This window comes from Microbacterium sp. CH-015, from assembly GCF_049707015.1.
GTDB lineage: Bacteria > Actinomycetota > Actinomycetes > Actinomycetales > Microbacteriaceae > Microbacterium > Microbacterium aurum.
The window spans coordinates 1-57,671 of sequence record NZ_JBNAFJ010000008.1; the positions used below are offsets into that span (position 1 = coordinate 1).

General features: G+C 71.0%; 36 protein-coding genes (1 of these 36 running past the window's edge). 5 read left to right on the forward strand and 31 right to left on the reverse strand.

Annotated elements, in window-relative coordinates; all coding sequences use genetic code 11:
* Positions 1-258: 258 nt before the first annotated feature.
* The 11 genes from ACPYN4_RS12025 to rpsL form a co-directional block, all read right to left on the reverse strand.
* Positions 259-474, reverse strand: coding sequence for an Rv0909 family putative TA system antitoxin (locus tag ACPYN4_RS12025; protein ID WP_076691657.1), 216 nt, complete (start codon positions 472-474; stop codon positions 259-261).
* 104 nt (positions 475-578) lie between these two features.
* Positions 579-1,220: a signal peptidase I gene (locus ACPYN4_RS12030; protein ID WP_287271231.1), complete on the reverse strand. Its 642-nt coding sequence runs from the start codon at positions 1,218-1,220 to the stop codon at positions 579-581.
* Positions 1,210-1,902 (reverse strand): LPXTG cell wall anchor domain-containing protein, encoded by a 693-nt coding sequence (locus ACPYN4_RS12035; RefSeq protein WP_287271229.1) that lies wholly within the window; start codon positions 1,900-1,902, stop codon positions 1,210-1,212. The genes ACPYN4_RS12030 and ACPYN4_RS12035 overlap by 11 nt, the downstream gene beginning before the upstream one ends.
* Before the next feature lie 34 nt (positions 1,903-1,936).
* A complete protein-coding gene (locus ACPYN4_RS12040; RefSeq protein WP_287271227.1) occupies positions 1,937-3,301 on the reverse strand; it encodes an RICIN domain-containing protein in 1,365 nt (454 codons plus the stop codon).
* Between the two features lies 1 nt (position 3,302).
* A complete protein-coding gene (locus tag ACPYN4_RS12045) occupies positions 3,303-3,839 on the reverse strand; it encodes a hypothetical protein (RefSeq protein WP_287271226.1) in 537 nt (178 codons plus the stop codon).
* Positions 3,840-3,996: 157 nt separating this feature from the next.
* Positions 3,997-4,584 carry an alternate-type signal peptide domain-containing protein gene (locus ACPYN4_RS12050; protein ID WP_157127982.1) on the reverse strand — a complete coding sequence of 196 codons (588 nt, stop codon included), beginning with the start codon at positions 4,582-4,584 and terminating at the stop codon, positions 3,997-3,999.
* A gap of 198 nt (positions 4,585-4,782) precedes the next feature.
* The gene (locus ACPYN4_RS12055) at positions 4,783-14,151 is read right to left on the reverse strand and encodes a hypothetical protein (RefSeq protein ID WP_424446509.1); all 9,369 of its coding nucleotides are present in this window, start codon (positions 14,149-14,151) and stop codon (positions 4,783-4,785) included.
* 174 nt (positions 14,152-14,325) lie between these two features.
* Positions 14,326-15,519 (reverse strand): elongation factor Tu, encoded by a 1,194-nt coding sequence (tuf, locus tag ACPYN4_RS12060; protein WP_424446510.1) that lies wholly within the window; start codon positions 15,517-15,519, stop codon positions 14,326-14,328.
* Between the two features lie 152 nt (positions 15,520-15,671).
* Positions 15,672-17,786 carry an elongation factor G gene (fusA, locus tag ACPYN4_RS12065; protein ID WP_315549216.1) on the reverse strand — a complete coding sequence of 705 codons (2,115 nt, stop codon included), beginning with the start codon at positions 17,784-17,786 and terminating at the stop codon, positions 15,672-15,674.
* A gap of 105 nt (positions 17,787-17,891) precedes the next feature.
* On the reverse strand, positions 17,892-18,362 hold the full coding sequence (rpsG, locus tag ACPYN4_RS12070; protein WP_076691665.1) for a 30S ribosomal protein S7: 471 nt from the start codon (positions 18,360-18,362) through the stop codon (positions 17,892-17,894).
* Between the two features lie 5 nt (positions 18,363-18,367).
* Positions 18,368-18,736: a 30S ribosomal protein S12 gene (gene rpsL / locus ACPYN4_RS12075; RefSeq protein ID WP_005050525.1), complete on the reverse strand. Its 369-nt coding sequence runs from the start codon at positions 18,734-18,736 to the stop codon at positions 18,368-18,370.
* A 361-nt stretch (positions 18,737-19,097) separates the two neighbouring features.
* On the opposite strand from rpsL, the gene ACPYN4_RS12080 reads away from it, so the two are divergent.
* A complete protein-coding gene (locus ACPYN4_RS12080) occupies positions 19,098-20,078 on the forward strand; it encodes an endonuclease domain-containing protein (protein ID WP_239281786.1) in 981 nt (326 codons plus the stop codon).
* A 227-nt stretch (positions 20,079-20,305) separates the two neighbouring features.
* Here ACPYN4_RS12080 and ACPYN4_RS12085 read toward each other — a convergent pair whose 3' ends face one another.
* From ACPYN4_RS12085 to ACPYN4_RS12125, 9 genes are all read right to left on the reverse strand, one after another.
* The gene (locus ACPYN4_RS12085; protein WP_424446511.1) at positions 20,306-22,300 is read right to left on the reverse strand and encodes a DUF5684 domain-containing protein; all 1,995 of its coding nucleotides are present in this window, start codon (positions 22,298-22,300) and stop codon (positions 20,306-20,308) included.
* Positions 22,297-24,804: a transglutaminase domain-containing protein gene (locus tag ACPYN4_RS12090; RefSeq protein ID WP_424446512.1), complete on the reverse strand. Its 2,508-nt coding sequence runs from the start codon at positions 24,802-24,804 to the stop codon at positions 22,297-22,299. The genes ACPYN4_RS12085 and ACPYN4_RS12090 overlap by 4 nt, the downstream gene beginning before the upstream one ends.
* Entirely contained in the window at positions 24,801-26,156 is a 1,356-nt protein-coding gene (locus tag ACPYN4_RS12095; protein WP_076691669.1) for a DUF58 domain-containing protein, read from the reverse strand. The genes ACPYN4_RS12090 and ACPYN4_RS12095 overlap by 4 nt, the downstream gene beginning before the upstream one ends.
* Positions 26,153-27,118, reverse strand: coding sequence for an AAA family ATPase (locus tag ACPYN4_RS12100; RefSeq protein ID WP_076691670.1), 966 nt, complete (start codon positions 27,116-27,118; stop codon positions 26,153-26,155). The genes ACPYN4_RS12095 and ACPYN4_RS12100 overlap by 4 nt, the downstream gene beginning before the upstream one ends.
* A complete protein-coding gene (locus ACPYN4_RS12105) occupies positions 27,115-33,054 on the reverse strand; it encodes an Ig-like domain-containing protein (RefSeq protein WP_424446513.1) in 5,940 nt (1,979 codons plus the stop codon). The genes ACPYN4_RS12100 and ACPYN4_RS12105 overlap by 4 nt, the downstream gene beginning before the upstream one ends.
* On the reverse strand, positions 33,054-34,184 hold the full coding sequence (locus ACPYN4_RS12110; protein ID WP_424446514.1) for a serine/threonine-protein kinase: 1,131 nt from the start codon (positions 34,182-34,184) through the stop codon (positions 33,054-33,056). The genes ACPYN4_RS12105 and ACPYN4_RS12110 overlap by 1 nt, the downstream gene beginning before the upstream one ends.
* 111 nt (positions 34,185-34,295) lie before the next feature.
* Positions 34,296-34,961, reverse strand: a complete 666-nt coding sequence (locus ACPYN4_RS12115; protein ID WP_076691672.1) for a spermidine/putrescine ABC transporter substrate-binding protein — start codon at positions 34,959-34,961, stop codon at positions 34,296-34,298.
* 261 nt (positions 34,962-35,222) lie between these two features.
* Positions 35,223-35,696 carry a DUF6121 family protein gene (locus ACPYN4_RS12120; protein WP_315552713.1) on the reverse strand — a complete coding sequence of 158 codons (474 nt, stop codon included), beginning with the start codon at positions 35,694-35,696 and terminating at the stop codon, positions 35,223-35,225.
* A complete protein-coding gene (locus ACPYN4_RS12125) occupies positions 35,696-36,700 on the reverse strand; it encodes an ABC transporter (protein ID WP_424446515.1) in 1,005 nt (334 codons plus the stop codon). The genes ACPYN4_RS12120 and ACPYN4_RS12125 overlap by 1 nt, the downstream gene beginning before the upstream one ends.
* A gap of 161 nt (positions 36,701-36,861) precedes the next feature.
* Here ACPYN4_RS12125 and ACPYN4_RS12130 point away from each other — a divergent pair, with 161 nt between their 5' ends.
* Entirely contained in the window at positions 36,862-37,527 is a 666-nt protein-coding gene (locus ACPYN4_RS12130) for a hypothetical protein (protein WP_076691675.1), read from the forward strand.
* A gap of 3 nt (positions 37,528-37,530) precedes the next feature.
* Here ACPYN4_RS12130 and ACPYN4_RS12135 read toward each other — a convergent pair whose 3' ends face one another.
* From ACPYN4_RS12135 to pxpA, 5 genes are all read right to left on the reverse strand, one after another.
* Positions 37,531-38,145, reverse strand: coding sequence for a hypothetical protein (locus tag ACPYN4_RS12135; protein ID WP_281652465.1), 615 nt, complete (start codon positions 38,143-38,145; stop codon positions 37,531-37,533).
* 360 nt (positions 38,146-38,505) lie between these two features.
* A complete protein-coding gene (gene rpoC / locus ACPYN4_RS12140; protein WP_424446516.1) occupies positions 38,506-42,381 on the reverse strand; it encodes a DNA-directed RNA polymerase subunit beta' in 3,876 nt (1,291 codons plus the stop codon).
* Positions 42,382-42,420: 39 nt separating this feature from the next.
* Positions 42,421-45,921, reverse strand: a complete 3,501-nt coding sequence (locus ACPYN4_RS12145) for a DNA-directed RNA polymerase subunit beta (protein WP_424446517.1) — start codon at positions 45,919-45,921, stop codon at positions 42,421-42,423.
* Positions 45,922-46,182: 261 nt separating this feature from the next.
* The gene (locus ACPYN4_RS12150; protein WP_424446518.1) at positions 46,183-47,868 is read right to left on the reverse strand and encodes a carboxyltransferase domain-containing protein; all 1,686 of its coding nucleotides are present in this window, start codon (positions 47,866-47,868) and stop codon (positions 46,183-46,185) included.
* 22 nt (positions 47,869-47,890) lie between these two features.
* Entirely contained in the window at positions 47,891-48,646 is a 756-nt protein-coding gene (gene pxpA, locus ACPYN4_RS12155) for a 5-oxoprolinase subunit PxpA (protein WP_287272212.1), read from the reverse strand.
* A gap of 54 nt (positions 48,647-48,700) precedes the next feature.
* Between pxpA and ACPYN4_RS12160 the strand changes: the two genes are divergently transcribed.
* The 3 genes from ACPYN4_RS12160 (at position 48,701) to ACPYN4_RS12170 (ending at position 50,718) form a co-directional block, all read left to right on the forward strand.
* Positions 48,701-49,564, forward strand: coding sequence for a spermidine synthase (locus ACPYN4_RS12160; protein WP_287272210.1), 864 nt, complete (start codon positions 48,701-48,703; stop codon positions 49,562-49,564).
* Between the two features lie 89 nt (positions 49,565-49,653).
* The gene (locus tag ACPYN4_RS12165; protein WP_239281439.1) at positions 49,654-50,175 is read left to right on the forward strand and encodes a hypothetical protein; all 522 of its coding nucleotides are present in this window, start codon (positions 49,654-49,656) and stop codon (positions 50,173-50,175) included.
* A 48-nt stretch (positions 50,176-50,223) separates the two neighbouring features.
* A complete protein-coding gene (locus tag ACPYN4_RS12170) occupies positions 50,224-50,718 on the forward strand; it encodes a SprT-like domain-containing protein (RefSeq protein ID WP_287272207.1) in 495 nt (164 codons plus the stop codon).
* A gap of 341 nt (positions 50,719-51,059) precedes the next feature.
* Here ACPYN4_RS12170 and ACPYN4_RS12175 read toward each other — a convergent pair whose 3' ends face one another.
* The 6 genes in view from ACPYN4_RS12175 to ACPYN4_RS12200 are tightly spaced (at most 60 nt apart) and all read right to left on the reverse strand, a layout consistent with a single transcriptional unit that may run on beyond the window.
* Positions 51,060-52,541: an FGGY-family carbohydrate kinase gene (locus ACPYN4_RS12175; protein WP_239281440.1), complete on the reverse strand. Its 1,482-nt coding sequence runs from the start codon at positions 52,539-52,541 to the stop codon at positions 51,060-51,062.
* Between the two features lie 18 nt (positions 52,542-52,559).
* Positions 52,560-53,372, reverse strand: coding sequence for a BtpA/SgcQ family protein (locus ACPYN4_RS12180; RefSeq protein WP_239281441.1), 813 nt, complete (start codon positions 53,370-53,372; stop codon positions 52,560-52,562).
* Positions 53,373-53,432: 60 nt separating this feature from the next.
* Positions 53,433-54,218 carry a DeoR/GlpR family DNA-binding transcription regulator gene (locus ACPYN4_RS12185; protein ID WP_239281442.1) on the reverse strand — a complete coding sequence of 262 codons (786 nt, stop codon included), beginning with the start codon at positions 54,216-54,218 and terminating at the stop codon, positions 53,433-53,435.
* Entirely contained in the window at positions 54,205-55,560 is a 1,356-nt protein-coding gene (locus tag ACPYN4_RS12190) for an amidohydrolase family protein (protein ID WP_287271558.1), read from the reverse strand. The genes ACPYN4_RS12185 and ACPYN4_RS12190 overlap by 14 nt, the downstream gene beginning before the upstream one ends.
* On the reverse strand, positions 55,557-57,089 hold the full coding sequence (locus tag ACPYN4_RS12195) for an ABC transporter ATP-binding protein (protein WP_287271560.1): 1,533 nt from the start codon (positions 57,087-57,089) through the stop codon (positions 55,557-55,559). The genes ACPYN4_RS12190 and ACPYN4_RS12195 overlap by 4 nt, the downstream gene beginning before the upstream one ends.
* A 23-nt stretch (positions 57,090-57,112) precedes the next feature.
* A protein-coding gene (locus ACPYN4_RS12200) for a BMP family ABC transporter substrate-binding protein (RefSeq protein ID WP_287271562.1) crosses the window boundary here: on the reverse strand, positions 57,113-57,671 show its 3' portion. It continues 527 nt past the right edge of the window; the window shows 559 of its 1,086 coding nt (coding positions 528-1,086); its start codon lies beyond the right edge, outside the window — the gene reads right to left on this strand; the stop codon is at positions 57,113-57,115.

Here is a 57,671-nt window from a genome sequence, read left to right on the forward strand (position 1 = left end):
GGGCAGCAATCATGCCGGGCCCGGCAGGCCGTCACCACCCAGCATGCTCACCGAGCGGCCACGAAGAAAGTAACGGGAGCAGCGACGGGAATTCCGGAGGGCAAGCGGACGCGCCCCCTAGATGAAGAGATTCTCATCCAGGGGAATGGGGTCTTTTGCTGGTTGACCCAACCTTGAGGAAGCCTTGACGCATCTTGCGTCCACCACAATGGCGACGGACCGGATGCCCTGGCATCCGGTCCGTCTTTGACCCTGCTGCTACTCGGTGCCGATCGACTTGTCGATCGAGTCGCGCACGCCGTCGACGTGCTGGTCGACCGAGTCGGGCGCGACCTTCTTGACGAAGTCCGCCGCGGCGTCGAGCGCGCCGTCGCTGACCTCTTCCGCCTTGTCCGAGCTCAACGCCTCACTGATCTTGTCCTTGTTCTGCTCCAGAAACTCTTTGCCCTGGTTGACGATGTCGTCGATCCCCATGCGTACTGCCTTCCTCGTGTCCACAGATCGCGGCTGCGGTCCTGCCCGTCATCATGGCTCGCGCCCGGCGCGCGCGTCCAGTCTCATGATGGACACGCCTGGGGTCACTCGGTCCGTTGCCGCTTGCGGACGCGGTCACGGAGCGAGGAGCCGAAGGCCCACGCCGCGTAGCCGAGCAAGACGATCACCACGACAGTGATGACCACTTGTCTCTGGTCGCCCGTGACGGCCGTCGCGACCCAGCCCAGGTAGGGGATCGCGTACCATACCGTGCCGCGCACCTGCACCTCTCGAACCGGATCGGGATCGGGGTTGTCGTTCGCGTCGCCTTGCGTGATGAAGAGGAACTCGCCCTCGGTGCTCGTGAGCCGCTGCGTGACACGGTGAGTGACGAGGTCCGGCTCCCCGCTGTGCAACTGATACGTCATGACCATGCCCGGCTCGATATCAGCGGGATCGGTCGGGCGGACGACGACCATCGTGCCCGCGGGCAGTGCAGGCGACATGGACGAGGTGAGCACGGTGAGAGCGGTCGAGCCCGTAACGGCCGGAACGACGATCACGAGGATGCCGATCCCCACGATCACGGCGAGAAGCGCCGCCGCGACCGAGGTGAGGACGAGTTTCAGGACGCCACCCCGGCGGGGACGATCCCGCGGGCGTACTGGCCGAGTGTCGCTCTCGGGCGCTAGCGGAGCCTCAGCATCATCGCGATGGTCGGGAGCGGTCGGCGCCTCATCGCTCATCCGCCATTTCCTCCTCCTGCCGGCGACGACGCCCCAGCAGGAACACGCTACCCCCCACCGTCACACCTGCTGCGCCCAGCGCGATGATCGTCCACGGTACGGCGCCGCCGGTATGGGGAAGCGAACCGGTCGATGAGGGTATCTCGTCTGGGATGACGGTGCAGACGCTTCCGACGGCGGCGGCGGATCCCGCGGCGGCGTCCGTGAGCGACGCCCGCAGCGCGAACGACAGCCGTGCCTGCGCCGCCTCATCTCCCGACAGCGCCGACGACACTGCTGTCGTGACATCGATGCGGCGCGACTCGCCGGGTGCCAGGACGAGCCCGGTGCTCAGCACGGTGCAGTCGCCGTTGCCCATGGCATCCGCGAACAGGACGTCTTCGCCCCCACCCCCAGGTGCCCCGGCGGCGATCGCGACGCTCTGCGCGAAGCGCACGTCGTCCGCATCGGGGGCGATCAGATCGATCCGGAGGAGACCGTCCGTGGTGCCTGCGTTGCGCACCCACACCGCAGACGTCTGCTCGTCGCCCGGGACCCAGCGCCACGCTTCGGGATAGATGGGCAGGGTGCTGTCGGCGACATAAGTGACGCCGTCGTGCGATACCAGCAGACCGTCGTCGGCCGCCGCCGCGGGGATCGGCACCGCGACGAGCACGAGAGTTGCGGCCAGTGCGCTCAGCACGAGCCCGCGGCGGGTGCGATTAATCCGTGTGTGCTCACCCAAAGCCGGACACCGCCGTCAATGTGGTCGTGGGAAAGAAGACACCGGTGGTGACGTTCTTGATCGCAAACGGACCGAACGCGACATCGACCGCGGCCGGCACCGTGCTTCCGACGGTGTACGTGCCGACGACGATGCGGTACGTCGACGTTGCGTTGTTCGGCGTCGCGGTGAACGACTCCGCAGTATCTCCCGCGGCGATCTGATCCACGCTCACCCAGTCGGCTCCGGACTGGCGGACGATGGTCATCGCGACGCCGGCCCCGGTGCCCCACGTGACCGTCGCCATGCTGCCCGATGACGAGAATGTCAGGCTCTCACGCTGGAACGACAGCTGCGCCGATGCGGTGTCGCAGGTCACCGTCGAGATCTGTCCGCTGTTCGACGTACCAAGCGCCACACACAGCCCGTTGAGGGCCGACACGAGCTGATACCGGCTCGCCGACACCTGCTGGACGTACCACTGCTGGTCTGCGCCGCCGGTGGCGGTCTGAATCGTGAGGGCTCCGGCCGAAGAGGTCTGCAGTCGCGTCGCGGATGCGTGGCGCGGGCGGATCGTCACGAACGACTGGTCGGCGCCGGAGACCGGGGTGAACTGCCAGCGCTGGTTGGCGTCGGAATGGCAGCCCCACGTGAGGACGGTCGTGCCGCTGCCCCCCGATCCGTTCACGTCGAGGCAGTAGCCGGTGCTCGAGGCGTTGCGGATCGTGAACCATGTGGACGACAGCGAGGGGTCGAAGAAGCTGCTCGCGAGAGGGTACATCCCGGCGGTGCGCTGCACGTGGGTCGCGGTGGGCGCGGTGGCCGTCCAGCCCTGTGCGGACAGACTGACGCTGAGTACGGGGTTCACCGACTGTCCCCCGGCGGGGTCCGTGGTGGTCTTCCAGTCGGCGATGGTCGTGCGTGCACAGAGATAGCCGGTGGCGCTCGCCGCGAGTGTCACCGTCGGAGTGATCGAGGCCCATGTGCCGGTCGTCACGCCCGACGTCGGCACGGTCGTCGCGGCGGTGCACGCGGCCGCCGACGCGACCTGCCAGATCTGCACGCCGAGTTTGCTCGCGTAGGCCTCAGGCGACACGATGGCTGCCGTCGCGGTTCCGCTGATCGTGCTGCCGTTGGTGATCGTGAAGACTCGCGTTGCGGTGAGGCTGCTCGGCAGGTAGGTGGTGGATGCGGGCGTGTTGAAACTCGCCTGCGACACGCTGACCGCGCTCGTGGTGAGCGTGCCGGATGCCGTCGCCTGCGCGGTCCAATACGCCCATGCCGAGGTCGATCCGGCAGCGACCAAGAACGCGGCGATTCCGGCGATCAGCGCGAATCGACGGCGGGGCCGCGGTCGCGTTTCGGTGGAGGCGGTCATGTCAGCTCGGAGTCTGGGTCGCGTTGACGGTCATGGTGAAGGAGTGCGAAGAACCGCTGCCCGCGGCCGGCATGGGATTCGGCAGGCTCACGACGAGGCAATACCACTGCGAGGCGCCCACCGGCAGCGCGCCGAGCGCCGGTGCCGAGTACCCGTTGAGGACGGACGGCGTCCCCGCCACCGCCGCGGTGCAGGCCGCGGCGTTCGGTACCGCGGTCAGCAGTGCCTTGGCGGAGGCGGCGTACGCGGGGCCGCCGGGCGCGCTGATCGCAGCCGCAAGGCTCATCGGGGCATCGCCCGCGTTGGTCACGGTGAAGGCCCACACCGCCGGGGCAGCCGGGCTGAGCGCTGTCGGCGACAACGTCGCGGTCGCGCTTCCATTGATCTGGATCGCCGCCGTTCCGGCGGTGATCGTCGACGCAGCCGGTCCAGCGGTCGCATTGAGGTAGGCGTGAGTGACGCCGGCGCCGGATACCCCGAGGACCACAGCTGCGGTCGCCGCAGCCAGTGTGCCGACCAGCGAGCGAAGTCGCTTCACGACGCTCCGCGACGACGATGAGTCGTCATCTTGACGCGCGCTCTGCATTCTCACTCCCCCCCCGTGACGACACATCGATGGCAGCCTGTGCAAACCTCAAGGGTTCGTGCACAGGAACTGCGGGCCCGGATTCGGGTCGGACCCGCAGTTCCTGGGATCAGCCCGCGACCTGGGTGACCGTCAGCGCGAAGGCCGAGAGGTTCACCTTGCCCTGCTTGGCGAGGTTGTCCGCGGCGGGGCTCGTCGCGTCGCCGAAGGGCCACGTGATCGTGGCCGTAATCGTGACGGGTGTCGTGGTGACGGCGTTGCCGCCGGTCTTCGGGACGGTCACCGAGGTGCCGGGCGCCGTGGCGGCGCCGCCGTTGACCGAGAAGGTGGCCGCAGCGGCCAGACGACCGGCCAGTGCGACGTCGGCGGCCGCAGTGGTCGAGCCGGTGATGGCTCCGGCGGCGAGGTCGACCTTGAACGCGAGGTTCTGGCCCTCAGCGGTGACGTTGTATGCACCCGTGTAGATGAGCTTGTCACCGGGCACGATCCGTGCGTTGCCGATGTTGGCGACAGCCTCAACCGTGCCCGACTGGTGCTGGATCTGCCAGGTCGCAGTGCCGTTCTGGACGACCCGCAGCTGGCCGGCGGTGATGGTCTGGCCGGCGAGGCTGGCGTTGTCGTTCCAGTAGGCCAGCGTTCCGCCCGTGCCGAGCAGCAGCATCAGCGCCGCGCCGGCCGCGATGGTTCCCTTGGTCATCTTGTTCACAGTGGATTCCCCTTTCGGTCATCGCCGTTGGGCGCAGTGACGCGAGATCGATGGGCGTCTACTGCATGACGGACCATGGGGGGCCGCAGGATCACCCGTTGATGAGAAGAATCTCATGATGAGTTGGGCGAAACGAGGGACTTCAGGGAATCCTGATCACGGCTTGAGGATGTCGTCGGTTTATTGTGCTCAGCCGGAGATTGTCCCCTCAGTGCGCCGACGGCGCGCCCACCACAGGGCGAGTAGACCGAGGCCCAGAAGGCCGACGCCGAAGGGCAGGAACAGACCGAGCGTCCCGCCCGTGCTGGGCAGTTCGACAACACGTACGATGCCCGCGGCGGCGTCTTCGACGGCGGCGCCGGAAGCGGGCGAAGACGCGCGCGCCGTGTTGACGATCTCGCCGCGCGCGTTCGCCGCAACGTCTACGGTCAGTGTCACCACCGCGGTCTGATCGACCGCCAGCGCGTCGATCGTGCACGTGACGGTCGCGGCGGCGATCGCGCACGAGCCCGCGGCACCGCTGAGAGTCGCGCTGCGCGCGGCGATCCCCTGCGGCATCGTGTCGGTGACCGATACCGGTCCGGGATCCGCGGTAGGCCCACTGTTGGTCACCGTGATCGAGTAGTGCGCCTGCGACCCGGTCACCAGCTCGTCGGTCAGCTCCTTCGTGATCGTCAACGTGCTCAGCGGCGGCACCGGGACGATCGCCGTCGAGGTGTTGTCACCGAGCGTCGACTCGTCTTCGGGCGTCGTCGACGACACCGTCGCGGTGTTGGACACCTCGGGATAGGCGGCGGGCAGCACCCGCACCTCGATCGTGATGACCGGAGCGGTCGCGCCCTGCGCCAGTTCGGCCAGCGTGCACGCGATCGCGCCCGTCTCGGCATCCGTTGCGCAGCTCCACCCCTCAGCGCTCACGGAGACGATCTCGAGTTCGCCGGGCACCAGGTCGTCGACGAGCAGACCCCGCGCCGTCGCCGGTCCCGCGTTGGCCACGGTCAGCTCATAGGAGAAGGTCTCGCCGACGATGGGGTCGCCGACGGGCGTCTTGACGATCGACAGGTCGACCATCTCGGCGACCGTGCCGGGCACCGAAGCGGTGTTGTTCTCGAGGTCGGGGTCGGGGGTCGTTGCTGCGACCGTCGCCGTGTTGACGACCTCGCCCTGCAACGCCTCGTCGACCGCGATGGAGATCCTCAACGACAGCGTCTGGGCGGGCGTCAGGATGCCCGCATAGGCGCACTCGACCTGAGCCGGATCGCCGGTATCGGGCGCGCACGCCCAGCCGTCTCCCGACGCGCTGTCGAAGGAGAGCCCCGTCGGCAGCGTGTCGACGAGAGTGATGCCGCGCGCCGCCGACGGACCGAGGTTCGTCACGGTCAGGGTGTACTCGCCCGTCGCGCCCGCCTCGATCGTCTCGGAGATCGCCTTGGACAGCACCAGATCGGCCGACTCGGTCACGTCCGCCGACGCCGTCGCCCTGTCATTGGCAGCGGCCTCTTCGGTATCGGGCTGGGCTGTGAGCCCAGGCGCCACCGCTGCGGTGTTGGCGACTCTCCCCTGCACGCTCGGGTCGATCGTGCCGGTGACCGAGATCGTCTGCGGGTCGTTCGTCGCGAGATCGGCCGAGAGCTCGCACGTCACGGTCTTCCGGTCGCCGGCGATCGTGCAGCTCCAGTCGTCGCTGGGGCCGGTTGCCGCATCCGCGAGCACCCCCGAAGGCAGCGCGTCGGTGACGACGATCGGAGTGCCCGCATCGGCATCCGAGTTCGACGGACCCAGGTTCGTGACCGTGAGCTCCCACGAAATCGGCTGACCCGCGACGATGTCGGCGTCGGCGGTCACGACGGACTTCTCGATCGCCAGGTCGGCCACCTCGATCACGGTGGGCGTCACGACAGTGAACTCGTTCGGCCAGATCGCGCCTTGGGGCTCATCGGTCACGCCCGGGGCGACGGATGCGGTGTTCGTGAGCGTGCCGCTGACAGCTTCATCGACCGCGACCGTGAGCGTCACGGCGACCGCGTCGCCAGGCTTCATCGTGCTCGTGATCTCGCACGTCACGACCCCGGCATCCTCGTCGCAGCTGACGCCTGCTCCCGTCGCCGACACGTAGGTCGTGCCGGCGGGCAACTTGTCGGTGACGGTGATGGGCTCGTCCGCCGTCGCCACCGAGTCGCTCGGACCGTGGTTGGTGACGGTGATCGTCCACGAGAACTCCTCACCGGCCGTCGGCGTACCGACGTTCTGCTTGAGGATGCCGAGGTCGGCGAACGTCTGAACGTCGACGTCGGCGGTGTCGGTCGGGGGTGTCGAGTCGCTGGGCGACGTCACGGTCGCCGTGTTCGTGACCGTTCCAGCGGCGAGAGCCGGGTCGATCGCGGCGACGATCTGCAGGAGCGGCGCCTTCGCGCCGGCCGCGAGGGATACGGCGTCGCCATCCGCGTTCTGCAGCACGCACACGACGTCCTGCCCAGAGTCGTCACAGGCCCATACCGCCGGGCCCTCGACAGTCGACGACGACACGTAGGTCAGCCCTGCGGGGAGGGTGTCGGTGATCGTGACGGGTGCCGCGGCGTCGGAGGGGCCGTCATTGCCGACGAGCACCGTGAACGATGCCGTGGCACCGGCCGAGACGACGGGAGTCGTCGTCGCCTTGACGATCGTCAGCGCCGCGTTCGCGATGACGCCGATCTGACCGCCGCCGGTCGCGGTGGCGGGTTCGCCCGTGACGACGTCGGGCGTCGACGAGTTCGCGGTCGCCGAGTTCGGGATGGTCGATCCATTCACGATGGAGGAACGCACCGTCGTGACCAGTGCGATCTGCACGCTGGCGCCGGCGGCGAGGGTGCCGATCGTGCAGGACACCGTCGCCGTGCCGCTGCAGGTCACGCCGGCATCCGCCGACGTCGCCGAGACGACGATGAGGTCACCCGGCACGACGTCGGACAGTGTGACGTTCTGCGCGTCGGACGGGCCGCTGTTCGCGACCGTGATCGTCCAGGTGACGTTCTCACCCGCGGTGACGGTCGCGGCCGAAGGCACCTTCGCGACGGCAAGCTTCGCGCGCTGGATGACGTTGAGCGTCGCGGTGTCGGTGTTGTTGTCGGGGTTGATGTCGTCGGTGACCGACGTGACCGCGGCCGCGTTCGTCAGGGTGGCGCCGGTGAACGATGCGTCTACCCGCACGGCGACCTGGAACGTCCAGGGCGCGTCGTCCTCATCGAGTCCAGCGTCGAGCACGCACGTGAGCAGACGCCCGTCGATCGTGCAGCCGTCGGGCAGCGGTCCGGAGGCCGTCAGACCGACGGGCAGCGTGTCGCGAACGGTGACGGTTCCGGCATCCGACGGCCCGTTGTTCGCGACCGTGAAGGTGTAGACGGCCGTCTCGCCCGCGATGACCGCGCTCGCGCCGCTCGAGGGAGCCACGGTCTTCGTGAGTTCGAGGTCCGCCTCGGGGTTGGGGGTGCCCGGCGTCGCATCGCTGTCGTCCTGGTCCGCCTTCCACGCGGACGACACGGATGCCGTGTTCGTCAGGTCATCGGCGAGGCCAATGAAGGCGGGGTCGAGCGTCGCCGTGTAGATGATCAGCGGAGCATCCGCGCCCGCGGCGAGGACGCCGGAGTAGTCGAAGCGGACCGTGCCGCCGGCTCCCGGCGTCGCCGTCCATCCGGTCCCGCTCACGAGCTCGTCGAAGTCGATGTCGGCCGGCAGCGTGTCGACGATGTAGACGCCGCGTGCGACCGACGGACCGCCGTTGCTGACCTGCAGCGTGTAGGTCAGAGTCTCACCCGGCACGACCTCGGCCGGCGGAGCCGGGTCGGTGATCGTCTTGACGATCGTGAGGCTCTCCTGAACGGCGACGTCGGTGCGGGTCGTCGAGGAGTTGTTGCCCGCGACGGGGTCGGTCGTGACCGGGGTGACGCTTGCCGTGTTCACGATGACGCCGGTCCCCGCGGCGACATCGGAGTTCACGGTGCCGGCGACGGTCAGGGTGATCGCCTCGCCGACCGTCATGTCGTGGGTGATCTCGCAGCGGACCGCCTGACCGGTCAACGTGCACCCCGGCGGTACTGTGCCTGTCAACGACAGGCCCGATACCGCAGCAGGGACCGTGTCGGTCAGGACGATCGGGGAGTTGGCGCTGCCGCGTGAGAGCGACGGCCCCTTGTTGGTCAGCGTGATCGACCACTCGATGGGCGTGCCGGCGACGACGGCCCCGGCGGCGGGGGCGACGACGCGCTTGACGACCTCGAGATCGGCGGAGGTGACCACCGTGCCGGTGGCCGTCGACGAGTTGTTGCCCGGGGTGCGATCCGCCGTGCGCGCCGAGACGGTCGCGGTGTTGGGAACCTCGGTGCCCGAGACGACGTCTGCCGCGATGGCCAGGTTGAGAGTGACCGTCCACGTCGCGCCCGAGTTCAGCGACGCACGCGTGCAGTCGAGCACCCCGGAGGCCACGGTGCACGTGCCATCGGTGCCGGCGTTCACGGTCGTGACCGTGACACCGGTCGGCAGCGTCAGCACGTCGTGCAGCGCCACGCCGACCGCGGTATCGCCGCCGTTGTTGCGCACGACCATCGGGAACGAGCCCGTGCCGCCGGCCGTGAAGGTGCCGGCGGTCTTCGTGATCTGCAGGTCAGCCTGGTCGATGCGCGCGGTCGCGGTGCCGCTCGTCCCGATGTACGACCCGTTGCCGCTGTTGTACGACGTGCCGCCCGTGGCATCCGTGACCTGCGCGGCCCGGACGGTGTTCGTGTGCGCGACACCACTGCCGACGGACACCGACGAACCCGCGATCGCGCGGTAGGTGATCGTGAGCGCCGCAGCCGGCGCGAGCGGGCCGAGGTTCGACCAGGTCAGCTGCTGACCCGAGATGGCCGGGTCGGCGAGCGCGACCCCTCCGAGCTGCGCTGAGCCCGCGACATACGTCCAGCCCGCGGGCAGCGTGTCGATCGCCTGCAGCGAGACCGCGCGCGCGGTGCCGCTGTTGGTCATCGTGAACGAGTACGACACCTCGTCGCCGATGTACACGGGGTTGGTCGACAGCAGTTGCTTGGCGGTGTCGATCTTCGGGAAGGCGGGCGTGACGGATGCCGTGGCGCCCGTCGTCGAGGTGTATCTCTTGCCCCCGCCGGCGAGCGAGTCCCAGGAGGTGGGCGTCGCGGTGTTCACCAGTGCCGCCCCGGAGAGGGTCGACGCGAGGTCGAGCTTCGCGGGGTAGCTGAAGCTCATGGCCGGGTCACCCGGCGTCAGCGTCGCGATCATCCACGTGATGGTGCGGGCCGTCGAGTCCCAGACGCCGCCGCCGGCAACCGTCGCACCATTCGCGAGGGCTGTGCTGTCGGTCGCACTGACGACGGGAATCACCCCTACGGGAACCCTGTCGACGACCGTCACGTTGAAGGCGGGCTTGCCGTTCGGCGTGGCGTTCTGCACTGCGCTCGCGGAGACGGTGTAGGTGAAGATCTCGCCTTGGCTCTTCGCGACCGTCGGGTTGCTCACCGACTTCGCCGTGGTAACGAGCGGATGCCGGACGCCCACAGTCGCCGTGCTCGTGTTCGACGTGAGGGTCGTGCCCCCCGCGACAGTGCGCCACGTGGCCTGTCCCGAATTCGTGTATGGCCCTACTGCGGTCGCCGCAATCGATGTCGAGACGGGCGAGGTCACCTCCAGGATCAAGGTCCGCACCTGGGCAGACGCAGCGACGTCGCCGATGCCGACCGCAAGGATCTGGGCATTGCCGGACGAGACGCGGGTGCCAGTCGGACACACATCCCAACCGGTGCCGCAGCTGAGGACGAAGCTGGCGGCGTCGGCCGTACCGAGTTCGGCCGGCAGCGTGTCGCGGATCTGCGCGTCGAGGAGAGTGACGTCCTGAGGGATCGTGAGCGTCAGACGCCAGGTGACGTTCTCGCCGGGTACTGCCGTGCCTGTCGGCAGGAGACGCTGCTTGACGATCGTCGGCGGCGCGGCCGTCACCGTGCGGTTCGCGGTCGCCGTGAGCGTGCGCTCCCCGGGCACCGCGCCCGCCAGCGTCGAACCGGTGAGCGCCGCGTCGTTGCGGAACGTCGTACCCGCCGCGATCGGCGTGGGCACCGTCGCGCTGTAGACGATCTGCGCCGTCGTGGCGAGATCGGCGGTGAGCGTCCAGACGTACTTCGTGCGACCGATGGCGCAGCCGTTGATCCCGTCACCGGCTACGGGGGCGCTGACGGTCGCCACGGCGGACGCGGTGAAGTTGGTGAAGTCGCTCAGCCGCGCGTCGATGCAGTCCACGACGAGCGTGTCATGGAGCGGGGCGACGGCCAGCCCGTTCACGGTGGTGTTCGTGGCCTCCAGGCGGTAATAGACGGTCTGACCGCCGGTCGCGGTGAGGGTGTCGCTCGTCGTCCACGGCCCGGTCGACGCGGTAGTGGATGCCCCCTTCGTCATCGCCACATTCGGGACGACGACGGTGACCTGCGCGGCCGCCGTGCCGCGGGACACGGGGTTCGCGTTCGTGGTGGTCGGAGTGCTCGTGAGCGCGGCGGTGTTGCTGATGGTCGAGTTATGGGTGTTCCCCGCCACATCGGCGACGCGTGTCGTCATCTCGACGGTGAAGGTCTGCGACGACTCCGTGCTGTTCGTCCACGTCGTCGGGAAGATGAGGCTGCCGAACTGCGGGTCGGTGGCGACGTTGCAGAGGCGGAACTGCGTGGGATCCTGCGTGCAGCCGTCCGCGATGACGGCACCGGAGGGGCCGGTGGCGACCACCGCTCCGTCGACAGCGGTCAGCCGCCCGCCGACGGGCAGCCCGTCGGCGAGGATGCCGTTGAAGATGCTGGTGCGGGCAGGGATCGTCGCCGTGTACTGCCACACGACGGTCTCACCGATCGTCGCCTGGGTGAGCGCCGAGTTGTTCGACTCGGTCACGCTCGTCGACGTCACCGACTTGGCGACACTCGCACCGGCGAGGCTGATCGTCGCCGTGTCGGCGGCCTGCGGGGCGTTCTTCGTCTTGTCCGGGTACGCGCCGACGGGGTTGGCCGGATAGAACGTCGGACGGTCGACGCTCGGGGTGATGCCGTCGGTCGTGATCGGCGTGTACCGGGTGACGGCGGCGGTGTTGGTGTGCGACGACGAGATCGACAGCGGGCTCGGCACGGTGAGCGCGTAGGTGATCGTCGCCGTCTGACCCCCGATGAGCGGCGTCGCTGGCCGCAGGATCCACGTCACCCGCGTCTGGCCGTTCGCCTGCTGGAAGCAGTCCGCGATCGGGTTGATCGCGGGAGTCGCGCTATCGATGTCGTCGCAGTCGAAACCGGCGGGCAGGACATCCCACACCTCGATCTCATCGATCGGATCGGCAGTGGAGTTCGCGAGGGATCCGTTGTGCGAGACGTCGATCGTGAAGGTGAGCAGCTGGCCTTCCTGCACCGGACTGAGCGACTCCGCGCCGTCGACCTTCTTGTCGAGACCGAGCGGCGGCGGCGGCGAGAGCTTGAGGTCGGCCTGATCGCGCAGGTTGATGACGCGATCATCCGGGCCGGTGTAGCGCATCTTGGCGAGGTTGCCGGCGACGCGCGGCGCCGTCGCCGGCACGGTGTTCACGCGTGCAAGCAGGTAGAACGATCCGGTCGCGCCGGGCTCGACGAACAGCACGTTGCTCGCGTCGGGCTCACCGAGCACCCAACGCGCGCTGGCGACGCCAGTGACGGTGCCGACGGGGGTGATCGTCGTCGAGTTCGCGCTCGTCGCCGCCCAATCCACGATCGACATGCCCGACGGCAGATAGTCGCTGACGTTCACCGACCGAGTGGACACGCCCTGTGGAAAGGTCATGTCGAGCCGGAAGCACACGAGGTCGCCGAGCTGATAGGCCGGTGGAGCGATCGTCGGCGACACGTACGCGCCGTCGCCGGATTGGCACGTCGTGCCGACGCCCGTGACGCCGGTGATGGGGGTGCGGGTCAGGTTCGGCCAGATGGTCTTCGACAGCGTCGGGGCACCGGTGCCGATATCGGCCGACGAACCGTTGGACGCGTCGGAGGTTGCGCCGGAGCCGTCTGTCGTCGTCCCCGTGACCACGACACTGTTCGCGAAGTCGTCGCCGGCAGCCGTCGGGGTCCCGTTCTGGTAGTTCGTGCGCATGTACACCGTGTAGCCGATGGTCACGTCCTGATCGGCCGCGAGGTCGTCGACCGCGAACACGACGGTGAACACGCCCGAGGCGTCGAAATCCACGGAGGTCATCGTGGCGCCCGTCACGGTGCCGTTGCCCGCGCCCGCAGCCGCGCACTCGTCCGGCCAAGGGCTCCCCGTCTTGGCGACGCCTGCAGGAAGTACGGGACACATGCCGTTGGGCAGAGTGTCAGTGACCGTGATGCCTGACGAACTGACGAACTGGCTCGAGCGGACCGCGAGGGTGTACTGCTTGGTCTGGCCGCCGACGAAGCCCGACCCGTCGGTGGACTTGACGATGCCGAGGTCGATCACGCGCACCGTCGCCGTGTCGGACACCGAGATCTCCGTGTCCGTCCCGGCGGCGACGTCACCCGTGTAGGTGCCGGTCAGGGTCGCGGTGTTCTCGACCTCGTACCCTTCTGCGCCCGGGCGGGTGTCGGCACCGGTCTGCTGGCCCGACGGCATCGTGATCTCGCGCTCGCCGACGTAGGCGCTGTAGCGGAGGACGTTCGTCTCGTTCGCATCGATGGTGCCGAGGTTCCATGTGATCTCGGTGAACACCTCGCCGTCGACCTCGACCATCCTGCGCGTACAGGGGAAATCTCCCGTGCATTCGGTGACCGTGAACTGCGCCGGCACGTAATCGACGACGACCGCTCCGGTCGTTGCGCCGTCAGGGGCCGCCGTCACCCTCAGCTCGAACGTCGCGGGGTTCGCCGGGCCACGGTAGACCTCGGCCTCGGCATTCGCGGTCTCGTTCTTGGTGATCGTGATCGGCACGACCGTGACGGTCGCCTCGGACGAACCGCCCTCGGTCGCGCCCGTGATCTCGGGCGCGCCCGAACTCGGCACGGTGACGTCGGGGACGACACGTTCGTCGCTGTTCGCATACAGGCCCGCACCGACCTCGAACGTCGAACCGGCGGGGTACCGATCAGGGTCGGCGGTGACCCCGAACGACGCCGAGAACTCCGACCCGACGGGGAGGTCGGCGATGTTCGACCACACCAGAACCTGGGCGGTGCGGGGCAGACCCGTGCCGGGGTCGATGTCTGCGGCATCCGGCACCCATGACTGAATGTCGGGAGCACCGATCCCTGCCGGCTGCACGCTTCCCGCGGCGTAGGTGACGCCGACCGGCAGCAGCACGACGACCAGCGCGTTGAACAGGTCCACGCCATCGGGATTGCTCCCGGAGACGGAGATGGTCCGAGTCCCACCCGCGAGTACGTCGCCGCCCGTCGCGGTGACCTGGACGCCGCGCAGCGGCGTGTCGGTGACCGGTACGGCGGCTGTGGCGGGTGCGCCGATGCCGAGAGAGAGCAACAGCGCCATCACCACGACGATCGCGCACGACTGGAACCTCGCCTGCACGCTGGACGAACCGATCAAGACCCACACCCCATCACCCGACGAGGCGGTGTCGCGCGTCGGGAACGCGCAGTCATCCCCCTCAAGACATCTGCCCGCTCAGGCTACATCTGTCACATAACGAAAAGATCACGGCCCGAAGACGCAGAACGCCCCCGGCAGCCGAAGCTGACGGGGGCGTCCCGGTGAAGTGGATTACTTCAGGATCTTCGTGACGGTGCCGGCACCGACGGTGCGGCCGCCCTCACGGATCGCGAAGCCGAGGCCCTCTTCCATGGCGATCGGCTGGATGAGCTCGACCGACATCTCCGTGGTGTCGCCGGGCATGACCATCTCGGTGCCCTCAGGCAGCGTGATGACGCCGGTGACGTCGGTGGTGCGGAAGTAGAACTGCGGGCGGTAGTTCGTGAAGAACGGGTTGTGGCGGCCGCCCTCCTCCTTGGACAGGATGTACGCCGTGCCCTCGAAGTCGGTGTGCGGGGTGACCGAACCGGGCTTTACGACAACCTGGCCGCGCTCGACGTCGTCACGCTTCGTGCCGCGCAGGAGCAGACCACAGTTCTCGCCGGCCCAGGCCTCGTCGAGCTGCTTGTGGAACATCTCGATACCCGTGACGATCGTCTTCTGCGTCGGGCGGATGCCGACGATCTCGACCTCGGAGTTGATGGCCAGCGTGCCACGCTCGGCGCGACCCGTGACGACCGTGCCACGGCCGGTGATGGTGAAGACGTCCTCGATGGGCATGAGGAACGGCTTGTCCTTGTCGCGCACCGGGTCCGGGATGGACTCGTCGACGGCGTTCATGAGCTCGACGATCGACTCGACCCACTTCTCGTCGCCCTCGAGCGCCTTCAGGCCCGAGACGCGGACGACCGGCGCGTTGTCGCCGTCGAAGTCCTGCGAGCTGAGCAGCTCACGGACCTCGAGCTCGACGAGCTCCAGGATCTCCTCGTCGTCGACCATGTCGCTCTTGTTCAGCGCGACCAGCAGGTACGGCACGCCGACCTGCTTGGCGAGCAGGACGTGCTCACGGGTCTGAGCCATCGGGCCGTCGGTGGCGGCGACCACGAGGATCGCGCCGTCCATCTGGGCGGCACCGGTGATCATGTTCTTGATGTAGTCGGCGTGACCGGGCGCGTCGACGTGCGCGTAGTGGCGCTTCGGGGTCTCGTACTCGACGTGCGAGATGTTGATCGTGATACCACGCTGACGCTCTTCGGGAGCCGAGTCGATCGACGCGAAGTCACGCTGCACGTTGGTCGCCGACGGGTGCTTGTCGGCGAGCACCTTCGAGATGGCAGCGGTGAGCGTGGTCTTGCCGTGGTCGACGTGACCGATCGTTCCGATGTTGACGTGCGGCTTGGTCCGCTCGAACTTGGCCTTGGCCACTGGGTCCTCCTCAGGACATTCGTGTAGAGGTTCCGGGCGCTGGATTGCGACCGGTGCTCTACGGGGATGTTTCTAGTTTATGCGTATGAAGTTGTGTGTCACCGGGGCGCCGGTGTCGGATGCCGGGGGCGCGGCCCCCGGCATCCGCCGAATCACTCGCCCTTGTTCTTCTGGACGATCTCGTCGGCGACGGCCTTGGGGACCTCGGCGTACGAGTCGAACTCCATCGAGTACACGGCCCGGCCCGAGGTCTTCGAGCGCAGGTCGCCGATGTAGCCGAACATCTCGGACAGCGGCACCAGGGCACGCACGACCTTGACGCCGGCGGCGTCCTCCATCGACTGGATCTGGCCGCGACGGGAGTTCAGGTCGCCGATGACGTCGCCCATGTACTCCTCGGGAGTACGCACCTCGACGCTCATGAGTGGCTCGAGGATGGTGGGGTTGGCCTTGCGGACGGCCTCCTTGAAGCCCATCGAGCCGGCGATCTTGAACGCCATCTCCGAAGAGTCGACATCGTGGCTCGCGCCGTCGATGAGGATCGCCTTGACACCCACCATGGGGTAGCCGGCGAGCACGCCGACGTTCATGGCGTCCTGGAAGCCCTGGTTGGTCGGCTCGATGTACTCACGCGGGATGCGGCCACCGGTGACCTTGTTCTCGAACTCGTACGGCTTGTCGGCCGTGAGCTCGAGCGGCTCGATCGCGAACTGGATCTTCGCGAACTGACCCGAACCACCGGTCTGCTTCTTGTGCGTGTAGTCGTGACGCTCGACGGCCTTCTTGATCGTCTCGCGGTAGGCCACCTGGGGCTTTCCGACGTTCGCCTCGACGCGGAACTCGCGCTTCATGCGGTCGACGAGGATGTCCAGGTGCAGCTCGCCCATGCCCTTGATGACCGTCTGACCGGTCTCGGGGTTGAGCTCGGTGCGGAAGGTCGGGTCCTCTTCGGCGAGCTTCTGGATCGCCAGACCCAGCTTCTCCTGGTCGGCCTTGGTCTTCGGCTCGATCGCGACCTCGATGACGGGCTCGGGGAACGTCATCGACTCGAGGACGACGGGCTCGTTCGGGTCGGCCAGGGTGTCACCGGTGGTGGTGTCCTTCAGGCCGATCACGGCGTAGATGTTGCCCGCGGTGACCGAGTCGACCGGGTTCTCCTTGTTGGCGTGCATCTGGAAGATCTTCCCGATGCGCTCCTTCTTGCCCTTGGTCGAGTTGATGACCTGCGCGCCCGAGTCGAGGTGACCCGAGTAGACGCGGATGTAGGTCAGGCGACCGAAGAACGGGTGCACCGCGACCTTGAACGCGAGGGCCGCGAACGGGTCGTTGGCGTCGGGGTGACGCTCGATGATCTTCTCTTCGTCCTTGGGGTCGTGCGCCTCGATGGCGGGCACGTCCAGGGGCGAGGGCAGGTAGTCCACGACCGCGTCGAGCATGGGCTGCACGCCGCGGTTCTTGAACGCCGAGCCGCACAGCACGGGGTACAGCTCGCCGGCGACGGTGAGCTTGCGGATCGCGCCCTTGATCTCGGCGAGCGTGAGCTCCTCGCCGCCGAAGTACTTCTCCAGCAGCGCCTCGTCGGACTCGGCGACCGTCTCGAGCAGCTTCTCGCGGTACTCGGCAGCGCGGTCGGCGAGGTCGGCGGGGATCTCCTGCACCTCGTACTTGGCGCCCATGGTGACATCACCCTTGGCGTCGCCCGGCCACACCAGCGCGCGCATCTCGACGAGGTCGATGACTCCCACGAAGTCGTTCTCGGCACCGATCGGCAGCTGCAGCACGAGGGGCTTCGCGCCGAGGCGGTTCACGATCGTGTCGACGGTGAAGTAGAAGTCGGCGCCCAGCTTGTCCATCTTGTTGACGAAGCAGATGCGGGGCACGTCGTACTTGTCGGCCTGACGCCACACCGTCTCGGACTGGGGCTCGACGCCCTCCTTGCCGTCGAAGACGGCGACGGCACCGTCGAGGACGCGCAGCGACCGCTCCACCTCGACGGTGAAGTCGACGTGTCCGGGGGTGTCGATGATGTTGATCTGGTGCTTGTTCCAGAAGCAGGTCACGGCGGCAGACGTGATCGTGATGCCGCGCTCCTTCTCCTGCTCCATCCAGTCGGTCGTCGAGGCGCCGTCGTGGGTCTCGCCCAGCTTGTGGTTGACGCCCGTGTAGAACAGGATGCGCTCGGTCGTCGTCGTCTTGCCGGCATCGATGTGCGCCATGATGCCGATGTTGCGGACCTTGTTGAGGTCGGTGAGCACTTCTTGTGCCACGGGGGTTTTTCCTCTCGGTGATCGAGTAGCCCGCGCAGCGGGCGTATCGAGATCAGGGGGCGGATGCGGGGCCGGATCACGGCCCCGCATCCGTTGACGTGCTGGTTACCAGCGGTAGTGCGCGAAGGCGCGGTTCGACTCGGCCATCTTGTGGGTGTCCTCACGGCGCTTGACCGCGGCACCGAGGCCGTTCGAGGCGTCGAGGATCTCGTTCTGCAGACGCTCGGTCATCGTCTTCTCACGACGGCCCTTCGCGTAGGAGACGAGCCAGCGCAGCGCCAGCGTGTTCGCGCGGTGCGGCTTGACCTCGACGGGAACCTGGTAGGTCGAGCCGCCGACGCGGCGGCTCTTGACCTCGAGGGTGGGGCGGACGTTGTCGAGCGCCTTCTTGAGCGTCGCGACGGCATCCTGGCCGTTCTTGGCCTCGACACCCTTCAGGGCGTCGTAGACGATCGACTCGGCGAGCGACTTCTTGCCGTCGACGAGGATCTTGTTCACCAGCTGGGTGACGATCGGAGCACCGTAGACCGGGTCGTTGACGACGAGGCGGCGGGGTGCGGGTCCCTTGCGAGGCATCTGCGTCAGCCCTTCTTGGCGCCGTAGCGGCTACGGGCCTGCTTGCGGTTCTTGACGGCCTGGGTGTCCAGGGCGCCGCGAACGATCTTGTAACGGACACCGGGGAGGTCCTTCACACGGCCTCCACGGACGAGCACGAGCGAGTGCTCCTGCAGGTTGTGGCCCTCGCCGGGGATGTAGGCGGTGACCTCGGTGCCGTTGCGGAGCTTGACACGGGCGACCTTGCGCATCGCCGAGTTCGGCTTCTTGGGCGTGGTGGTGTACACGCGGGTGCAGACACCCGCCTGCTGCGGGTTCGCCTTCAGGGCGGGCGCCTTGGTCTTGGTGACCTTCGGCGTGCGACCCTTGCGAACCAACTGCTGAATGGTTGGCACGTTCTCTCCTTGTCGTGCTGCGCGTGGCCGGAACCCTGCGCAGGTGCTGCACGGTGACAGCGATGGTGGTTTCACCACAGATCCACCGGCACGGCGGTGCGCCGTGCGTTTCGTGGTGGATATGCCGTGGGGGTGACCTGTTCGCAGGCCGGTCCCGAACGTGCGTCTCGCTTGTGTCTGCAGAGCCGGGCACGGCAGACGGCGCGCAAGAGCGCACACCCGCCCAATACTACGCCGTATGACCGAACCGGGCAAACGCACACCGCCATCGCTCTCTCCCCAGACGCCGCGGCCGGCTCGACTGTCCACAGATCCCGCCGCGAGCGGCACCAGAGCGGCGGGCCGCGGCATCCTGAGCACCATGCCCAGACGACCTCGACCGCTTCCCGCGCAGCTCGGCGCGGCGTTCGGCGTGGCCGACGCCCGCACGACCGGAGCCACCCGCGCGCGGCTGCGCGCGAAGGACCTCGCCCGTCCGCACCGGGGCGTGCGCGTGCGGAACGCGACCGCGCCGGCATCCGTCGACACCGATCCGCTCGCCCGCGACCGCCGCGTGCGCGCGGCCGTCCTGGCGCGCGTGCAGGCGTTCGAGGTGATCCGCCGCCCGCACGTGTTCTACACCGGCCGCACCGCCGTCGCGATCTTCGACCGCCTGTTCGACGACGATGACGGCACGGGGCCCCTGCAGGTGGGCGTGTTCGCACCGGCACGCGCACCCCGCGTGGCCGGGATCCGGGCGACGCAGACCTCGCCGGGGCTCGTGACGGTCGGCGCGATCGGAGCGCTGCCGGTGGCCAGTCCCGCGTCAGTCTGGGCGGGGTTGGCCGGCGAGCTCAGCGTCCGCGACCTCGTGCGTCTGGGCGACGCGCTCGTCCGGATCCCGAGGGGCGCGGGCGGGATGCCGCAGCCACAGGCCCAGCTCGCCACGATCGCGCAGCTGCGCGCCGCGGCGGAGGCGCCTCGCCGCAAGGAGCGTCGCAAGCTCCGCGCCGCGCTCGCGCTGATCCGCGTGGGGAGCATGTCGCCGCTGGAGACCGACTTCCGCGTCGACGCCGTGGAGGCAGGGCTGCCGGAACCCGAGCTGGACGTCGAAATGCGCGCGGCCGACGGCCGGCTGATCGGGATCGTCGACCTCGTGTTCCGGGCGTACCGGGTGATCGTCGAGGTCGAGGGCAGACACCACCGCTCGAGCGATCAGCAGTGGGAGCGCGATATCGACAAGTACGCCGCCCTCGCGGCGGAGGGCTGGGACGTGATCCGCGTCACCGGTCGGCGCGTCCGCGGCGGGCGGGCCGTGTCGCAGGTGGCCGCGGCACTGCGGCGTCGCGGCTGGGCGGGCTGACGGAGGCGCCGAGCACCGGCATCCGTCGGGTGGGGCGGGTTGGGTCGGACGGGTTGGGTTGGGTTGGGTTGGCAGTTGTGGCGGGATCCCGGGGAGGAAACAGCCACGAGTGACAAGGCAAGGGACCCGGGCGTCGTGCGGGGTGCCTGCGGGTGGGTTGGGTGGGCAGTTGTGGCGGAATCCTGAGGAGGATGCAGCCACGAGTGACAAGGCAGTGGCCCCGGGGATCAGCGCTCGATCTGCGCGAGGTGGAACTCCTCGTCGCCGAGGAAGAAACGCTCCCCGGCGTCGATCTGGCTCCCGGGCTCCACCTCGATCTCGTCGCCCATGAGCGTGCGCACGAGCACGCCGTTGGTCGAACCGAGGTCGGTGACCACCCAGGCCTCGTCCCGCCGCTCCAGCCGCGCGTGGGTCTTGGAGACCGTCCGGGCATCGCCCGGCACGGCGACCAGCTGCGCGCCGGGGAAGGCGGCATCGCCGACGGGCCGGCGCCCCAGGATGACCACGTCACTCGTGAGCGGCACGGGGGCCCCGGATGCCGGCACCAGCTGCCAGGTCGGCTTCTTCGCCCGCCGAGTGATCACGGTCTGGTCCAGATCGTCGTCGTCGGCGAACGGCTCGAGCCGGCGCTGCTGCGCCGACACGGCGTTCAGCGCCGAGCGGGGCGAGCCTGCAGCGGGCGATCCGATGACGGCCGACACCTCGCCCGACAGCTCGGGGAAATCCTCCGGTTCGCCCGGCGCCACGGCGAACGCCGGCCACGGCCGCGCCCGGCGGCTGGGCGGCTCGGCATCCGGGTCCACCGCGGAGCGGACGGCGCGGGGCGCCTCGGTCGTGACGGGCGGCGCCGAGGCGGCGGGCGCCGGGCGCTCGATGACGGTGTCCGCCGCGGAATCGACCGGCTCGACCGGCTCGATCCGTTCGGCACGCGCCGCGCGTGCGGACGGCTGCGCCGCCGGCACGCGCGTGACCGTGGCACTCTCCGGCAGCGGCACCGCCGTCGAACGCCGACCGGGCACGACATCGATCGGCGCATCGTCGGCGGTGACCGGAGGCACGACATGGCGACCGCCGGCGGCCGACGCCGGCAGGAAGTGCGACGGCGCGATCGCGGACACGTCGTCGACCTCGGACGGCCACTTCGCGTCGTCGTCTGCGAGGCCGTCGGCTGCACCCGGCACGACGGCGGATGCCGCGGCGCGCTGATCGGCGTCCGCGTCGGCGGCCGGCACGGGCGCCGGACGGGACGCGGCGGCGGGTGCGGGCGGGACGGCGGAGATCGGCACCTGCGCGGCCGCGGCGGGAGAAACGGCGGCACCCGACTCCGACGCACCGGCCGCAGCCGGCGGAACCGCGGACACGGGGTCGGCGGCGGCAGCGACCGGCGACACCGGCTCGGGCGCAGCAGCCACGGGAGTGGCGGGCTCGGGGGCGGCAGCGGTCGGCGGAACACCCTCGGGCGCGTCGGATGCCGCGGGTGCGGCGGCCGTGCGCGGCGGCGGGGTCGTCGTGGTGTCCGGGGGCGTCCACGCTAGGGCGGAGGTGACCGGCGGCGGTGCGAACGCGCTCAGCGGGTCGACGTCCTGCGGCGCGGCGGGCGTCTCGGGTGCGGCGGACGCAGAAGGCACAGCGGACGCAGAAGGCACAGCAGACGCGGGAGACGGCGAAGACGCGGAAGACGCAGACACAGGTCCGGCGCCCCCGAGACGCCCGCCGGCGGCAGCGGCCCCCGCATCCGCCCCCGGGAACAGCGACGCGAACGGCGACCCGGGCGCGGGGGTGCGCGGGGCGGAGGCTGCCGGCTCCGCGTCCGCGGCCGGCGCCGGCGGCTTCCAGCCGGCGGGGCGCGCGCCGAGCCAGCGCGCGGGACCGAATCCGAGGATGCTCGCCCACACGACGAACACGAGCGCGGCCAGCACCGTCATGCCGGCGCCGTAGCCGAAGCCGGAGTTGATGCGGTGCGCCGAGATCACGACGAGCACGAACACGACGATGGACAGCGGCGGAATGAGGGCGAGGAGCACCAGCCACGGGCTGAACCCGCCCCAGCGCAGCACGGTCGCGACGTTGAGGAACGGGACCCAGCCCTTCCAGGACTCCTCCCCCATCTTGCGGAACATCGCGCCGAGCGCGAGCGATGTCCACACGTACAGCGCCACGCCGACCACGAGCGAAAGCAGGCTCAGCAGCGCGACAACGGATTCGTCGATCGGTGCGTTCATGCGGTGCGCCGCGAGGTGGATGCCGCGCGACTCCCCCTCTCGGTATGGGTCAGCCTCGAGCTCGTGGACCGCCGGCGCCGGAGGGTGCGGCGCAGGGCCGCCGGCACCAGCGACGCCGGGACGAACGATCTCAACGATACGGCTGCGCGCAGCCGGCGCCATCCCGTCGGCGCGAAACCGGCGCGTTCGGCGTCGACGATCCGCCAGAACTCCGCGGCCTCGTCGTCCGTCGCGCCCGCCCCCGAGAACACGGCGGCGTCGGCGGCGACCGCGAGCGTCCCGGATGCCGGGGTGGCCAGCGCCGCGGCGACCTCGGTGCGGGTGGCGGCGGCGGGCGGGGTCCTCCCGGCATCGGCGGCCGCGTCGAGGAACTCCTCCCACCCGCCGGCGATGCGGGCGGCGGGCGCGGCGGCGCGGCGACGGCCCCGGCGGCGGAGCGCCTTGGCGCCCACGACGAGCAGAAACGGCCCGAGCACCACAAGCGCCACGCCCAGGACGATCCCGCTGATCCGCAGCGTCGCCCACAGCCACTCCAGGTCGACGGCCTCGTCGCGCTCGACGGGAGCGGCGGAGTCCTCCTGCGCCGGACGCGGGGGCTGCACCTCGTCGACCCCGTCGGGCCGCACCGCGGTGCCGATCGTGGGGTCGGGCTGTTCGGTCAGCTCGCGGCTCGGGGCCTGGGCGTGCTGCGGCGTGACATCGACGGGGATCCAGTCGCCCGTCGAGGCCCGCACCTCGACCCACGCCGACACATCGCCGGCGTGGCACACACCCGCCGCGCAGACCGCGGCATCCGGATCGTCGGAGGTGAGCCGCGTGCCGACGACGACGCGCGACGGGAAGCCGAGCTCCCGCGCGATGAGCGCCGTGGCGACGGCGAACTGCTCGTCGTCGCCGACCGCGGCGACGTAGTTGTCCGACGCCGCGGCGCGGGGATCGGCCTCGCGTTCGAGGAGAGCCGTGAACATCTCGTCGATGCGCGCGAGGGAGTGCCCGGAGGCGCTGGGCGCGAACTCGTAAGCCCCCAGCGCGCTCATCCAGGCGGTGCCCTCGGCGGGCTCGGTGAGGGCGTGACTGAGGTAGCCGCGGTCGCGCAGCAGCGACACGAGACCCTCCAGCGCAGCGCCGCCGGTGCCCGACACGTGCGCCTGCACCCAGGTGCGCAGGCTCGCCGGCGCCGCGACGGCGTCCTCGCCCCCGGCGCCGCCGATGCTGCCCTGACCGCCGGGAGCGGATGCCTCGGCCAGCGCCGGCGCCTCGGGGACAGCGGCCTGCAGCCGGTACGCGTCGCCGGGGGCCCAGCCGGCGGTCTGCACCGCGGCGGACAGCTCGTCGCTGACGTAGAACCCATCGGCGAGCGCGGCGGCGCGGGCGCCCTCGAAGGTCACCGATCCGACGACGCCGGCCGACGGCATCCAGAGCCCCGCGAGCCCGGTCTGCCCCGGCGCGCCCAGCGCGCCGATGACGACGTCGGCGTCGACGGGGGTGCCGGCACCGGCATCCCGCGCCGACGCGAGACGTACGAAGGGGGAGCCGGCGGCGGACGCATCGGTGCGGAAGACCGCGCCGTCGTACCGGTCGAGCACCGCGAGCCGCACCCGCTCGGGCGTCGCGTCGCCGGTCGCGCTGAAGAGCACCTGGTCGATCTCACCGTCGGCGAACAGGGCGCGATACGAGGCCAGCGGACTCACGGCGCGTGACAGTTCGACGCGGGGGCCGGTCGCCTCCCGAAGCACGACGCGCTCTCCGGATGCCGCGGTCGCCGGCACGGCGAGGGCCGCCGCCGCCGCGACCACGACCATGCCCGCCCCGAGCGCCGCCCGGCGCGCGTCCGCCGCCGCCGGGCGGCGCACCCGCACCCCGCTGCGGGCGGTGGCACGCCGGAGCGCCCGCACGCGCTCGTCGCGGCTGCGCCAGGCCAGCCACAGCACGCCGGCGAGGAGCGATCCGATGCCGACGGCGGTCTCGACGGGGGCCGCGAGGGTCAGCGGGCCGACGGTCAGCGGGGCGCTCACCTCGGTGCGCCCGAACAGCAGCCCGAACCCCGACATCCCCACCCCCACAGCGACCGCGAGCACCCCGAGCGTGTCGGTGCGCCACGCGAGCAGCAGTGCGGACGCGGTCCCCACGAGGAAGACGATCAGCCCCGGCACCAGCAGGTTGCGGTACGAGCCGACCGGCAGGTCGACCGTCAGGAGGTCCTTCCAGCCGAACAGCGCCCCGGCGATCAGCTCCCCGAGCCCGTGCAGCAGCTGGTCGGGCGGGCCGAGGCGGGACGGCACCGCGAGCGGGACGCCGACGAGCAGCACGGCCGCCGTGACGAGCCCGGCCGCCGCCCACCCGTTCCACTGTCGCCAGCGCACGAGCACGGCGATCCCGGCGCCGATGAGGGATGCCGCGGCGACGAGCACCACGAACGAGAGCGACCGGTAGATCGGCCAGGCCGCGACGGCCGCCAGCACCACCGCGACGGCGACATAGATCGCGCCGGCGAGGACCTTCACGAGGTCACCCCCCGCAGCAGCAGCCCGGCGAGGTCGTCCAGCGTCCCGATCGTGACGACCGTCAGCGCGCCCGCGACCTGCGTGCGCGGGTGGGCGCGCTCGTCGCAGACGACGGCGATGACCGCGGCATCCGCCGGGAACGCCAGCGCCGCCTGACGCAGCGCCGCGAGACCGACGTGCGACCCGGTGACCATGACGGCGATCGAGAGCCGCTCGTTCGCCTCCGCCGCCAGGCGGCAGACGTCCGCGAAGGCCATCGTGTTGGCGAGCCGGTCGACGCCGCTGAACCCGTCGAGCACGACGCGCGGCGCGGTCGCCGGAATGTGCCGGATCGCCCGCAGTCGGCCGCGGACGACGCGCGGGATCTCGGCACCGACGACGATGTCGAGATCGCGCGCGTCGTGCACGGCGCGGAGGGTCAGGGAAGCGGCGGCGCTGACGGCGAGCTCGAACTCGTCGGCGGAGGCGTACTCCGCCTCCGCGAGCCCCAGCACGACGGCCATCCGCGAGCGCCGGGACTCCTCGTACTGGCGCACCATGAGCTGGCCGGTCTTCGCCGTCGACTTCCAGTGGATCTGCCGGCGCGAGTCGCCCGGGGCGTATTCACGGATCGCGTGGAAGGACATGTCCGCATCCACCAGGCGCCGGGTGGGACTGCCGTCGAGGTCGCGGATGAGACCGGCGCTCGAGGAGGGCACCACGGTCGTGCGGGGGTGGACGTAGAGGTCGTGCACATCGTCGAACGCGTGCTCGCGCCGCAGCATCCCGAGCGGGTCGGAGCGCACCGTGGTGGCCGGGCCGATCCGGACGATGCCGCGCCGCTGCGGGGGCAGCTCGAGGGTCTGCTCCGACGAGGCCCCGGGCCGGAGCATCGGCACGCCGAACTCCACGAGCCCCGCGCCGACGGCGACGTCGATGCGGCCCGGCAGGGCGATGCGCGTGCCGGTGTTGCGGACGGTCACGGTCGCGACGGCGGGCGAGCCGGCGACGACGCGCTCGTGCCCGAGGGCGAGGCCGACGTCGTACGCGCGGGCGTGGAAGAGGAACGGGATGCTGAGCAGCAGCAGCACCAGCGCGGCGGCACCGGCGACGAGCGCCTCGACCCAGCCGAACACCACCCCGGCCGCGAGTCCCGCCGTCGCGGCGGCCAGCACGAGCGCACCGGCCGGGCGGATCGTCGCGCGGCACCAGGCGGCGAACGCGCGCAGCCCGGCGCGCGTCGCCGTCCACGCGCGCGAGGCCCGCACGGCGGCGCCGACGAGGGCGCGGGAGCGCTGCGAGGTGACCTCGGTCCGCTCGCCGGTCAGTCCCCCCGCCGCGGTGCGGGTCAGTCGGGTGTCGCCGAGGGTCACACGCTCTCCCGGCGGGTGGGCGGCGGCACGTCGAGCAGCACCTGGCCGATGACGGCTTCCTGGGTGACCCCGTCGAACTCGGCCTCGGGGTGCAGGATGAGCCGGTGGGCGAGGACCGCCACCGCGAGCCGCTTGACGTCGTCGGGGGTGACGTAGGTGCGGCCGTGGGCGGCGGCCGATGCACGCGAGGCGCGGGTCAGGGCGAGGGCACCGCGGATGCTGACGCCGAGGCGCACCTCGTCGGCCGAACGTGTGCCGTCGACGAGACGGGCGATGTAGTCGAGCACGAGCGCGTCGACGTAGACGTCGGCGGCGAGCTCGGCCATGCCGGCGAGGGCGCCGGGGGTGATCACCGGCGCCAGTTCGGCGGTCGCGACGGCGGCCTGATCGAGGATCCGCACTGTGGCGGCGTGGTCGGGGTAGCCGAGGGAGGTGCGCAGCAGGAAGCGGTCCAGCTGCGCCTCCGGCAGCCGGTAGGTGCCCGCCTGCTCGACCGGATTCTGCGTCGCCAGCACGAGGAAGGGCCGCCCGACGTCGCGGGTGACGCCGTCGATCGTGACACGCCCCTCCTCCATGACCTCCAGCAGCGCGGCCTGCGTCTTCGGGCTCGCGCGGTTGATCTCGTCGGCGAGGACGATGTTGGCGAAGATCGGCCCGGCGTGGAACTCGAACGCGCCGGTCTTCTGGTCGTAGACCGTGATGCCGGTGATGTCGCCGGGGAGGAGGTCCGGTGTGAACTGGATGCGGGTCGTCGTGCCCTGCACCGACTGCGCGACGGCGCGCGCCAGCGAGGTCTTCCCGGTGCCCGGCACGTCCTCGATGAGGACGTGCCCCTCGCTCAGCATCGCCGTGAGGACGAGCTCGACGACGTGACGCTTGCCGAGGACGGCGCGCTCGACGTTGTCGGCCAGCTGGGAGAACGTCTGGGCGAACCAGGTCGCCTGCTCGGTCGTGATCGTCATGGGGTGCTCTCCTGGGGGGAAGGGGTGCAGCGGGCGGACAACTGTGCGGTGGCGTCGTCCAGGCGCCAGCCCTGGCGCGACCAGTCGACCTCGACGCGGATGCCGGTGACCTGCACCGCGGCGTCGGGGACGAGCCAGGGGTTCTCGCCGGTCGGCAGGGTCGCGCCGTTCTCGTCGAGATAGCTGATGCGACTCGTGTCGAAGGTGATGGCGGCCAGCGATCCGGTGGAACTCGACGTGCGGGCGAGTTCGCTGCCGCCGGTGCAGGCGCCGAGACCCCAGCTGGCCTGCACCTGGTAGGGCGCGCTGCCGGCGGCAGGGCTGACGGTGCCCCAGGCGGACTGCCACCAGCCGGAGGTGTGCTCGTAGCGCACCTGGATGCGCGGATCGGCGTCGAAGACGGTGCTGCCGGGCCAGCCGCTGAAGGCGACGACGTTCTCGTTGGGGACCGTCTCGCGCGAGGTCGGCTGCTGGTCGATCGTCCATGTCGCGCGGTTGCCGTCGACGTGCGCGGTCGGCCCGACGACGAACGTGTACCCGGTCGGCGCCGCTCCGCTCTGGACGGCCCGGACCTCGGCGGTCGTGGTGGTACTGCCGAACGAACGCCCGTCGAACCACGACTCCGCGCACAGCACGAACGTGTAGAGGCGCCCGTCGTCGAGGCCGCGGAAGACCTCGGGGGACCCGTTCGGCGAGGTGCGGCAGGTCTGCCCGTCCTGCACGATGCCGTACCGGACCGTCGCCCCGTCGCCGCCGGGGGTGGCGGCGCCGGTCGCTGTCACGTCGACCTTGCCCCGGCCGACGTTGACCGCCGACAGGGTGAGCGCGGGCGAGGTGGGTGCGCCGATGCCGTGTGCGAGGACGACCATCGACCCCGGCGCGGGCCCCGGCAGGCCCGGGGGCACGGCGTAGCGCGACAGCGGCGTCACCGTCACCGGGGTGTCGGTGTTCGCCCCGACCCGGAACGACGCCACCGACACCTGCGTCTGACGCGGATCCACCGCGATCGTCTGGGTCTCCCCCGCCGGGCTGCTGATCTGCAGCGCACCGGTGTCGGCGGCATCCACCCCTCGGATCGTCAGCGACGCGACCCCGCCCTCGGGACCGGCCACGACGGGCGTTGCGCTCGCGTCGGTGGGCGCGGCCGGCGGGTCGTACGCCCACGCCGTGGTGCGCACCGCGGCCCGTGAGAAGCCCACCGCGTTCGCGGCGACCACCTCGTAGACGCGCTGCTCGCCGTTGGGCGCGGCGATGGCGGGGCACGTGCCCTGCGGGCTGCAGGTCGCGACCTTCTGACCACCCTGGCGCACCTCGAACCCGGTGAGGGCGGGGTAGGCGGCCTGGGCGGGGCCGGGGTCCACCCGCAGCGTCACACTGCCGTCGGCGTAGCCGGACTGCGCGATGCTCGCGGGCGCCTGCGGGAACCCCTGCAGGTCGAGCAGCAGGCGGCCGTCGCGCGCCGCGGCGCTCTGCCGGCCCTGCGCGTCGCGGACCGTGAAGGTCGCGGTGCAGGTCGCGCCTGGCGCGTCGTCGCTCCAGCTCGCCGTGATGCGGGTCGCCGACGCGACCGAGAACGTCACGCCGGTGCACGCGCCCGCGGGGGCGACGGCGACCACCTGCAGCGGAGTGCTCGGCAGCGGGTTGACCTCGCCGGAGACGCCCACGACCTCGATCGAGCATGACCTGCCTGAGGCCTGGCTGCACTGCTGCTGCACCGAGCCGCCCTGAGGCAGGGTCGAGGGGGCGGCGCCCACCCGCAGCGCGATGCGCGCGGGGGTGACGCCGGGGTGGCTGGTCACCTCGACGACGACGCCCTCGACCGTGCCCGGCGCGGCGTCGTCCCGGCCCCGGACCGTCAGCTGGGTGCCGGCGAGGGTGACGTCGAAGGATGCCGCGGTGTCGGCGACCCGGTACTCGATCGCCTCCGGGCGCCCCTGCCACGTCGTCATCGACCCGAGGTCGAACACGTGGGTCTCGCCGGGGGCGACCTCGAGGGAGGCGGGCGCGAGCGTCGGCTGCGGGTCGATCGGGGTGACGACGACCGGAACCGAGAGCACCGTCCAGTTCGTCTGGCCCGCCAGTCGCACCGGCACGAGGCAGGCGTCGGACCACGGCGCGCCCGCTCCGGCCGTGTACCGGATGGTCGTCCCGCTCACGAGCGTGCAGGTGGCCGCCTCGCGCGCGCCCGCGGCGCGCACCGCGGCACCGTCGTCGCCGCCGACCTCGAGCGTCGCCCCGCGCGGCGTCGCCACCATCGTCGCGAGGTCCGCCTCTGCCTGCGCACCCTCGCCGACGGTCAGCGGCGCGATGCCCGGGCGCAGCGCGAGAGACACTTCGGAGGCGGCGGGGATCCGCAGGAACGCGTACGTGGTCACGGTTCCGCCGGCGGTCTCCCCCGTGACGGAGAACGGGATCAGGTGGGCCTTGTCGTCGACGCGGCCGCGCAGGCGCGCGCCATCGGCGACGATGCCCGCCGGCGCACCCCACAGCCCGAGGGTGAGCTCCGCGGCATCCCCTCCCGACCACAGCACCTTGCCGCGCAGCACGTCGATGCCGTCGGCGAGGTCGTCGCGGTTCTCCACCGTGAGCACGGTGTCCTCCACGACCGGGTAGTCCGGCACGCGCTGGCTCACGACCTTGACGACGAGCAGGCCCCGCGCGGTGTTGCCGGAGGTCGACTCCACGTCGTACAGGAACGACATCGTGCCGGGCTCGGTACCCGCGGCGATCGTGACCGTGTCATCGGTGATCGACTCGATGAGGTCGTTCAGCCGCGTGAACTCCGGGGTGGGCGTGCCGTCGAGGGCGAGCTCGGGGACATCGGGGCGCACCGCGACGAGCGTCAGCGCCCCCTGCATCGGGTCGAGGTCGTTGGCCAGGGGGTGCACCCGGATGACGCTGTCGGCGCCCGACTGCACGTGGACGTAGTCGGTGTAGGTCACCGGGGCCGGATCGACGTCGCCGCTCAGCACCCCGATGCGCACCGTGCCGGTGCCGGTCGCGCCCTGCGGATCCACGACGCGGTAGGTGAAGGAATCCTGCCCGTTCGTGCCGGCGAGGCTCGTGTAGACGATCGAGGTGCCGTCGGCGGAGATCACCGCCGAGCCGTGCGTGGGCTGCGTCACGATCCGGTCGAGCCGCACGACGTCGCCGTCGGGGTCCATCCCGAAGCCGTCGAAGGGGATCGTCGTCGACAGCCCGCTGAGCACCCGGCCGGACAGCCGCGTGGGCAGCGGCTCGCGGTTGGTGTCGTCGGCGACCACCCGCACGCGCAGCGTCGCGATGTCGCCGAGCGCGGGCGCGCCGGTCGTGAACGCCCGATACCCGACGGTGTACTCGCCCGGCTGGTCGGGGGCGAGGTAGCGCAGGAGGTCGCCGGAGGCGAAGGCGAGCGCGTCGGTGGAGGACGACTCGATCGACTCCGGGTCCAGCCGCGGGCGGGTGCCGGGCGCGGCGACGTCGTTGGCGAGCACGGGGATGTCGACCTGCGCGCCGGCGCGGACGATCACGGAGTCGTCCACCGCGATGGGAGCCGCCTCGGCGGCCGGCGGCAGCAGGTACACCGTCGCCTGCCCCTCCACCTGCGAGCCCTCGTCGGCGGTGCCGTCGCTCACGTGGTACGACACGGTGCCGAGCGGCCCGGACTGTCCCGACGCCGTGGATCCCGACACCCGCAGCTGGCTCTGCCCCACGGCATCCGCCGCCAGCGACGAGCCGGAGGCGGCATGCACGACGACGTCGCTGAGCAGCAGCACCCGGCCGGTGGGGTTGGAGACGGCCGCGAAGACGTCGACGGTCGCGTCGGCCTGCGGCCGGACGAAGGCGACGACCGGGGCCGTCGACAGGTCCGCGGGGGCGTCGGGGGCGAGCAGCGTGATGCGCACGGTGCCCGTCGCGTCGTGACCTCCGCCGGAGACGGTGACGGCGACGCGGTACGTGCCGGGCGCGGAGGCGGCGAAGTCGAACTGCGTCGAGCCGCCGACCACCGTCGCCGACGCGGCGGCGTCGTCGAGCACGCGCGCCGCCGTCAGCGCGAGATCGCCTGCCGTCCCGGTGACGTGGGGCGCGACGTCCACCGTGACACGGGAGTCGGCGACGCCGGTGACGGCGAAGGACTGCACGACCGGCTGCGCGTCGCCGCGCACCCGCACGACGAGCTGCTTCGTCGTCGTCGCCCCGCGCGCGTCGGCGACCGTCAGCGTCACCGCGGCGGACTGCTCGTCGGCGGCGCCGGTGTCGTTGTGCTGGAAGACGACGTCGCCCTGCGGCGTCGTCGCGACCTGGCCGAGCCCCGAGTCGTCGGTCGCCGACAGCAGGAGCACGGGGTCGCCCTCGGGGTCGACCCAGTCGCCCAGCACCGGCAGGCTGATCGTGCCGCCGGGCGCCACCTCGGGCGAGGGCCAGTCCTGCTGGCAGCCGTCCACACCGCACCACACCGGAGCGGAGTTTTCGCCTTCGCCCACCACCCGCAGCGTCACGGTCGCCGGCTGCGACATCAGCCCGTCCGGACTGGTGCCGTCGGTCACGGCGTAGGAGAAGCTCGCGATGCCTGCGGCATCCGGCGCCACCCGCACCGCCAGACGCTGTCGGTCATCGGTGGTCGTCACGACCCCGAACGCGGGGTCGAGCCCCGTGACGGATGCCGGGTCCACCGCGAGCACGTCCTCGTTGGGATCGTGGTCGTTGAGCAGCAGGGGAAGGGACACGAGCTCGCCCGGCCGCACGCCGAACGCGTCGTCCTCCGCGACCGGCGGCCGCGGGTCGATGACCGGCGGCGGTTCCTGCTCGTTAGTCGTCGACGCCGTCTGCACGTCGTCGTCGAGGTTCCAGTTCTGACTCGACGGCAGCAGCGCCCCGTCCGGAGCCGACCAGACCCAGCCCGACCGTGCGTCGTTGAGCACGAGGGAGTCCCCCGCCGCGACGAAGGTGGGCCGGCGCTGGGCCGGCAGCGTCAGGCCGCCGTAGTCGAGCGTGACGTCGCCGCCCGTCGAGGTCCAGAGGGTCCCGGGGCCCGCACCCTCGGGCAGCCACGCCGCCGAGACGGTCTCGCCGTCGACGACGGGACGGGCGGGCGTTCCGCGCGAGGTCGTGCTGTCGCCGAAGACGCGCTCGGCCGTCCCGTCCGCGACGTCCAGCCGCACGAGCCCGCTCTCGTCAGCGAGGTAGACGGCATCGCCGGCGACGGCGCGGCTGACCGCGACGGCGCCCGCCGTGCCGGTGCCGCCCGCGGCGTCCGCGGTCCAGAACCTCCCCGCGGCGGTGTCGAGCAGCACCCAGGCGTCGCCGGCCGCTGTCAGCGCCAGCGCGTCCGCGTCGGCCTGGACCTCGTCGGAGCGCTCCACCTGCCCCGACGCGATGTCCACGCGCACGACGGTGCCGGCATCGGCGGAGTAGCTGAACACGTCGCCGTCGGCCGTCACGGAGATCGCGTCGGAGGTGTACGGCGCGGCATCCTCGGCCTCCGCCTCCTCGGCGCCGCCGGCGCGCGGATCGATCTGCGCGAGCGTGCCCGTCGACAGCCGCCCGGCATACACCGCCCCCGCATCGGTGCGGTACGCGACGTAGTCGCCGACGCTGTCGGTCTCGGCCGTGCCCGCCGGTGCGGCGCTCGCGTCGCGCAGCCCCTCGGTGTCGAGGTCGATCGGCACGGCGTCGTCGATGCGGATGACCTTCGAGTCGCTGTCGGTGAACATGTACGCGCCCGTCGGGGCCGTGACGATGCGGCTGGGGTTGCTGACGGCGCGCACGGTGTCGAGCTCGCCGATCGCCGTGTTCACGCGGGCGTAGCGCAGTCCGTCGGCCTGCAGGACCCACGCCGTGACGTCGCGGGGCGGGGTCTCCTGCGCATCCAGTCCCGGCCAGGCGATGCTCACCCCCGCGACGAGCGCGATGACGGCACCGGCGGCGCTGAGACCCGCGACGGTTCCCCGGCGCATCAGTGCGATCCCGTCCAGACGATCGCGAACGCGGTCGCGGCGAGCGCCAGCAGCACGGCGCTGGAGGCGACGATCCACGGCCACACGTGCCGGCCGGAGGCGCCGGCGATGGCCTCGTCGTCCTCGTTCGTCGGCGAGCGGCGCACGGTGTCCGCCCCGGCACTGCGGCGCCGGCCGTCGTGCTCGACCCGGCTGCGCGCCGGTCCCCGCACCGTCGTGTCGGCGAAGTCGACGGCGTCGGATGCCGGCATCCACTCGTCGGTCGGAACCTCCAGCGGCGTCGGCGCCAGCCCAGCCGCCCGCTGCACGGCGCGCACCGCCTCGCCGAACTCGCGGGCGGAGGCGAATCGGCGATCGGGGTCACGGGTCATCGCGGTCGCGAGCACGTGCTGCAGATCGTCGGGGACGTCCGGCCGCGCGATCGGGACGTAGGTGGCGCGCGCGATACGCCGGCGCATGAGGTCGCGCGTGTTCTGATCCTTCTCGCGGCGCTCGAACGGGCTGTGCCCCGCCAGCAGCGAGTACACCGTCGCCCCGAGGCTCCAGACCTCGCTCGCCACCGTGCCGCCGGTGTGCTCGGCGACGACCTCCGGCGCGCTCCACGGGATCGACATCGCGAGCACATCCGGCGCCGCGCTGCGCACGAGCGAGGAGGAGATGCCGAAGTCGGCGAGCACAGCGGAGCCGAAACTCGTCACGAGGATGTTGCTGGGCTTGATGTCGCGGTGGATGAGCCCGGCGCGGTGCGCCGACTCGAGCGCGCCCGCCAGCCGCACGGCGATCGCCATGACCTCGTCAACCGGCATCCGCTCGATGCGGTAGCGCTGTGCGAGGGACCCCGGGCAGTACTCCATCACGATGTAGGGGCGGCCGTCGGCGGAGATGCCCGCCTGGTACACGGTCACGATCGCCGGATGCGCCGACAGGTGCGCGAGCACGTCGGCCTCGGCGTTGAACATCCGCAGCAGATCGGGGTCGTGCTCGTTGGCCGGCAGCACCTTGACCGCAACCGCACGCCGCGGCATGTCCTGCTGGTAGAGGAAGACGTCGGCGAATCCGCCCGAGCCCAGCGGCCGGACGTAGTCGAGGCCGGGGAGCAGAGGCGGCGCGGAAGGGAGCCTGCGCGTCATGGCACCCCTTACCGATCAGCTGGTCGTGTCCCCAGTGGACTCGCTCACATCGACCCGGCGGGTGGAGACGAGAACCCGGCCATGCTAACAAAATGCGATTGTGAGAGTTCTCTAAGGTTCGGCCAACCCGGGGTCGGCGTTCGGGTCGAACGGGGCGTCCAGCGACCGCGTGAGCTCTTCGAGCATCGCCGCGATCTGCGGCTCGACGTACTGGCTCACCGCCGCCTGGATCCGCAGCCGGTGGTGCAGGAGCACGGTGCAGACCTCGCGGCCGACCATGTTGGCGTAGTCGTCGGCGAGCGCGACCTCCTGCCGCAGCGCGACCTTCGCCTCCTCGCTGAGCGGCGGCAGGGCGGGGATGTCGGCATCCACCTCTTCGGCGAGACCGCCGAGCGTGAAGAGGAACGGGGCACCCGGGATGGGGTCGGGATCCAGCGGCAGCCCCTCGAACTCCGGGTCCAGACCCTCGGCGGGGCGGTAGCTGCGCGCGCGGTTACGGGCCGCCTGCTGGTCGAGCTCGGCCTGCAGCATCGGAAGGTTCCGGGACGTGTAGTCCGCGACGGCGTGGTCGACGATCGTCTTGATGCGCGTGGACAGGCCGTGCTGCACGCCGTGCGGGACATCGGCGCCGAGGCCCGCGGCCGACAGCACCGGGGAGCCGAAGCAGCGCCGGCAGGGGGCGATGCGGCCGCGGTGCGTCGCCGGCTCCCAGCGCGGCAGCCAGCGCAGCCAGGCATCCACTGCCTGGCTGACCTGGGTCTCGATCGACCGCTCCACGGGTCCATTGTCGCCGGGCGCAGGCGTTTCCGCGCGGATTTCGCGCGCATCGGCCCGCTGAGCCCCGGGCGGACGGTGCTCGCGTGTTCTCGTGCTCTCGTGCCGAACCCTCGCTCGTGGACCGAACCCTCACCCCTGGGCGCGTCTGGGTGTGAGGGTTCGGCCCGGAGACGAGGGTTCGGCGCACACGCCCCGGGCGAGACCGGGGCGAGACCGGGGCGAGCCCCAGGCGGGACCCGGGCGAGCCCAGAACCGCACCGGTCAGGGGCGGTCGTCCTGCTCCCACGGCCAGCGCGGGCGGCCCGCTCTTGTGCGGACCAGGGCGATGCCGGCCCAGCCCGCCACGAGGGCGGCGGCGGCGAGCACAAGGGCGAACCACGACGTGGCGAAGGCGCCGATCGCGGCCGCGGTGCGCGCGGCATCCGTCGCGGCGAACACCGCTCCGACGGCCAGACCCGCGAGGTAGGCGAGGAAGGTGGCGATGACGATGACCACGACGGCGCCGAACGACGGATGCCGGCGACGCACCGCGACCCACGTCGTCACCGCGAACACGACGGTCGCGGCGCCCGTCGCGATGGCGCCGGGAAGCGGGCCGAGCCCGGGCACGGCGATCACCTCGGCTCCGGAGAGCAGACTCAGCATCCCGAAGCCCGCGATCAGCAGGGCGAAGAAGCCGACCGCCGCGAAGGCCACCGCCACCGGCGGCGAGACTCCGCGGCGCGGCTCGGTCATCAGCTCTGGTGGAGCCGCGGCCCCGCCTCGAGCGTGCGCTCGTACTCGCGCTGCGCTTCGTTGTTGAGCTCGGTGACCCGCTTGCCGCGCGCGGCGACCCACGCACCGAACCAGATCGTCAGCTCACGGCCGAGGATGAACGCCACGATCGACAGCGGCGCGAGCACCTCGCCCTGCACGAGATCGGCGCCTTCGCGGGCGGTGAGCGTCCAGAACGGCGCCTGGAACAGCTGGCCCAGGATGTGACCGGCGTAGGCGACGACGCCGACGATCAGGCCGAAGATCACCCAGTGGCCCCAGCGGCCGCGGTTGATGATGGCGCCCAGCAGCCAGAAGCCGAGGAAGAAGACGACCACGGGAACCCAGAACCACCACGACTGCAGCGCCGCGAGCGCCTCGGTGCCGGCATTGGCCGCGGTGACGTCGCCGTCGATCGCGCGTAGACCCAGCGCGGCGCCGAGGTACAGGATGCCGAAGGCCACCGCCGCCAGCAGGCCGATCGCTCCGGCCGCACCGCGGTTGCCGCGCGGGCGCGGTGCCTCGGGGGCCTGGACGAAGATCGGCTGGGGCGCGGGCGCGACCACGGGGACGACCGGCTCGGCCACCACGACCGTCTCGGCCGCGGGGTCGGTGGAGTACGCACCGGGCGTGTAGGTCTCATCGACCGGGTCGTTGGCGTAGGAGCTGCCGTAGACGGGCGCGGGCTCGACGACGGGCTCCGCCACGGGTTCCGCGTCCACGGGCTCGGCCGCCGGCGCGACCACGACGGGCTCGGCGTCCACGGGCTCCGCGACGACCGCGGGCTCGTCCACCACGGCGGCACGCGTGTCATCGGCGTCGGCCGCCACCGCGGGCGCGACGGGCTCGTCCACGACGACCTCCCGTGAGGCCGCCTCGGCGTCGGCGAGGCCTTCGTGCGCGCTCGCGACGGCGTCATCCACCGAGGTGGGCTCGGATGCCGTGACGTTCTCGTCGACCGGCTCGCCGTACTTGGGGTCGCTCATGGGGGTGTGCTCCTCACGCGGGGCCGATGTCTCACAGACCCGATCTCTCACGAACTTGCGGGCCGCCGCACAGTGAGCGTAGCGCCGCGCCGCGGCGCCGACGTGGAGGCGTGCCGACGTGTCTCGACGGCGATCCGCGCTGCTGCGCTTATCGTGGCGGCATGACAGCTCCGCGCCGCCTCGCCCTCGCGCTCCTGGTCGGTGCGGTCGGCGCGATCGCCGTGCTGAGCGGATGCTCGGGCGCGCCGGACGGCGCCGCCACGACAGGGGATGCCGGCGCCGCCACCTCCGCCGCGAGCTCGGCGACGCCGGCCCCGCAGGCCACGATCGCCCCCTTCCCGATCGGCGCCTCGACCTCGACCACCCCGCTCCCTGCCGATCTGCCGCAGGGCTGCCGCGACATTCTGACCGGAAGCGTCCTCGCCCAGCTGGAGGGCGTGCCGCTCAACGCCGAAGGCATGGGAGGCGGCATCCGCCCCGACTCGTCGCGGGTATGCGTGTGGGGCGAGCCCGGCGCCGTCGCCACCCGGCTCGTCACGGTGATCGGCTATTCGCCCGAGCGGGAGGCGCGCGACGCCCTGTATGAGCTCGGCAACGAGGGCTACACCTGCTACGAGCCCGACGGCGGCATCCGCTGCGAGAAGACGTGGGAGCACCCGACGCTCCCCGGCGTGACCGAGGGGCGCACGCTGTTCTATCGCGACGGCGTCATCGTGGACACGCAGTACACGAACCTCGCGCCGAAGGGGTACACGGCCGCGATCATCGACTATCTGTGGCCGGCGGTTCCGCGCACGGCCACGCCGACCGCCGCGCCGACTCCGTAGCCCTCAGCCCCAGACGCGGGCGGACGTGCGGGTGACGTACTCCGTCGGATGCCACGCGTTCTCGCTCGTGGACAGCCAGAGCCCGCCGCCGGCTTCGATCGTCTCGACGAGGTCGCCGTCGGTGCGCGTGCACCGGGTGCTCTCCTCCTGGGTGGTGCACGTGAACCCCGCTCCCGGGAGGGCCGCCGCGGCGATGGCGCCGGCATCCACCGGCACGGTCGCGAGCGTCGAGGTGACCTCGCCCTTCTCGGAATGCCAGGAGCAGGTCAGCGTCACCTGCGGCTGCAGGGCCGTAACGAGCGCCGCCGCCGTGGTCGTGGGCGCGTCGGTCGAGGGCGTCAGCACGGCCCCCTTCGTGAAGCGCATCGTCGCCCACAGTGCCTGGTCGTACAGCTGCGCGCATTCGGTGGGAGGGCCGGCGACGGCATCCTCATCACCGGCGGCGACGGGACCCGAGGTCGCGGCGGGATCGATCGCGCCACCGACGGCGCCGCCCACCCACGAGACGGATGCCGGGATCATCGGGATCGCGAGGAACGCGAGCACGCCGACGACACCGGCGCAACCGAGGCCGACGACCCACGCGAAGAACGCGTTCCTGCCACCGACTCGAGCCATGCTCCCAGGCTAGGCGCGGCCTGCCCGTGAGCCGGTGAGCCCTCGCCGCGCCCCCCGCGATTCGCTGTGCGCTGTTCGCCGGGTGAGCGTCTCCCCGCGCCCGGGAACAGGTGGCGCAAACGACCACCTCGAGGCGAGGGATGCCGCGTGTTGCGCCACCTTCTCACCGGGGCGCGCAGCAAGGTGGCGCAAATAACCGCCTCGAGGCGAGGGATGCCGCGTGTTGCGCCACCTGTTTCGCCCCCGCGCAGGGGCCTACACCCCCGCGCGGGTGGTTCCTGAGCATGTCGAAGGGTGGTTCCTGAGCACGTCGAAGGGCCCCAGGATCGCGATGATCCTGGGGCCCTACGTGGACTGCGCTCAGTTATAGGTGCCGGGCGTGAAGTCGTCCGTCGAGAAGCTGTCGAAGTCGACGTAGCTCAGGTCGGCGTCGCTGTACGCGCCGTCCGAGGCGAAGATGCGGTTGGGGTACCGCTCGCTCTTGGCCTCCTCCGTCGCCTCGACCACGACGTTGCGGTACTTCGCAAGGCCGGTGCCGGCGGGGATGAGCTTTCCGATGATGACGTTCTCCTTGAGGCCGACGAGCGGGTCGCTCTTGCCCTCCATGGCCGCCTGCGTGAGGACGCGGGTGGTCTCCTGGAACGACGCGGCCGACAGCCACGACTCCGTCGCGAGCGACGCCTTCGTGATACCCATCAGCTCCGGGCGACCCGACGCGGGGCGCTTGCCCTCGGCCACGGCCTCGCGGTTCATCTGCTGGTAGCGCTTGAAGTCCACCAGCTCACCGGGCAGCAGCGACGTCTCGCCGTGGTCGACGACGGTGACCTTCCGCAGCATCTGGCGCACGATGACCTCGATGTGCTTGTCGTGGATCGGCACACCCTGCGAGCGGTACACGCCCTGCACGCCGCCGACGAGGTACTTCTGCACCTCGCGGGCACCCTGCACGCGCATGACCTCCTTGGGGTCGAGCGTTCCGACGAGGATCGGCTGGCCGACCGTGACGTGCTGCCCGTCCTCGACCAGCAGCGTCGCGCGCTTGAGGACCGGGTAGACGTGCGGCTCGTCGCCGTTGTCGGGCGTCAGGATGACCTTCTTGGCCTTGTCGGTCTCGTCGATCGTGATGCGGCCGTCGGCCTCGGCGATCGGCGACGCACCCTTCGGGGTGCGGGCCTCGAAGAGCTCCTGCACGCGGGGCAGACCCTGCGTGATGTCGTCGGCCGACGCGGAACCACCGGTGTGGAAGGTGCGCATCGTCAGCTGCGTGCCGGGCTCACCGATCGACTGGGCCGCGATGATGCCGACGGCCTCGCCGATGTCGACGAGCTTGCCGGACGCGAGCGAACGGCCGTAGCACTTCGCGCAGACGCCGACCGCCGAGTCGCAGGTGAGGACGGAGCGGACCTTGATGGTCTCGACCCCGGCATCCACCAGCTTGTCGATGAGCACGTCGCCCACGTCGTCGCCCGCCTCGGCGACGACCTCGCCCGAGGGCGAGACGACGTCGGCGGCGAGGGTACGCGCGAACACCGAGTTCTCGACGTTCGCGTCGCGCACCAGGGTGCCGTCGGCACCGGGAGCGGCGATCGTGAACTCGAGCCCCTTCGTCGTGCCGCAGTCGTCCTCACGGATGATGACGTCCTGCGAGACGTCGACGAGTCGACGCGTCAGGTAGCCCGAGTCGGCGGTACGGAGGGCCGTGTCGGCCAGACCCTTACGGGCACCGTGGGTCGCCGTGAAGTACTCCGCCACGCTCAGACCCTCGCGGTACGAGGAGATGATCGGACGGGGCATGATCTCGCCCTTGGTGTTGTTGACGAGGCCTCGGATGCCGGCGATGTTACGGATCTGCAGCCAGTTACCACGGGCGCCCGAGCTCACCATGCGGTTGATGGTGTTGTCGGCCGGGAAGTTGGCCTTCATCGCGGCCTGCACCTCGTCGGTCGCCTCGGTCCAGATCTTGATCTGCTCCTGACGACGCTCGGCGTCGGTCACGAGACCGTTCTCGAACTGGCTCTGCACCTTCTGCGCCTGCTTCTCGTACTTGGCGATGATCTCGGCCTTGTTCGGCGGGGTCAGCACGTCGCTGAGCGCGACGGTCACACCAGAGCGGGTGGCCCAGTAGAAGCCGGCGTCCTTGATGCGGTCAAGGGATGCCGCGACCTCCACCTTGGGGTACTCCTCGGCGAGCTTGTTGACGATCTGCGAGAGCTTGCCCTTGTCGGCCTGCTCGCGCACGAACGGGTAGCCCTTGGGCAGGGTGTCGTTGAAGATCGCCTGACCGAGCGACGCGTCCACGAGACCGTGACGCTCGTAGCCCTCGGGCGCTTCGCCCTCGAGGAACGTGAGCCCCGGAATGCGGATGCGGACCTTGGCCTGCAGGTCGAGGGTGCCCTCGTCCTTCGCCAGGATCGCCTCGCCGACCGAGCCGAACACGCGACCCTCGCCCGCGGCACCCTCCTTGACCGTGGTCAGGTGGTGCAGGCCGATGATCATGTCCTGCGAGGGCAGGGTGACCGGGCGGCCGTCGGAGGGCTTCAGGATGTTGTTCGACGCGAGCATGAGGATGCGCGCCTCGGCCTGCGCCTCGACGGACAGCGGCAGGTGCACGGCCATCTGGTCACCGTCGAAGTCGGCGTTGAACGCCGCGCAGACGAGCGGGTGCAGCTGGATGGCCTTGCCCTCCACGAGCTGCGGCTCGAAGGCCTGGATGCCCAGGCGGTGCAGCGTGGGAGCGCGGTTGAGCAGCACGGGGCGCTCGCGGATGATCTCCTCGAGCACGTCCCATACCTCGGGGCGCGCGCGCTCGACCGAGCGCTTGGCGGCCTTGATGTTCTGCGAGTGACCGAGGTCGATGAGGCGCTTGATGACGAACGGCTTGAACAGCTCGAGCGCCATCGCCTTGGGCAGACCACACTGGTGGAGCTTCAGCTGCGGGCCGACGATGATGACCGAACGGCCCGAGTAGTCCACGCGCTTGCCGAGCAGGTTCTGGCGGAACCGGCCCTGCTTGCCCTTGAGCATGTCGGACAGCGACTTCAGCGCACGGTTGCCGGTACCGGTGACGGGACGACCGCGGCGGCCGTTGTCGAACAGGGCGTCGACGGCCTCCTGCAGCATCCGCTTCTCGTTGTTCACGATGATCTCGGGGGCACCGAGGTCGATCAGGCGACGGAGGCGGTTGTTGCGGTTGATCACGCGACGGTACAGGTCGTTCAGGTCGCTGGTGGCGAAGCGGCCACCGTCGAGCTGGACCATCGGGCGCAGCTCCGGCGGGATCACCGGGACGACGTCGAGGACCATGGATGCCGGGGACATGCCCGTCTGCAGGAACGAGTTGACGACCTTCAGGCGCTTGATCGCGCGGATCTTGCGCTGGCCCTTGCCCTCGGAGATCTGCAGGTGCAGCGACTCGGCCTCGGCGGCCAGGTCGAACGCCCGCAGGCGGCGCTGGATGGACTCGGCGCCCATGTAGGCCTCGAAGTACTGACCGAACCGGTCCTGCAGCTCCTGGAAGACGTCGTCCTCCTGCTTCAGCTGGCCGACGGCGAGGTTGCGGAACTCGTCCCACATGCGCTCGAGCTTGGCGACCTGGTCATCCGCGTTCTTGCGGATCGACGCCATCTCCTTCTCGGCGGCATCCTTGACCTTCTTGCGCTGGTCGGCCTTGGCACCCTCCGCCTCCAGGGCGGCGAGCTCCTCCTCCAGCTTGGCCAGGCGCGTCGCGACGCGGGCGTCACGACGGTCGGCAAGATTCTTGATCTCCAGGCGCAGGTTCGCCTCGTGAGTCGGCAGGTCGCGGTGACGCTCCTCCTCGTCGACCGAGATCACCATGTAGGCGGCGAAGTAGATGACCTTCTCGAGGTCCTTCGGCGCCATGTCGAGGAGGTACCCGAGGCGCGAGGGCACGCCCTTGAAGTACCAGATGTGGGTGACGGGGGCGGCGAGCTCGATGTGGCCCATGCGCTCACGACGGACCGAGGACTTCGTGACCTCGACGCCGCAGCGCTCGCAGACGATCCCCTTGAAGCGGACGCGCTTGTACTTGCCGCAGGCGCACTCCCAGTCGCGGGAAGGGCCGAAGATCTGCTCGCCGAACAGACCGTCCTTCTCGGGCTTGAGGGTGCGGTAGTTGATGGTCTCGGGCTTCTTGACCTCGCCGTAGGACCAACGACGGATGTCGTCAGCGGTGGCCAGGCCGATGCGAAGCTGATCGAAAGTGGTGGACTCGAGCACTGGTTCTCCTGTGTCTCAGAAAGTTTCGTAAACCGCGGGTCAGATCTCGTCGATGGACGAGGACTCGAACCGGGTGGAGATGTTGATGCCGAGCTCCTCCGCCGCGCGGAACGCCTCGTCATCCGTGTCGCGGAGGTTGACCGCCGTGCCGTCGGCCGAGAGAACCTCGACGTTCAGGCAGAGCGACTGCATCTCCTTCATGAGCACCTTGAAGGACTCGGGGATGCCCGGCTCCTGGATGTTCTCGCCCTTGACGATCGCCTCGTAGACCTTGACGCGGCCGACGATGTCGTCGGACTTGATCGTCAGGAGCTCCTGCAGCGCGTACGCGGCACCGTAAGCCTCGAGCGCCCACACCTCCATCTCGCCGAAGCGCTGGCCGCCGAACTGCGCCTTACCACCCAGCGGCTGCTGCGTGATCATCGAGTAGGGGCCGGTGGAGCGGGCGTGGATCTTGTCGTCCACGAGGTGGTGCAGCTTCAGGATGTACATGTAGCCGACCGAGATGGGCGCCGGGAACGGCTCGCCGGAGCGGCCGTCGAACAGCTGCGTCTTGCCCGAGCTGTCGATCAGGCGCACACCGTCGCGCGTGGGCAGCGTCGAGTCGAGGAGCCCCGCGATCTCGGCCTCGTGCGCACCGTCGAACACCGGGGTCGCGACCTTCGTGCCCGGGGCCGCTTCGCGGGCGGACTCCGGCAGGTGCACGGCCCACTCCGGGGTGCCCTCGACCTTCCAGCCCTGCTTCGCGATCCACCCGAGGTGGGTTTCGAGCACCTGGCCGAAGTTCATGCGACCGGGGATGCCGAGCGGGTTGAGCACGACGTCGACCGGCGTGCCGTCCGCGAGGAACGGCATGTCCTCGACGGGGAGGATCTTCGCGATGACGCCCTTGTTGCCGTGACGGCCGGCGAGCTTGTCGCCCTCGGTGATCTTGCGCTTCTGGGCGATGTAGACCACGACGCGGCGGTTGACGCCGGAGCCGAGCTCGTCGTCGCCGTCCTCGGCGTTGAACTCCTTGACGGCGATGATCGTGCCCTGCTCGCCGTGGGGCACCTTCAGCGAGGTGTCACGGACTTCGCGGCTCTTCTCGTTGAAGATCGCGCGGAGCAGGCGCTCCTCGGCGCTCAGCTCGGTCTCGCCCTTGGGCGTGACCTTGCCGACGAGGATGTCGCCGGGGCGCACCTCGGCGCCGATGCGGACGATGCCGCGCTCGTCGAGGTCCTTCAGCAGGTCCGGGCTGACGTTGGGGAGGTCGCGGGTGATCTCCTCCTTGCCGAGCTTGGTGTCACGGGCATCCACCTCGTACTCCTCGATGTGGATCGAGGAGAGGGTGTCGTTCTTGACGAGGTCCTGGCTGAGGATGATCGCGTCCTCGAAGTTGTGACCCTCCCACGTCATGAACGCGACGAGGAGGTTCTTGCCGAGCGCGAGCTCGCCGTTCTCCGTCGCCGGGCCATCGGCGATGACCTCGCCGGCCTCGATGCGGTCGCCCGCCGAGACGATGACGCGCTGGTTGTAGCTCGTGCCCTGGTTGGAGCGGTCGAACTTGCGCAGGAAGTAGTCCTGCGTGCCACCCTCGTCGAGCTGGATCGTGACGACGTCGGCCGAGACCTCGGCGACGACACCCGACTTCTCAGCGGTGAGGACGTCGCCGGCGTCGATGGCCGCGAAGCCCTCCATACCGGTGCCGACCACGGGCGACTCGCTGCGCAGCAGCGGCACGGCCTGACGCTGCATGTTCGCACCCATGAGGGCGCGGTTGGCGTCGTCGTGCTCGAGGAAGGGGATAAGCGAGGTCGCGACCGACACCATCTGGCGCGGCGAGACGTCCATGTAGCCGATCTCGTCGGCGTGGAACATGTCGACCTCGCCACCCTGACCGCGGCGGGCCAGCACGCGCTCGGTGGCAAACTTGCCGTCCGCGTCGAGCTCGGCGCCGGCCTGGGCGACGATGTAGTCGTTCTCCTCGGAGGCGGTGAGGTAGTCGATCGTGTCGGTCACCTTGCCGTCGACCACGCGGCGGTACGGCGTCTCGATGAAGCCGAACGCGTTGATCCGCGCGAACGAGGCGAGCGAGCCGATGAGGCCGATGTTCGGGCCTTCCGGGGTCTCGATCGGGCACATGCGGCCGTAGTGCGACGGGTGGACGTCGCGGACCTCGACGCCGGCGCGCTCACGGCTGAGGCCGCCGGGGCCGAGCGCCGACAGGCGGCGCTTGTGGGTCAGACCCGCGAGCGGGTTGTTCTGGTCCATGAACTGCGACAGCTGCGACGTGCCGAAGAACTCCTTGATCGCGGCGACGACGGGGCGCACGTTGATCAGGGTCTGCGGCGTGATCGCCTCGATGTCCTGCGTGGTCATGCGCTCGCGGACGACGCGCTCCATGCGGGACAGGCCGGTGCGGACCTGGTTCTGGATGAGCTCGCCGACGGCGCGGATGCGACGGTTGCCGAAGTTGTCGATGTCGTCGACGTCGAGACGGATCTCCGCCGCCTCGCCGTTGCGGACACCGGGGATCGACGCGTCACCGCGGTGCAGCGCGACGAGGTACTTGATGGTCGCGACGATGTCGTCGACGGTGAGCACCGAGTCGCTCAGCGGCTTGTCGAGGCCGAGCTTCTGGTTGATCTTGTAGCGACCCACCTTCGCCAGGTCGTAGCGCTTCGGGTTGAAGTAGAAGTTGTCCAGCAGCGCGCGGGCGGCCTCGGCGGCGACCTGCTCGCCCGGACGGAGCTTGCGGTAGATGTCGCGGAGCGCATCCTCCTTGGTGAGGATCGTGTCCTTGCTCAGCGTGTCCTCGATGGACTCGTAGCCGGCGAACTCGTTGAGGATGTCCTCGCTGGACAGGCCCAGGGCCTTGAGGAAGACGGTGACCGACTGCTTGCGCTTGCGGTCGATGCGCACGCCGACCTGGTCGCGCTTGTCGATCTCGAACTCGAGCCAGGCGCCGCGGGAGGGGATGACGCGCGCCGAGACGATGTCCTTGTCGCTGGTCTTGTCGGGCGTCTTGTCGAAGTAGACGCCGGGCGAGCGGACGAGCTGGCTGACGACGACACGCTCGGTGCCGTTGATGATGAACGTGCCCTTGCCGGTCTGCAGCGGGAAGTCGCCCATGAAGACGGTCTGGGTCTTGATCTCACCCGTGAGGTGGTTCATGAACTCGGCCTCGACGTACAGCGGGGCGGCGTAGGTCTTGCCGCGCTCCTTGCACTCCTCGATCGAGTACTTCTCCGGCTCCAGGTACGGGTTCGTGAAGCTCAGCTGCATCGTCTCGCCGAGGTCCTCGATGGGCGAGATCTCCTCGAAGATCTCCTCGAGGCCGCTGGTCTCGGGCACGTCGGTGCGGCCGGCTTCCTTCGCCTCTGCGACACGGGCCTTCCAGGCGTCGTTGCCGACGAGCCAGTCGAAGGACTCCGTCTGCAGCGCGAGAAGGTCGGGGACCGTCAGCGTGTCGGAGATCTTGGCGAACGACAGGCGCGAAGCGCCGCGGCCGTTCTTGGGGGTGGTGGTGGAATTGGTTGCGTTGCGCGCAGCAGCCAAGGGGATTACCTCCATGAGCCCGGGCAGGGGCTGGTTTCCTTGTCGTCAGGTGGAGTGCTCCGTTCCCGCCGCCTGCCGCGCGCCGCCACGTCTCTCGAGCGGCGGGGATCTGCAGGCGCACGCCGACCACCATATGAGGGCATGGGGGAAGGGAGCGCAACTACCCACTATAGACCGCGCGACGCGCCATGGCAAGCCGGATCCTTGACGAGTTTCGGATGCTGCGGTATAACCGCGCGGTGGCCGCATGAGGCGCGGTGGTCAGGCGGGGCGGGCGTGGCGGAACCGGATCCGGGTGCCCGGCCGGGCCTGCGCGAGAAGATCGCGCGCGGCGTCGGTGACCACGGCGATGACGGGGTAGCCGCCGGTGACCGGCCCATCGGGTCCGAGGATGACGGGACGCGCGTCGGGTGGGACCTGGATCGCGCCCGGCAGCATCCCCTCGCTCGGCAGCTCGTCGTCGCGGACACGCGGCAGCGCCGGTCCGTCGAGGCGGATGCCGACGCGGTCGGCCTGCGGTGACACCGTCCAGACGGCGTCGAAGAGCGGCGAGCTGCTCGCGAACCAGTCCGCCCGTGGGCCCGGAGCCAGCGCGACCTCCACCTCGCCCGGCGGAGGTCCCCACGGGTGCAGGTCGGCGGGCGGGACCGGACCGGTGACGTCGCCGGCCGGCGCGAGCGTCGCCCCCGCGGCCAGCGGCGCGGGGCCCAGGCCCGCGAGGGTGTCGGTGGCGCGCGAGCCGAGGACGGCGGATGCCGCGATGCCGCCGCGGACGGCGAGGTACGCCCGGGCGCCGTGGTCGAACCCGTCGATCTCGAGCTCCGCTCCCGACGGCCACGGGTGCGCAACGTAGGGGTCGACCGCCCGGCCGCCCAAGCGGATCGCGCCCCACGCGCCCGTGACCGCGAACCAGAGGTCGGTGTCGGGGCCGGATGCCGCGGCATCCCACACCGCGCGGAAGCCGCCCAACGTGATCTCCACTCCCGCGGCACGCTCGTCGGTGCCGACGAGCCGGTTGGCGATGCGCAGCGCGGCACGGTCGGCGGCGCCCGAGACCGCGACTCCGGCGGCGAGCGCGCCCGGTCGCCCCTGATCCTGCACCGTCGCGAGCGGTCCCGGCGTGAGCACCCGGATCCGGCCCGCGGGAGTGCCTACGCGGCGAGACGTCGTCGCTGCACCGAGACCGCGTCGCGCCTCCGGTGTCTCGGTACACGGACGTGGTCTCGCCGCTAGAGAGGGGGCGGATGGCGCGGCGGGCGCGTAGGGCGCGGCCAGCGCGGGGGCGGATGCCGGGAGCGCGGGCGCCGGACGGAAGCGCACGCGGGTGCCGGGCTGCAGGAGCGCGGGCGTCGCCGCTGCCGGATCGAAGAGGACGGCGGATGTCGTCCCGATGAGGCGCCAGCCGCCGGGACTGGAGCGCGGATAGGCGCCGGTGAACGGCCCGGCGAGGCCCACGGCACCGGCCGGGACGCGGCTGCGGGGGCGGTCGAGACGCGGCACCGGAAACGGCCAGTCGGCGCTGACGAGGTATCCGAACCCCGGCGCGAAGCCGGTGAAGGCAACGCTCCACTCAGCGGCGGCGTGGCGGGCGGCGAGCTCCGCCGTGCCGAGTCCGACGAGGCCCGCCGTCTCGGCGAGGTCGGCGCCGTCGTAGACGATCGGCAGTTCGACGAGCGGGCCGGTGGGGTCGGCACCCGCGCCCACCGCGTCACCCATAACATCCGCGCCGCCCGCACCCGCGGCATCCCCGATCCACGCGCGCGCCGCCGCGAGCGAGAGGACGGCCGGATCGACCGCCACGAGCACGGTCCGCGCGGCGGGGACGAGGTCGACGACGCCGGCGGGGCGGGATGCCGCGAGGCGCCCGTGGAGGGACAGCATCGCACCGAGATCAGCGACCTCGGCCAGCAGCGCCCGGTCACCGAAGGGCAGGATCCGCACAGTCATGACAGCGACCCCGTCACCACAGTCACCACGGCGCGCGGACCGCGACGCCCGCCGCGTCGAGCGCCGCACGGACGGCGCGGGCCATGGCCACCGCGCCGGGGGAATCGCCGTGCACGCACAGCGAGACGGCGTCGACCCGCACGAGCGAGCCGTCGACGGCTTCGACGACGCCGTCGCGTGCGAGCCGCACGGCACGGGCGGCCACAATCGCGGGATCGTCCATCAGCGCACCCGGTGCGCCGCGCGGGACCAGCGCGCCGTCCGGCAGATAGCCGCGGTCGAGGAAGGCCTCCTGCCGGAACGGGAGCCCGACGGCACGCGCCGCGGCGGCGATCTCGCCCTGCAGTCCGAGGAGGGGCACGGCGCGGCCGACGCGCGCGGACAGGTCGGCGACGGCATCCGCCACCGCGGCCGCCTGCTCCGGGTCGTCGCGGACTGCGTGATAGAGCGCGCCGTGCGGCTTGACGTAGCGGATGTCCGCCCCTGCCGCGGCGAGCGCGGCGAGCTGCTCGCGCACCGTCCGGCGGAGGTCGTCGGCCGGCAGCGTCAGGCGCACGCGGCCGAATCCGGCCCGGTCGGGGTAGGACGGGTGCGCCCCGACGGCGACGCCGTGCGCGGCCGCGCGCGCGACGGCATCCGCCATCGACGCCGCGTCGCCGGCGTGACCGCCGCACGCGATCGAGGCGCTGGACACCACGGCGAACATCGCCTCGTCGTCGGCGGTCGGGGCGCCGTCGACCGTCTCGCCGAGGTCGGCGTTGAGGTCGATCGCGGTCATGCCGCTACCGTACCGGCGCCGACAGCGGGGATCCCGGCCCGCTACCGTGGAGCCATGGCCAGAGGGCGGGTGGAGGACGAGCCGGCCCAGGCGCGGCTGTCCGACGGCACGATCGCCCGCGTCGTGCGCAGCCGCTTCGCCGGCGGTTTCGAGCTCGACGTCGACGGCACGCCGCAGTCGCACGTCGACCCCGACGACCCCAGCCACCTGCACTTCGAGTACGTCGCCCGGATGGGCGCGGTCATCGACCTGCTCCGGATGCCGGGGCAGCCCCTCACCGCGATTCACCTCGGCGCCGGGGCGCTCACCCTCCCCCGCTACGTCGAGCACACCCGACCGGGGTCGCGCCAGCAGGTGATCGAGCTGGAGCAATCGCTCGTCGATCTCGTCCGCGCCGAGCTGCCGCTGCCCCGCGGCGCGCAGGTGCGGGTGCGGATCGGCGACGCCCGGGATGTCGCGGCGCGCCTGCCGGCCGGGCTGCAGGGCAGCGCCGACCTCGTCGTGTCCGACGTGTTCGCGGGCGCGCAGACGCCGGCGCACCTGACGACCGTGGAGTACTTCCGGATCCTCGCGGGGCTGCTCTCCCCCGACGGCGTCCTGCTCGTCAACGTCGCCGACGGCGCGGGCCTCGCGTTCGCGCGCCGCGAGGTCGCGACGGTACGCGCGGTGCTGCCGGAGGTCATCGTGCTCGCGGAGGTGCAGACGCTCAAGGGCCGCCGCTTCGGCAATCTCGTCATCGCCGCCTCGCACGCGCCGCTGCCCGTGACATGGCTGCCGCGTCTCATGGCCGCCGGCCCCCACCCCGCGAAGGTGGCCCAGGGCGCGGAGCTCGACGAGTTCGTGCGGGACGCACGGGTGGCGACGGATGCCGACGCCACCGCGTCGCCGAAACCGGCGGCATCCGTCTTCGAGCGCTGAGCGCCGTCCGCGCGGCGTGTGCGCCCCGGATCGGCACCGTCCCGGGTGAGACTGGGAGAGCCGAGACCGGAGCGACGAAGGGGGCTGCCGTGAGCTATATCAAGGGGTACGACCCGCAGACCCTGCGCGAGATCGTCGACCCGCACCAGTGCAAGGAGCGGCTGGACGAACTGGGCGATCAGCGGAGCCTGCCGGCCCTGCTCGAACGCGTGTGGCTGCTGAAGGTGCTCGGCAAGCTCGAGGACGCCCTGGTGATCTCGGAGCAGTCCGTGCGCGTCGCGCGGATGGGCGGCACGCGCAAAGACCTGCTGCGGGCACGGATCCTCCACGCGAGCGTGCTGCAGTTCCGCGGCGCCTACGCGGCCGCGCACCAGGAGCTGACGACGTGCGCCGAGGAGGCCGACGGGCAGGGCTGGGCGGCGCTGGCGGCGTTCGCGCTGCAGCACCGCGGCAAGGTGAGCTACGACGCCGGCGACTACGCCGACGCCCGCGCCGACTTCAAGCGCGCACTGTTCCTGCGCCAGGAGGCCGGCGCTCCCGAGGACCAGCTCGAGTCGACGCTGCTCGCGATCGAGGCCGCCGACCGGCGGCGCTCGGCCGTCGCCAGCTGAGTGTCGGAGGCCCGACGTACAGTGCCGGTATGACCGGACAGCGACGCGATGTCTGACCTGCAGTGGGTGCGCCATGAGGCGGAGGCCCTCATTGCGACGCACCTGGATGCCTCGTGGTCGTTCGCCTTCGACAACGCCAAGCGCCGCGCGGGGGCGTGCGACTATACGCGCAAGCGACTGACGGTGTCGCGATACCTGTCCGCGCGATATGACGACGCGACCAACCGGCAGACGCTGCTGCACGAGGTCGCGCACGCGCTCGCCGGGTCGCGCGCGGGCCACGGTCCGGCATGGAAGCGGACGGCGCGCTCCCTCGGCTACACGGGCGGCACCACCCACCACGGTGAGACGGCGACCGAGCTCGCGCCCTGGGTGGGCGTGTGCCCGGCCGGGCACGTCGCGTACCGGCATCGGCGGGTGACGCGTCCGACGTCGTGCGCGAAGTGCTCGCGCACCTTCGACGAGCGGTTCCTGTTCCGCTGGACGCGGCGCGACATCACGCCCGCGACGCGCTTGGCCGCGATGACGCCGCGCGGGGAGTAGGCGGGCGGGGGCTCGTTCGGGTGGCAGTTGGGGTGGGCCCGCCGGGTTGAAGGACACCACAAGTGCCATCCCAACCACCCGGCCGCGCCGCGGCATCCCTTCGCGTGGCAGTTGTGGTGGGCCCGCCGGGTTGAAGGGCACCACAAGTGCCACCCCAACCACCCGGGTGCGGGGCGGCATCCCTTCACATGGCAGTCGTGGCGAGCCCGCGGGGTGAGTGCCCACCACAACTGCCATCCCAACCACCCGGGTGCGGGGCGGCATCCCTTCACATGGCAGTCGTGGTGACCCCGCTCGCGCGCCGGCCACCACAAGTGACAGGCGACGCGAACCGGCCCGGCCTATCGGCCGCGCGCGAGCGCGCGCATCGTCCCGGCGGTCACGTCGCCGAGCTCACGCCACAGACCGTAGGCGTCGTCGTATCGGCCGACCCACGCGGGGTCGGGGTCGATCACGTCGCCCTCGAGCACCAGTGCGAGCGGCTCGTCCCACGCGGCGTACGCGCCGACGCCCACCCCACCCGCGAACGCCGCGCCGAGGGATGCCCCGGGGTGATCGCGGATCGTGCGCAGCGGCACGCCGAGCACGCTCGCATGGATCCGCTTCCACAGATACGAGGTCGCCCCACCGTTCGTCACCGTCGCGTGGTCCAGCGCGACCCCGCGCGAGCGCAGCACCTCGGCGTTGTGCCGGAAGCCGAAGGCGATCCCCTCGAGGGCCGCCCGATACACGTCGGCGGCCCCGTGACCGAGGTGCAGCCCCGCGATGACCCCGCGCAGGTCGGGATCATTGCGCGGACTCTTCTCACCCAGGAAGTACGGCAGGCACAAGATCTCGGCCGCGGGACGCATCGCCGCCTCGTCGTCCATCGCGGCGAGATCATCGATACGCAGCATCTGCTGCACCCACCGCACGAGACTGCCGCTGGTCGCCATGCATCCGTTCGGCAGCCACAGTCCGTCAACAGGATGCGCGTCGAGGAAGAACCGCGCATCGGTGACGGCCTCGCGGCTGACCGCCAGGATGTCACCCGCCCCGCCGAGCTTGACGAGCCAGTCACCGGGCTCCCGCAGCCCCGCCGTGTACGCGGACAGCACATGATCGGCGCCTCCCACGACGAGCGGGATGCCGGCGGCAAGCCCGACGCGCTCCGCGAGATCGCCGCGCAGCCGCCCGACGACCTCCCCCGACCGACGCCCCGGAACGAGCCGGTCGGCGAGCCCGGGAACGGCCTCGGCTGCCGGCGCGAACACGTCCCCCGAGAGGTCGAACAGCCCCGACTCGAGCGCCCAGTTTGCCTCGACGTGGGGCTCGGCACCGAGCGCCATCAGCAGCCAGTCGTACGACCCGACGACGTGGCGTGTGCGGCTCCAGGCATCCGACTCGTGCCGTTCCAGCCACAGGACCTTCGGCGCGACCGACTGCTGCGACGGCACCGAGCCCGTCACCGCGAGAGGGTCCGCACCCGCGCTCGAAAGCCGCCCGGTCAGCGCCTCCACTTCCCCCGTCGCCCGCGCGTCGTTCTGCAGAATCGCCGCGCGCACGGGCGCACCGGCCGCATCGACGGCGACGATCGCCGGCACCATGCCGGTTGTCGCGATCGCTGCGACGGCCCGCCCGGCGATGGCCGAAGCGAGCTCGAGCAGCGCCGACTCGACGTTTGCGAACCACTGCGCGGGGTCGGCCTCGGCCCATCCCGCGTGCGGCGACGACAGCCGATTCGCCCGCGTCGCCTGCGCAATCTGCCCTCGGCCGGGGTCGACGACGACCACCTTGACACCGGTCGTGCCGATGTCGATGCCGATCAACAGTCCGTCAGTCATGCCGCGCTCGCTCGGGGGTCAGCGCCGGGCGGCGTCGACGAATCGCCGAGCCCGATCGGGGTCCACGCGGTTCCACGTGTGCCCGTCGACCTTCAGCGACGACCCGACGATACAGCCGTCGGCGATCGTGAGCATCTCGGCGATCGTCTCGGCGCGCGCTCCCGTGTTGAGGATCACCGGCACCTCGGAGTCGACGGCGTCGACAGCCTCACGCACTTCGCGCAGCACCGCGGTGTCGGGGCCGGCACCCGCCATCGGGCCGGAGACGAGGATGCCGTCGGCCAGTGACGACACGACCGTCGACTTGGCGATCTGCGCGAACGACCGCGTGCCGATCGGCGAGGCGAACTCGGGGGAGATGTTCATCAGGATTGCGATGTCCCCGGCATCCAACCGGCGGCGCTCGCGGAGGGTCGCCGCGGCATCCGTGTTCCACAGCCCCATGTCCGACTCCCACACGCCACTGACGACCTCACGCAGGAAGGAGGCGCCCGTCGCAACGGCCGTCGCGAGCGCGATGCGCGGGTCCCACAGGAAGTCGACGCCGAACGGAATCGCCGCAGGCCGGCACTCGGTGACGACACGCGCCATGACGGCGGATGCCTCGGGTCCCGCGTGCAGCTCGTACGGGCGGTCGTTCTCGTTGCAGAACATCACGGCGTCGAAGCCCGCCTCGACGAGCACGTCGACGTCACGCTGCACGTGCTCGACGAGCGCGTCGACGCCGCCGGCCGCGTCATAGAGCGGCGTTCCGGGGAGAGCGGGCACGTGGGCCATCGCCACGAGCGGGCGAGCCGTGTTCGGAAAAATGGCGCGAAAAAGAGAGGTCATGATGCTCCAGTAGTGTCGATGAGGGGAAAGGGGGCCGCGCAGCCCGCGGCGGGGCGAGGGTCAGGGCGAGGCGGATGCCGACGAGACGAGCACGACCTCGGCTCCCGCCGTCTGCACGTCGAGGACCGTCGGATGGTCGGCCGACGCGTCGGTCACGAGCACGTCGACCGCCTCGAGCGGCGCGATGTTGACGAGGTGGACGCGGCCGAGCTTCGCCTGGTCGGCGCCGACGATGAGTCGTCGGGCGGCCGAGACGGCGGCGCGCTTCACCGCTGCTTCCTGCGGGTGGTACTCGGTCAGCCCGCGCTCGGCGTCGACGCCCGCGACTCCCGCGACATAGACGTCGCAGTTGTACCCGGCGATCAGCCGTTCGGCGTCGGGTCCGATGAGGCTCAGTTCCCCCGGACGCACGATGCCGCCCGCGAGGATCACGGTCGTGTCGGGCTCGTCGGCGAGCGTCGTCGCGACGGTCAGCGACGGCGTGATGACGGTCAGCCCCAGGCCGCGCCCGCAGATTGCGCGGGCGACCGAGGCGACGGTCGAACCACTGTCGAGGATCACGGTCTCCCCCGGCGAGAGCCGTTCGGCGATCGCGACGGCGATGTGCATCTTCGAGTCGACCGCGTGGCCCGCGCGCGAGCCGTACGACGGCTCGAACGCCGTGCCGGGCAGCGCGATCGCACCACCGGAGACCCGCCGGACGATGCCGGCGCTCTGCAGCACCTCGATGTCACGCCGAATCGTCATCTCGCTGACGCCGAATTCGCGCGCGAGATCGGCGAACTGCACCTCTCCGTGGTCTGTGACGCGCTCCTCGATGATCGCGCGACGCTCAAACACGTCCATGTTGCTCCCCCGTCGCCGCCGCCATCCGCGATATCAGGATGTCGTAGTCCCGCTGCTGCTGCGCGATCGCGGCGTCGACGTCGAGCGTCAGGACGCGACGGTCGCGCATGATCCACGACCCTCCGACGAGCGAGGACGAGACGGAGGCGCCGCTCGTGCCGTAGACGAGCGCCGCCTCGAGCGACTGCGCTCCGCGCGGACCGCGGCCCACCTCGGCGAGGGGAATCGCGATCAGATCGGCGATGGCGCCGGCTTGCAGCATCCCGTCTCCCTCCGCACCACCGAGCGCGCGGTGCCCGTTCACCGTCGCTATGCCGAGGATCTCGGCGGGGGTCACCTCGTTCGGCACCTGCGAGGTGAAGGCGGCGAGCTTGCCGAGAGTGCGCATCTCTTCAAAGAGGTCGACGCCCGTGTTGTTGCACACGTTGTCGGAACCGAGCGAGACGTTCACGCCCGCATCGAGCGCGGCACGGACAGGTGCCGCGGGGACACCCGACTGCATCGCGACCGACGGGATGACCGCGATCGACGCGCGCGTGCCGGCCAACAGCGGCAGCTCGTCGACGGGCACCGTGTTGCAGTGCGCGAGGATCGTCGGCACCTCGAGCATGCCCATCGCGACGAGCTGCTCGAGGCCGCTCGTGCCGGTGTGCTCGCGGCACCAGTCGTCTTCTTCTGACGACGTGGAGAAATGCACGTGCAGGCCGGCGCCGAGGCGCGTGGCGGCCTCCAGCTCGGCCGCCATGGCTTCGGGCGTGTTGTCGACGAAGTAGGCGTGCGGGCCGAGCCATCCCCGGACGATGTCGGACGCGCCCTGCATCGACTCGGCGAACGCCGTCGCCGCGGCGAGCTCGCGTGCCCGCGCGGCGTCGTCCCCGAGCTCGACGATGCCCCAAGCCAGTGCCGCGCGCAGCCCCGATTGAATGACGACGGGCGCGATGCGGTCAGCGTAGAAGTACTGATCGGCGAAGGCCGTGATGCCGTGCCGGATGAAGTCGGCGCAGCTGACCGCGACGGATGCCGGGACGAGCTCGGGCGTCAGGTGCGCCTCGCGTGTGCGCAGCACCGCGAGGAAGCCCTCCATCGTGAGGAGCGAGTGCCCCTCGGCGACGCCGCGCATGAGCGACATCGGGGTGTGCGCGTGGGTGTTGACAAGGCCCGGCATGACAAGGCTCGGCCCCAGGTCGACGACATCGGGGCCGGCCGGGCGTGGCCCGGTCAGCGCCGAGACGGCGACAATGCGACCCGCGTCGAGCTCGATGACGCCGGGCTCGAACACGTCGCCCGTTCCCGTCCACACGATGTCTGCGACGATCAGTCGGGGGCTCTCGGGGGTGGTCATGCGGCATCCTTTCCACCGGCCATGATGCGGCCGATCCGTTCACGGTCGACGTCGGCCCGTGCGAACGGGCCGATCAGCTCGCCCCGATACATCACCGCGATGCGGTGCGACAGAGCGAGAACCTCGTCGAGTTCCGTTGACACCAGCAGCACACCGGAGCCCTCCGCACACGCCGCGAGCAGCGAGCGGTGGACGAACTCGATCGAGCCGACGTCGAGGCCACGCGTGGGTTGGTTCGCGAGAACGACCGCGGGTTCGCCGGCGAGCTCGCGGCCGATGACGATCTTCTGCAGATTGCCGCCGGAGAGCGAGGCGACGGCACGCGCGGGGGCGGCGCCGCGCACTTCGTAGTCGGCGATGACCTGCTGCGCGAACGCCCGGCGGGCCTTGCGCGCGATGACGCCGAGCCTGCTGAACCGACGCGAGCGGAAGGCCGTCGCGACGACGTTCTCCTCGAGGGTCGCGGTGAGATTGAGGCCCACGGTCATGCGATCGGCGGCGATGTGGGCGAGCCCCGCCTCGCGGATGCGGGCGGGCCTGCGCCCGGCGACGGGCACGCCTCGGACGTCGACGGCGCCGGCGTCGAGGGGCAGGAGCCCCGCGATCGCCTCGATGAGCTCGTCCTGGCCGTTGCCGCTGACGCCCGCGATGCCGAGGATCTCGCCACCGCGGATCTCGAACTGCACGCCGTCGGCGTCCTCAGGGGTCGCCGCGTGGCGCAGCCCCGTGACGCCGAGCACGGTGGCGCGCAGCGGCAGGACGGGCGGCTCGGTCTGCTGGGCGACGTCGCGACCCACCATGAGGCGAGCGAGTTCGGCATCGTCTGCCTCGCCGCGCCGGAGTGTCGCGACGACGCGACCGCGTCGCATGACGACGATGCGGTCGGCGACCGCCTGCACCTCGGGGAGCTTGTGCGAGATGAACAGGACCGATCGGCCTCCCGCGGCGAGCCGACGGATGAGGCCTGTCAGCTCCTCCGCCTCACCCGGCGTGAGAACGGCGGTCGGCTCGTCGAAGATGAGGGTCTGCGCGTCGGCGGCGAGCGCCTTGAGGATCTCAACCCGCTGCTGCGCACCGATCGACAGGGTGTCGACGCGCCGCGTCGGGTCGATCCGGAGGCCGCTCTCGGCGGCGAGCTGTGCGACGCGCTCCCGGGCGCGCTTGTCGTCGTACAGACCGAGCCGCGCGGGCTCGCGTCCGAGCAGCACGTTCTGGGCGACGGTGAAGCTCGGCACGAGTTCGAAGTGCTGATGCACCATGCCGAGGCCCGCCGCGATGGCATCCTGCGGATCACCGATCGTGCGCGGCTCGCCCTCGATGAGGATCTCTCCGGCATCCGGATTATGCACCCCGAACAGCAGGTTCATGAGGGTGCTCTTGCCCGTGCCGTTCTCGCCGATGATGGCGACGACCTCACCGGGCCAGACCTCGAACGACACGTCGGCGACAGCGAGCACGCCGGAGGAGGCGAAGTACTTGCGGAGCCCCCGCGTCTCAAGCCGCGGAACGCGCGTCGAGGTCTGGTCCATGGTGATGTCCTTGTGGTGCTGGGTCAGCTGCCGAGGCCGAGGGCCACGCAGTCGGCACTGGTCGGGTCGTTCAGCGCGTCGCAGACCGTGAGGTCGCCCGCGAGGATCTGCTCCTTGAGTCCGTCGACCAGGGTCTGGATCTCGGGCAGCTGCGCGACCATGTCGGCGGGACCGTTGTCGGCGAAGACGGTCGAGCCGTCATCCCACGAGAGTCCGCTGACGCCGTCGGACATGCCGGCCGCGACGAAGCCCGACTGGAAGTTCCCGTCCATGGCCGCCTTGATGAGGTTGAACGTCGTCATGTCGACGCGCTTCATGACCGATGTGATGACGGTGCCGGGGGCATCGCCGTCCTGGTTCGAGTCGACGCCGATCGCGTAGGCGCCCTGCTCGGTCGCGGCCGTGAACACACCTTGACCGGACAGACCCGCGACGGCGTAGACGATGTCGTTGCCGGCCTGATAGAGCGCGAGTGCGGCCTCCTGCCCGACGGACGGATCGGAGTACTCGTTGTTGAGGTAGCTCGGCGTGACGACACAGTCGGGGCACGCGGCGAGGACGCCCTGCTTGTATCCGTAGAAG

Excerpts from the sequence above, each read along its gene's own strand:
- ACPYN4_RS12040 (WP_287271227.1), bottom strand. The coding sequence starts at position 3,301 with ATGACCGCCTCCACCGAAACGCGACCGCGGCCCCGCCGTCGATTCGCG.
- ACPYN4_RS12085 (WP_424446511.1), bottom strand. The coding sequence starts at position 22,300 with ATGAACGCACCGATCGACGAATCCGTTGTCGCGCTGCTGAGCCTGCTT.
- ACPYN4_RS12180 (WP_239281441.1), bottom strand. The coding sequence starts at position 53,372 with ATGACCTCTCTTTTTCGCGCCATTTTTCCGAACACGGCTCGCCCGCTC.
- ACPYN4_RS12120 (WP_315552713.1), bottom strand. The coding sequence starts at position 35,696 with ATGACCGAGCCGCGCCGCGGAGTCTCGCCGCCGGTGGCGGTGGCCTTC.
- ACPYN4_RS12125 (WP_424446515.1), bottom strand. The coding sequence starts at position 36,700 with ATGAGCGACCCCAAGTACGGCGAGCCGGTCGACGAGAACGTCACGGCA.
- ACPYN4_RS12150 (WP_424446518.1), bottom strand. The coding sequence starts at position 47,868 with ATGACTGTGCGGATCCTGCCCTTCGGTGACCGGGCGCTGCTGGCCGAG.
- ACPYN4_RS12135 (WP_281652465.1), bottom strand. The coding sequence starts at position 38,145 with ATGGCTCGAGTCGGTGGCAGGAACGCGTTCTTCGCGTGGGTCGTCGGC.
- ACPYN4_RS12110 (WP_424446514.1), bottom strand. The coding sequence starts at position 34,184 with ATGACGCGCAGGCTCCCTTCCGCGCCGCCTCTGCTCCCCGGCCTCGAC.
- rpsG (WP_076691665.1), bottom strand. The coding sequence starts at position 18,362 with ATGCCTCGCAAGGGACCCGCACCCCGCCGCCTCGTCGTCAACGACCCG.
- ACPYN4_RS12185 (WP_239281442.1), bottom strand. The coding sequence starts at position 54,218 with ATGGACGTGTTTGAGCGTCGCGCGATCATCGAGGAGCGCGTCACAGAC.
- ACPYN4_RS12050 (WP_157127982.1), bottom strand. The coding sequence starts at position 4,584 with ATGACCAAGGGAACCATCGCGGCCGGCGCGGCGCTGATGCTGCTGCTC.
- ACPYN4_RS12160 (WP_287272210.1), top strand. The coding sequence starts at position 48,701 with ATGGCCAGAGGGCGGGTGGAGGACGAGCCGGCCCAGGCGCGGCTGTCC.
- ACPYN4_RS12130 (WP_076691675.1), top strand. The coding sequence starts at position 36,862 with ATGACAGCTCCGCGCCGCCTCGCCCTCGCGCTCCTGGTCGGTGCGGTC.
- ACPYN4_RS12170 (WP_287272207.1), top strand. The coding sequence starts at position 50,224 with ATGTCTGACCTGCAGTGGGTGCGCCATGAGGCGGAGGCCCTCATTGCG.
- ACPYN4_RS12175 (WP_239281440.1), bottom strand. The coding sequence starts at position 52,541 with ATGACTGACGGACTGTTGATCGGCATCGACATCGGCACGACCGGTGTC.
- ACPYN4_RS12030 (WP_287271231.1), bottom strand. The coding sequence starts at position 1,220 with ATGAGCGATGAGGCGCCGACCGCTCCCGACCATCGCGATGATGCTGAG.
- ACPYN4_RS12195 (WP_287271560.1), bottom strand. The coding sequence starts at position 57,089 with ATGGACCAGACCTCGACGCGCGTTCCGCGGCTTGAGACGCGGGGGCTC.
- ACPYN4_RS12105 (WP_424446513.1), bottom strand. The coding sequence starts at position 33,054 with ATGCGCCGGGGAACCGTCGCGGGTCTCAGCGCCGCCGGTGCCGTCATC.
- ACPYN4_RS12080 (WP_239281786.1), top strand. The coding sequence starts at position 19,098 with ATGCCCAGACGACCTCGACCGCTTCCCGCGCAGCTCGGCGCGGCGTTC.
- ACPYN4_RS12190 (WP_287271558.1), bottom strand. The coding sequence starts at position 55,560 with ATGACCACCCCCGAGAGCCCCCGACTGATCGTCGCAGACATCGTGTGG.
- pxpA (WP_287272212.1), bottom strand. The coding sequence starts at position 48,646 with ATGACCGCGATCGACCTCAACGCCGACCTCGGCGAGACGGTCGACGGC.
- ACPYN4_RS12100 (WP_076691670.1), bottom strand. The coding sequence starts at position 27,118 with ATGACGATCACGACCGAGCAGGCGACCTGGTTCGCCCAGACGTTCTCC.
- ACPYN4_RS12025 (WP_076691657.1), bottom strand. The coding sequence starts at position 474 with ATGGGGATCGACGACATCGTCAACCAGGGCAAAGAGTTTCTGGAGCAG.